The following is a 55,923-nucleotide window of genomic DNA, read 5'->3' as shown; positions in this document are numbered from 1 at the left end:
CAGCCTCGATGGCCGCGATGATGCGCCCCGCCACCAGGATGCCCCCGATCGGCTGGTAGCCGCCGCCGAGGCCCTTCGCGATGACCTGGATGTCGGGCGCGACACCCTCCTGCTCCCACGCGTGGAGGGTGCCCGTGCGCCCGAGCCCGCACATCACCTCGTCCAGGATGAGCAGCGCACCGTGGCGGTCGCAGATCTCCCGGACCGCCCGGAAGTAGCCCGGGAGCGCCGGCTGGCAGCCGAGCGTCGCGCCGACGACCGGCTCGGCGATGAAGGCCATGACGCGATCGGGCCCGACGCGCTGGAACTCCGCCTCCAGCTCGTTGGCGAGCCGCTGCACGTAGGCGGCGGCGTCCTCGTCCGTCCGCTGCTCGCGATAGGGGTAGCAGGGCGAGACGTGGCTCGACGCCCCGGGCAGGATCGGCGCGTAGGGCGGACGCCGCACCTGGTTGCCGCCGGCCCCGAGCGCCCCGAGGGTGTTGCCGTGGTAGCTCTGGCGCCGGCCGATCACGTGCTCGCGCCGCGGCTGGCCGGTCTCGAGGGCGTATTGGCGCGCGAGCTTCAGGGCCGCCTCGACGCCTTCCGAGCCGCTGCTGACGAAGTAGGCATGCGTCAGGCCGCCCGGCTCGTGCCCGACGAGCTGCTCGGCCAGCGCCTCGACCGGCTCGCCGACGTAGAAGCCGGTATGGACGTAGCAGACCGTCTCGATCTGCTTGCGGATCGCCTCGAGCACCACCGGATGGGCGTGGCCGAGGCAGGCGACCGCCGCCCCGCCCGAGCCATCGATCACCTCGCGCCCGTCGGCCGACCGGATGCGGAGGCCGGAGGCGGAGACCGCGACGTCGGGCCTCTCGCGGAAGTTGCGGAGCAGCAGGCGGCTCATTGGGGAGTCCTCCAGACGGTCAGGCGGTCTGTTCCGCCCGTTCCGGCGCGCGCAGCGCGATATCGAGCCAGCCGAGCGGGTTGACGGTGACGACGTCGCCCTCGCCGGCGACGACCGTCGTCGTCTCGGCCTCGAGGATGGCGGGGCCCTCGATCCGCGATCCCGGCGGCAGGGACGCGATCTGGTGGACCGGGACCTGGCGCCAGCCGTCGAACCAGGCGCGGCGCTCGCGCGGCGCGGGCGCCGCGCCCCGGACCTCTCCCGGAGCCTCGTGGGCAGGCTCGGGGACATGACCGATCGCCGACACGCGGGCGTTGACGAAGACGACCTCCTGGTCGCGCGAGGCGTAGGTGTAGAGTTCCTCGTGGCGCTGGTGGAAGCGTTCCTCGACCCGCTGGGCGATGCCGGCCTCGTCCCAGCCGAGGCCGTCCAGCGGCACGTCGACCTCGAAGACCTGCTCGCCGTAGCGCATCTCCGCCGAGCGCTCGATGCGGATCTCGCCGTCGAACCAGCTCCTCAGGCGACGCGTCGCCTGCTCCTCGAGCGTCGCGTAGACGGCCCTCAGGCCCTCGTCCGTCAGTGCGGCGCCGTCGCCCACATGCGTGCGGCTGACCTCGTAGCGCAGGTCGCTCGTCAGCATGCCCCAGGCCGACAGGACGGAGGCCACGGTCGGCACGATGACGCGCGGGATCTCCAGCTCGCGCGCCACCTCGACGGCATGGAGCCCCGCCCCGCCGCCGAAGGACAAGAGCGCGAAGCGGCGCGGATCGACGCCGCGCCGCAGCGTCATCAGGCGGATGCCCTCGGCCATGTTCATGTTGATCAGCCGGTAGATGCCGGCCGCGGTCTCGTCGGGCGACAGACGGAGCTGGCGCGCCCGCTCCGCGATCACCGCCTGGGCGGCCGCGACGTCGAGCGTCTTCCTGCCGCCGAGGAAGTTGTCGGCGTCGAGGTAGCCGAGCACCAGGTTCGCGTCCGTCACCGCCGGGGCCGTCCCCCCGCCGCCGTAGCAGGCGGGGCCCGGCACGGCGCCGGCGCTCTCCGGCCCGACCTTGAAGGTGCCGCCCGCATCGACCTGGGCGAGCGAGCCGCCGCCCGCCGCGATCGAGGCGATGTCGAGGGAGCGCAGGGCGATCCGCTCGCCCGCGAGCCCGCGCTCGGCCGAGAGCGCCGCCTCGCCGCCCGAGATCAGCGAGATGTCGGTCGAGGTGCCGCCGACATCGAAGGGGATGAGGTCATCGATGCCGAGGAGGCGCGCGCAGCGGCGCGAGCCCGCGACGCCGCCGGCCGGCCCCGAGAGCACCGTCGCGGCGGCAAGCCGGCTCGCCTCGTCGACCGGCGCCATGCCGCCGTGCGAGAGCACGATGAACAGGCTTCCGGCGAAGCCCGCCTCGCGCAGGCGCTGATCGAGGTTGGTGAGGTAGAGGCGGACGGCGGGCCCGACATAGGAGTTCACCACCGTCGTCGAGACGCGCTCGAACTCCTTGATCTGGGGCAGCACGTCGCTGGAGCGCGAGACGTAGACGTCCGGCAGGGCGGCCCGCAGCCGCTCCTCCGTGGCGATCTCGTGCGCCGGGTTCTTGTAGGCGTGCAGGTAGCAGATCGCGACCGAGGTCGCGCCGGACCCGCGGATCGCCGCGATCGCCTCGTCGAGCGAGGCCTCGTCCAGGGGAGTGAGCACCGTCCCGTCGGGACCGACCCGCTCGCGGATGCCGAAGCGAAGGTTCCGCGGCACGAGCGGGGCGGGCGGCGTCGAGCGCAGGGCGTAGCGCTCGGGCTTCAGGCCCTCGCGCATCTCCAGCACGTCCCGATGCCCCTGCGTGGTCAGCAGCGCGACCCTCGCGCCCTTGCGCTCGAGGAGGGCGTTCGTCGCGACGGTCGTGCCGTGGACGATCGCGCTCGTGCGGCCGAGCAGCGCGGCGAGCGTGAGCCCGTGCCGGCGGGCCAGTTCCTCGAGGCCCGCCACGACGCCGACCGACTGGTCGTGCGGGGTCGACGGCGACTTGGCGAAGATCGTCCGCCCGTCCTGGTCGATCGCGACGAGATCCGTGAAGGTGCCGCCGACGTCGATGCCGATCCTCAGAGCCGACATCTCAGCACTCCCCCTTGGTCACGAAGCCCAGGATCTCGTCCTCGGCGCGCGCCTCGGGCGCACGCTCCTCCGGCGGCCCCCAGCCGCCGCCGCCGCCCGAGCGGACCTCGAACACGTCGCCCGGGCGGACCACGATGCCGACCTCCTTGGTCCGCAGCACGCGGGGCTCCTGGCCTTCGGAGAGCAGCTTGTAGCGGTGCGGAACGCCGTCCTGGCCGCCGAGCATGCCGGCGGAGCCGTAGCGGGCGCCGTCGCCGGCCGTGTTGGCGAGCGCCGGCTTCTCGGTGCGCATCTCGAGGTCGAGCGCGACCCCGAGGCCGCCGCGGTAGCGCCCCTTGCCGCCCGAATCCGGCAGGTATTCGTGCCGCGCGAAATGCAGCGGGAAGCGCACCTCGGCGAACTCGACGCTGCCGAACTTCAGGCCGCCGACCGAATCGAACTCGCCGATCGAGGACCAGCCGTCGCCGGCCGCCGAGGCGCCGCCGCCCGGGCGGGCATGGAACATGTGCCAGATGAACCTGCGGCCGTTGCGCGGATCCTCGCCCTGGATGGCGATGCGGAAGCGCTTGCCCCAGCCGCCGATCGCCCGGTCCGGGCAGGACTGCGCGAGCGCGGAGATGATCGCCTGGACGATGCCGTTGGACGGGTGGCTGGTGCACATCGTGACCGGGCGGTCCGCCTCGGCCCAGACGATCGTGCCCTCCTTCAATTTGACGCTCAGCGGGCGGAACGAGCCGTCGTTCTTGGGCACGTCCGGGTCGATCAGGTAGGCGAAGGCCATCGCGCAGGCCGATTGCGCGTTGGCGTGCGAGGAATTGACGAAGCTCGTCGATTGCGGGTCCGAGCCCGTGAGATCGACCTCGATGTCGCTGCCGCGCTTGGTGACCTTGGCGTGGATGCGGATGTCCTCGCGCCCGTGGCCGTCGTCGTCGAGGAAGGCCTCGCCCTCGAAGACGCCGTCCTTCCATTCCGACACGATGGCGCGGGCCCGGCGCTCGGCGGCGTCGAAATAGTCGTCGATCGCGGCCACCACCGTGTCGGCGCCGAGATCGTCGAGCAGCTTCGCGATGCGGCGCTCGCCGAGATGCGCCGATCCGACCATGGCGGCGAGGTCGCCGCGGAAGTCGCGTCCGTTGCGGGTGTTGAGCGCGAGGAGGTCGAGCAGATCGTCGCGATGCCGGCCGGCCTCGTAGAGGCGGATCGGCGGAACGCGCAGGCCCTCGGTCCAGATGTCACGGGCGCCCGGGTTGTAGGCGCCGTGCGTCGAGCCGCCGATGTCGCTCTGGTGCGCGCGCACCACCGTCCAGAACAGCCGCCGCTCGCCCGCGAAGACGGGCACGAAGGCCGTGAGGTCGGGCAGGTGGGAGCCGCCATGCGCCGGATCGTTCGACAGGAAGACGTCCCCCGGCACGACGTCCCTGAACCGCGCCTCGATCGCGCGCGTCGCCCAGGGCAGCGCCCCGACATGGACCGGAATGTTGTCGGCCTGGGCGACGAGGCGCCCCGCGGTGTCCGTGATGGCGATCGAGAAGTCGCGGCTGGAGTTGAGGATCTGCGAGAACGACGTCCGCAGCATCGCTTCGCTCATCTCGCGCGTGATCGAGGTAAGGCGATGCTCGACGACGGAGCGTGTGATGGGATCGACCGCGCGTGACATGTCGGGATGGGTCCTGTGAGGCGCGACCGGCCGGCGGGCGCGCTAACTATGGCGAGCTGATGGATCAGCCCCTGGCGGAGGCTCTGATGGCCGCGCGCGCGGCGGACACGATCGCGTCGACGTCGTCCCGGCCCATCACGGTGGAGAGCGCCATGAGGCCGTTCGGCGCCATGAGGATGCCCTCGTCGAGCATCCGGGCGACGAAGGTGGCGAGGCGCCGCTGGCCGGCCGGGTCGAGATGCGCGGAGCGATAGTCGCGGACCGGCTTGTCGGTCATGTGGACCTTGATGAGCGAGCCGAGACCGGTGGTCCGCCCCTCGGCGCCCTCGCTGCGGAACGCCTCGTCGATGCCCTGGCGGACGGCCTCGCCGATCGCGTCGAGATGCGCGAAGGCGGCCTCGTCGAGGAGCTCCATCCCGGCGATCCCGGCCCGCATCGAGACCGGGTTGGCCGAGAAGGTGCCGCCGGCGGGCAGGGCCGGCTTGCCGCGGGTCGGATCGAAGACCGCCATGACGTCGCGACGCCCGCCGGTGGCGCCGACCGGGAAGCCTCCGCCGATGATCTTGGCGAAGGTCGTCAGGTCGGCGTCGACACCCCAGAGGCCCTGCGCACCCGCATGGCCGAGCCGGAAGGCGATCACCTCATCGAACAAGAGCAGCGCACCGATCTCGTGCGTCACCTCGCGCAGGGCCTGCACGAAGGCCCTGTCGGCCGGAACCAGGCCGGCGCGGTTCGGCATCGGGTCGATCATCACGCAGGCGAGGTCCCGCGCATGCGCCCGGATGAGGCTCACGGCGCCGTCGACGTCGTTGAAGGGAATCGTCACGACGTCGTCGATCACGCCCTTCGGCGTGCCCTTGGCGTAGGCGACCGACTGGGGCGCGCCCTGTGCCCAGTGCTCGGGCGACGTCTCGAGGCTGACCTCGGCGTAGTCGTAGGTGCCGTGATAGGCGCCCTCGCACTTCGCGATCTTCGGCCGGCCGGTGAAGGCGCGCGCCGCCTTGAGGGCCAGCATCACGGCCTCGGTCCCCGAATTGCTGAACCGGATCTCCTCGACGGAGGCGACGCGCCCGCACAGAAGCTCGGCGAGGTCGACCTCCGACTCCGTGGGCATGCCGAAGGCGGTCCCGAGAGCCAGCTGCTTCGTGGCGGCCTCGACCAGCACCGGATGGGCGTGGCCGTGGATCAGCGAGGTGAAGTTGTTGATGCAGTCGATGCGGGAGACGTCGTCCACGTCCCAGACCCGGCATCCCGCGCCTCGCGCCGCGTAGATCGGGTAGGGCTTCATGTAGACGGTGGTGCGCGTGTTGCCGCCCGGCAGGCTCCGCTTGGCGCGCTCGTAGATCGCGTTCGATCGGGACGAGACGTCGGGGTAGGTCATGGGTGTCCAACCTTGTCAGCGGCCAAGATAGGCTTCGCGCACGCGCTCGCTCCGGCGCAGCTCATCGGCGGAACCCGCCAGCACCACGCGCCCCGTCTCGAGCACGTAGCCGCGGTTGGCGACCGCGAGGGCGAGCACGGTGTTCTGCTCGACGACTAGGATCGTGAGGCCGGTCTCGCGGATGCGGCCGACGCGGTCGTAGACCTCCTCGGCGAGCCGCGGCGCGAGGCCGAGCGAGGGCTCGTCGAGGAGCAGCAGCTTGGGTCGCGACATCAGCGCCCGGCCGATCGCCAGCATCTGCTGCTCGCCGCCCGACAGGGACCAGCCGAGCTGGCGGCGGCGTTCCTTGAGGCGCGGGAAGAGGTCGAACACCTGGGCGAGGTCGTCGCCGTAGCTCGCGCCCATCCGCCTCCAGGAGGAGGTCGCGACGACGAGGTTCTCCTCAACGGACAGGCCCGGGAAGATGCGCCGGCCCTCGGGGGCCTGGGCGATGCCGGATCGGACGCGGTGGGCGCTCGTCAGAGGCGCGAGCGGCGCGCCGTTGAAGTCCATGCGGCCGGACCGGACCTTGATCAGGCCGGAGATGGTCTGCAGGAGCGTCGTCTTGCCGGCGCCGTTCGCGCCGATCAGCGCCACCGTCTCGCCGGCCGCCACGTCGAGCGTCACGCCGTGCAGCGCGACGATGTCGCCGTAGGCGACCGTCAGGTCCTCAACGCGCAGCATAGGAGGATCCCGATCCGAGATAGGCTTCGAGAACGGCCGGATCGGTCTGGATGGCGGCCGGCGTCCCCTCGGCGATCTTGCGCCCGAAGTTCAGCACCGCGATGCGCTCGGCGAGGCGCATCACCATGCCCATGTTGTGCTCGATGAGGACCACGGCGAGGCGATGCTCCGCCCGGATCGCGCGCAGGCGCGCCATCAGGTCCTCGACCTCGCCCGAGTTCAGCCCCGCGGCCGGCTCGTCGAGCAGGAGGACGCGCGGCCCCCCCGCGAGGGCCCGCGTCAACTCGACCATCCGCCGGTTGCCGTAGGTCAGCGAGGAGACCGGAAGGGGCGCGAGATGGGCAAGGCCCATGCGGGCGAGGCTCTCGCGCGCTGCCGCCTCGAGCTGCGCCTCCGACCGGCCGGGCCGGTTCGCGGCACCGACCATGACGTTCTCGAGGACGCTCAGCCGGTCGAACAGGCGGCCGTGCTGGAAGGTCCGCCCGAGCCCGGCGCGGATGCGGGCGTGGGTCGAGGCCTTCGTCACGGGCTGCCCGGCGAGCTCGATCGTCCCGGTCGTTGGGGATGCCAGGCCGGTCAGCACGTTGAGGAGGGTCGACTTGCCGGCGCCGTTCGGGCCGATCAAGGCCACGAACTCGTTGTCCTCGACCGTGACGTCGACCTCGGAGAGGGCGAGGAGGCCGCCGTAGCGCTTGGAGATGCCCTGGGCGCGCAGGATGGTCATGGCCGCGCTCCCTCGCCGGGCGCCACGAGGGCCGCCGGCGCCTCGCTCCGGGCCGGGCGCCGGAGACGGGAGAGGAGCCCGACGATGCCGGTCGGCATGAAGATCAGGATGGCGAGCATCATCAGGCCGAAGAAGGCGAGGTAGCTCTCCCCGAGGACGCGCAGCCATTCCGGCAGGAAGGTCAGGAGGACCGCGCCGATGATCGCTCCCGCGATCGTGCCCTCCCCACCCACGATCAGCATCGACAGGAAGGTGATCGAGTGGGCGAAGTTGAAGTCGTCGGGCGAGATGAAGTGGACGTGGGCGGCGAACAGGCATCCGGCGACCGCCGCGTAGACGGCCGAGAGGGCGAAGGCCGCGACCTTGGTGGCCGTCACGTTGATCCCGGTCATCGCGGCAGCCGTCTCGTCGTCCCGCACCGCCATCATCGCCCGGCCGTAGCGTGACCGCTGGATCAGGGAGGCGGCGACCGCGAGGACCGCGATGACGACGAGGGCGAGCCAGAGGAACGGCCGCTCGCCTTCGAGGGAGTGGCCGAGCACCGAGACCCCCGGGATCTTGGAGATCCCGTTCGTCCCGCCGGTGACCTCGATCCAGTTCGCGGCCACGATGCCGAAGCTGACGTTGAGGCCGAGCGTCGCGAGGGCGAGGTAGTGTCCCTTCAGGCGCAGCAGCGGCACCCCGATGAGGATCGCGGCAAGGCCGGTGCCGAGGATCGCCGGCAGGGCCGCGAGCCAGGGCGACCAGCCCGCCTGCGTGGTCAGGATCGCCAGGATGTAGGCGCCGAGCCCCATGAAGGCGGAGTGGCCGAGCGAGATCAGGCCCGCATAGCCGAAGGCGAAGTTGAGCCCGATCACCGCCGTGGCCGAGATGGCCGCGAGGTTGAGGAGACGGAGCGAGTATTCGGACACGCTCAGCGAGAGCGCGAAGCCGATGGCCAGGAAGGCCGCGAGGGCGAGAGCGCGGAGAGCCATCAGCCGCGGTCCTGGATCGGCTCGCCGAAGATGCCCTGGGGCCGGACGAGCAGGAACAGGATCATCACCCCGAAGGCGATCAGGTCCTTGTAGGCGGACGAGATGTAGGAGGCGCCGAGCACCTCGGCGAGGCCGACGAAGAAGCCGCCCGCGATGGCGCCGGGGAGGCTGCCGAACCCGCCGATCACGGTCGCGGCGAAGGCCTTCAGCGCGATCGGGTCGCCCATGTTGACGTCCGCGAACCACATCGGGCCGAGCATGAGGCCGGCCACGCCGGCGAGGACGGCGCCGAGGATCCAGGAGAACGCGAGGAGCCACTGGACGCGCAGCCCCATCAGGCGCGCCGCCTTCACGTCCTGCGCGACCGCCCGCATGGCGATGCCGACCGCCGTGCGGTGAAGGAGCAGCCAGAGGAGAAGGATCATGACGGCGGTCGCGGCGACGACTGCCAGCGCGTGGACCGAGATGACGGCGCCGGCGACCTCGACCATCATCCCCTCGAACGGGGACGGCAGGCGGAACGGCCAGGAGCCGAAGGTCAGGAGCGCCGTGTTCTGCAGCGTGATGCCGATCGCGACCGTGCCGATGATGACGGTCACGATCGGGCTCCTGCGCAGCGGCAGGTACACCACGAGGTAGAAGAGCGCGCCGAACAGGGCCATGACGACCAGCGCCGCGGTATAGCCGACCGGCATCGGCAGCTCGGCGTTGAGCAGCATCGCCACGCCCGCGAAGGTGCCGACCATCACGAACTGGCCGGCGGCGAAGTTCACGACGCCGGTCGCCGAATAGACGATCACGAAGCCGATCGCGGCGAGCGCGTAGACGCTGCCGAGCGCGAGCCCGTTCGTCAGGAGCTGGATGAGATCAGCCATCGATCACTCTGTCGGCCATCCGGCCATGGAGGCTGCAAGCGGCCTGAACCGCTCAGGCGGGGCGGATGCGTTCGACCAGCTCCAGGGTCTTCGTGCCGGGCTTCGCCTTGACGACGACCACGCCGGGCACGCCGTTGCCCTTGTCGTCGAAGGAATAGGTCTGCCCGATCCCGTCCCACGACTTCTGGGACGCGATGAAGCTGCGCAGCTTCTCCGGATCGGTGCCGACCGTCTTCAGCCCTTCGGCGAGGATCAGCGCGCCGTCGTAGTAGGCGAGGCCGTAGGCGTCGCCATCCTGGCCGAACTTCGCCTTGTAGCGGGTGGTGAAGTCCGCCATCCGCCCGCCGACGCTCGGGTCCACGAAGGTGTCGATGACGCCCCAGACGTTGTCGAGATCCGACGGCGAGAGCAGCTGGACCGAGGCCGGCAGGAAGGAGCCGGAGGAGGCCACGACCGGCATCTTCAGGCCGAGCGCCTTGATCTGGCGCAGGAGCAGCGCGCCGTCGGCCGGGTAGACGAAGGTCAGGATGACGTCGGCACCCTTCTGACGCAGCCGCAGCAGCTGGGCCGAGAAATCCTTGTCGTTCTGGCCGTAGGCCTCGCTGCCGACCGGCGCCATGCCGTTCGCCTCGAGGAGCTTGGCGGCAGCCTGCGCGCCGCCCTGGCCGAAGTCGTTCTGGATGTACATGATGCCGGGCTTGGTGGCCTTCAGCGTCCTGACGAACTGGGCCATGCCGCGGGCCGCGAGCGAATCCGTCGGGCGGATGCGGAACATCCAGCCGCCGCTGCTGTCGGCGACGGCGTCGGCGCCGCCGGCGTACATCACCGGGATCTTCGCCTTGGTGACCTCGGGGGCGGTGGCGAGGTTCTGGGTCGAGTAGCTCGACAGGAAGACGAAGGGCGGCTTCGTCTCCTGGACCAGCTTCACGAACGCGCTGACCGCGGTGCTGTTCGAGGCGCCCGCATCCTCGAACACGAACTTGATCGGCCGCCCGTTGATGCCGCCGGCCTTGTTGATGTCCTCCTCGGCCATGGTCAGCGTGTTGAAGTACTGCTTGCCGGAGAGCGACAGCGGACCCGTCGTCGGGATCGCGGCACCGATCGCGATCGGCTCGCCGGCCGCGAAAGCGGGGCGGAGCGCGGCACCGACGGCCGTGCCGAGGGTGAGCGAGAGGAGGGTACGTCGGGTGGTCAGCATGCGCGCCTCTCTGGATCGGGACCTTGCCGTCCGATCAAACTCTCGATAATCCCGATTTCCGGAACCAAATTCCGATTTTGCTATGGGAGGCTAAGTTTTGACGGATGCGACTGTCAACCGCTCATCGTTAGGCACTCTGCCCAACAGCCGGGCAAAACGTGCCAAGGACTCGCCGGCACACGACGAGAGGGACGCCGCCACCGGCCCGCTGAACCGCTACATGAGCCTGCTCGAACTCGTGGCCGCGTTCCCGGGCACCCTGATCCTGACCGACGTCAGCACGCTGTCCGGGCTCCCCAAGACGACGGCCCACCGGCTGCTGACGGGCCTCGCGCGTGCCGGGCTCGTCGAGGGCGGCGGTCGCAACGGCGCGTACCGGCTCGGCGACAGGCTCGTGCGACTGATGCACAATTCGGCAGCCGACGGCTGGATCACGGCGCTGGCCCGTCCGCATCTGGAGAACCTGACCGCCCGCATCCGCGAGACGAGCTACCTCTGCCGCATCGTCGGCCATCGCATCCAGGTCGTCACCAGCGAGGCGCCGGCCGCGCAGTGGCGCACCTACGTCCAGCCCAGGGTCGAGATGGCGCCCCACGCGGCCGCGACCGCGAAGGCGATCCTCGCCTTCCAGGACGAGGCCATCGTCGCCAGGGCCCTGGCCGAGCCGCTGGAGAAGATGACGGCCTACACGGTGACGGACCCGGAGCGCGTCCGCCAGACCTACGCCAGAGCGCGCGAGGACGGCTTCGCGACCTGCGTGTCCGAGATCGACGAAGGGCTCGGGGCGCTCGGGGTTCCGGTGCGCGAGGCCGGGGGTCGGGTGCTCTACAGCCTCGGCGTCACCGGCCCGGTCCAGCGCATCATGGACGAGGGCCGGGAGGAGCGGCTCGCGGCCCTCCGGGACACCGCCGCGGCGCTCGCGACGACGCTCGCCTTCGGCTCGGCCATCGCGGCCCGCACCGAGGATGCGCGGCCGCGGGGCGGCGAGGGTCACGCTCCGGTCCCTTAATAGCCGCGCGCCTCGTCGCGCGCGATCGCCTCGGCCGGGCGCTCGGCCGCCGGACCGTAGCCGCCGCCGCCCGGCGTGCGGACCTGGATCCAGTCCCCGACCTCGAGGACGTAGCCCTCGCCCTTCGAGACGTGCGGCGGCAGGACCCTTCGCCCGCCCTGGGAGAGCTCGATCGCGAGCATGCCGCCCGGCTCTCCACCGAGGAGCCCGGCCGGCCCGGTCACGCCGTGATCCATCACGAAGGCGGCCTTGGCCTCGCCGCGCAGCAGCCTCACGCGGTAGTTGAGCCCGAAGCCGCCGCGATGGCGCCCCGCACCGGCCGAGCCTTCGCGCAGCGCGTATTCCTCGTAGAGGATGGGAAAGGCCTGCTCGAGCACTTCGATCGGCTGGGTCTTGGCGATGCTCAGGCTGGAACAGCCGTTGGTCAATCCGTCGCCGTCCGCCCAGCCGCCGTAGCCGCCGCCGCTGAACATGTACATGATGTAGCGCCGGTCCTCCTCGGGATCGTAGCCGCCGAGGCTGAAGTTGCCGGAGGTGCCGAAGGGCGCGGCGAACATCCGCTCCGGGATCGCCTGCCCCATCGCGCCGAAGACCGCCTCCATCACGCGCTGGCAGACCTCGGCCGCTGCGCCCGCACAGGGTCTGGGATATTGCGCATCGAGGAAGGTGCCGACCGGTCGCTCGACCTTGATCGGCGCGAAGCAGCCCGCATTGATCGGGACGTCCGGGAAGACGTGCTTCATGGCGATGTAGATCCCGGAGGTCGCGAGATCCGCCGGGCAGTTCATCGGCCCCTTGCAGGGAGGACTCGAGCCCGCGAAGCTGAAGGTGACCTCCTCGTCGGCGACCGTCATCGTCAGCCGGATCGCCAGCGTCTCGAAGGTCACGCCGTCGCTGTCGTTGTAGACTGTCGCCTGGTAGGTGCCGTTCGGAACCGTCGCGATGTGGGCGCGCATCATCCGCTCCGAGCGCGCCTTGAACTCGGCGATGGCGGCATCGACCGTGTCGGCGCCGTAGCGGTCGAGCAGCTCGGTGAGCCGCCTCGCCCCGACCTTCAGCGCGCTCATCTGCGCCTTGAGGTCGCCGAGCCGCTCCTCGGGCACCCGCACGTTGCCGAGCACCATCTGCAGGACGTCCCGGTCGATCTCGCCGCGGCGCTGGATCCGCACCGGCGGGATGCGCAGGCCCTCCTGCTGGATCTCCGTCGCCGTGCTGGTGAAGCCGCCCGGCACCATGCCGCCCGTGTCGCTCCAATGGGCGACGTTCGCGAGGTAGCACCAGAGGCGGCCGCGATAGTGGAAGGGCGTCAGCATCCTGACGTCCATCAGGTGCGTGCCGCCGAGATAGGGGTCGTTGACGATGATGACGTCGCCGTCCTCGAGGTCGGGGCGGAGCCGGATGACGTGCTGAGTCGAGAACTGGAGGATGCCGATGAAGCTCGGCAAGCCCGTGTCGCCCTGGGCGATGACTTCGCCCGTCACGCGATCGTAGATCCCGTTCGCGCGGTCGAGGCCCTCGGCGATGACGGGCGAGAAGGCGGTCTTCTCGTGCACGACGTCCATCTCGGTCGCGACCTGACGAAGCCCGCTCTGGATCACCGAGAGCAGGACGGGGTCGAGCGGAGGTGCGAGGGTCACGAGGCGGCTCCGACCGTGATGACGAGATTGCCGTTCGAGTCGACGACGAGCGCCGCACCCGGGTCGAGGACGGTGGTCGCGTCCATCTGTTCGATGATGGCGGGGCCGCGGACCTCCTGGCCGACCGCGAGATGCTCGCGCCGCAGGATCGGCGTATCCCAACGCCTGTCGCCGAACTGGACGGGGCGTCGCCGGTCCGGTGCCGCCTCCCGCGCTTCCACGGCAGGGGCGAAGATCGCCGCCGAGACCGTCTGCCGCGTGCCGAGCACGGTCGTGCGCAGGTTGGTCAGCACCGCCCGCATCTCGCCGAGATCGATGTCGAACCGGGCGCGATAGAGGTCATGGAAGCGGGCGAGGACGCGCTCCGGATCGAAGCCCGGGCTCTCGACCGGGATCCGGAAGACGTGGCTCTGGCCGCGGAACAGGAGGTCGGCCTCGTGCCGGACGACGACGCCCGACACCGGTACGCCGTCCTCGGCGACCAGCGCTTCCCCCTGCGCGCGCTGCTCGGCCAGGATTGCGTCGATCGCGCGCCCGTCGCAGTCCAGCAGCGGCCTGCCGATGGTGCGCACGAAGTCGTGGCGCAGATCGGCCAGGATGCAGCCCAGCGCTGACGTCGCGCCGGGGAAGCGTGGCACGAGCACCTTCGGGATGCCGAGTTCCCGAGCGAGTGCCGTCGCGTGGAGCGCGCCCGCTCCGCCAAACGCGAAGATCGCGTAGTCGCGCGGGTCCTCCCCGCGCTCGATCGAGACGAGCCGGATCGCGCCGGCCAGGTGATGGGTCGCGACCGCGAGGATCGCGGCCGCGGCCGCGTCGCCGTCGAGCCCGAGCGGCTCGCCGATCCGCCGGCGGATGATCTCGCGGACCTCCTCGGTCGCGACCGGCGCCTCGACCCCCGGCATCGCCTGGGGATCGAGGCGGCCCAGCACGAGGTTCGCGTCGGTGACGGTCGGCTCGGTGCCGCCGCGGCCATAGCAGATCGGCCCCGGCCACGAGCCCGCGCTCTCCGGCCCGACCTGGAGCAGTCCCGCCTTGTCGATGCGGGCGATCGAGCCGCCCCCGGCACCGATGGTGTGGATGTCGATCATGGGGACCCGGACCGGGACGCCGTAGGCGATGTCCTTCTCGGCCGAGAGCGCCGGCTCGCCCCCCTTGATCAGGCTGACGTCGAAGCTCGTCCCGCCCATGTCGCAGGCGATGAGGTTGCGGAAACCCGCCTCGTTGCCGATGCGCGCGGCCGCGAGGGCACCGGCGGCGGGTCCCGACATCACCGTCTGGGCGGCGTGATCGGCGGCGGAGGTCGCCGTCATGGTGCCGGCATTGCCCTGCATGACGAGCAGGGTCTTCGTCATGCCGTTCCTTTTCAGCTCGTCACCGAGCCGCGACAGGTAGCGCCACATCAGCGGCTGGATGTAGGCGTTCACGGCCGCGGTCGAGCCACGCTCGAACTCCCGCACCTCGCGCAGGATCTCATGGCCGACCGTGACGAAGCGGTTCGGCCAGACCTGGCGGGCGATCTCGGCCGCGCGCAGCTCGTGATCGGGATTGGCGTAGGAATGCAGGAAGTGGATCACGAGCGCCTCGACGCCCGACGCCGCCAGCCGCTCGGCGGCGTCGCGGACCGCATCCTCGTCGAGCGCCACGATCACCTGGCCGGCGGCGCCGATGCGCTCCGGGACTTCCAGGCGCAGCTCGCGCGGGATGATCGCCTCGAAGCTGCCGGTGAGGCCGTAGAGCTGCGGCCGCGTCCGGCGGCCGAGCTCGAGCATGTCGCGGAAACCCCGGGTCGTGATCAGGCCGCAGCGCACGCCCTTGCGCTCCAGCACCGCGTTGGTCCCGACCGTCGTCCCGTGCACGAACGCCCCGACCTCGGCGAGATCGAGGCCGAGCGCCTTCAAACCCGAGATCACGCCGACCGACTGGTCGCCCGGGGACGAGGGAACCTTCGCCACCCGGAAGGCGGCGCCTCCGGGCTCGACGGCCATGATGTCCGTGAACGTCCCGCCGACATCCACGCCGACCTGCCAGCCTGCCATCCGCGCCTCATACCGAAAAACGGAACAAGATCCCGCTATTCGTTATGATGCACGGCAGCCGAAACCGCCGTCAATAACCCGCGGTGCCGATTGTGCGGTCAGTCGCTGCCGACGGACGAGGCATCGTCGTGGAAGGGATGCCGCGACAGGACGGGACGTTCGCTTCCCTCAAGGTGTGATTCCGGTCGACGGCGGTCCTGAGAGGCGGGCCTTAAGGCGTTAGGTATCTGAACAATATAATAAAGTCGGCGAACGTGCAGCTAAACTTGATGGCACCACCCGGGGCCGATAACACTCCTGATGCGGGAGAGCATACCTTGAGAAAATATCGCCTAAAATCAAAAAAATAATTAGCTTCAACTAAATATATGACGCCTTAAAAGACATGATACTGAGAAGTTGTTTGATTTTATTCTACAGAATTGACACCCTGTATGTCATTCCGGGGCCGCGCAGCGGAGCCCGGAATGACCAAGAGAGTGTTCATACCGTCCAGCAAGTCAAACAGGCCCTGAGTTCGTCCCGAAAGAACTCGACCGGTGGGCCTGCGAGACCGGCGTCACGTTGGACTTCTCGCGTCCCGGCGAACCGACCCCGCATTGGTCGCGTCGTTCGACGGTCGGCTGCGGGACGCACGCCTGAATGCGAACGGGATCCCGTTCTCGGCCGGGGCCGGGGCCGGGGCCAAGATCGATGCGTGGCGGCGGCATGACGAGAGCCGCCCTCGCACGGTCCCGGGATGGCTTGCACGATCCGGGAGACCGTCACGGCGGTCGCCACCTGCGTCATGAGCCGTGGCGGGGGCAGGAAGGCCGCGATCGCGGCCTCCGACGTCGCGGCGGCCTCCCTGCGCCGCTGGCGGGCTCACCCCTCCCAGCCGGCCAGGAAGTCGACGAGCAGCCGGTTGACCTCCTCGGGCTGCTCCTCGTGGGGGAGGTGGCCGCAGCGCGGTATCGCCGCGGTGCGCAGGTCGCTCGCCATCTCGGCCCACACGGCCGCCATGTCGAAGGTCTTGCCGACGGCGCCGAAATCGGCGCCCCACAGCGACAGGACCGGGCAGGCGATCTTCACCTCGGCGTCGACGAGATCCTGCGCAGTGTCCTCCTGGTTGGCGCGGTAATCCGCCATCGCGCCGCGCACGGCGCCGGGCGCCCGGTAGGCGGCCACGTAGGCCTCGAAGTCGGCGCCCGAGATGGCGTGCGGGTTGAAGCACCAGTCCGAGAAGAAGTGGCGCAGCCAGAGATCCTCGCGGCCCGCGATCAGCGCCTCCGGCAGGTCCGGCACCAGGTGGAACAGGAAGAACCAGTAGGCCCGCGCGACCTGGGCGTTCATGCTGCGCGCCACGATCCGGGTCGGGACGTTGTCCATGACGACCAGGCGGTCGAGGCGGTCCGGATGGTCCTTGGCGAAGCGGGTGGCGACGCGGGCGCCGCGGTCGTGCCCGACGAGGGCGATCCTGTCGATCCCGAGGCCGTCGAGGAGAGCGACGAGGTCCTGCGCCATCGTGCGCTTGTCGTAGCCGCTCGCCGGCTTGTCGGTCTCGCCGTAGCCCCGCAGGTCGGGGGCGATGACGCGGTAGCGCGGGCCGAGCACCGGGATCTGGTGGCGCCAGGCGTTAGCCCGTCTCCGGGAAGCCGTGCAGCAGCACGACGGGCGGGCCGGACCCGGCCTCGCGGTAATGCTGCCGGATGCCGTTCGCCCGGATGGTGTGATGCGTGATCGGCGTCATGGTTCGTCCCTCTTCTGCCTCGCAGCGAGCGACCAGCATGGCGCGGCACCGGCCGCGGTCTTTCAGGATTGCGCGGTGTTTTGGACGGGCCGCCGGCGCCGGGAGTCACGCCGCCTTCGCCGAGACGGGATCCGTGGCGGCGACGAGGATCAGCGCCGGGGCGAGGGCCACCGCGGCGAGACCCACGAGGTAGTAGAGCAGCGCCGCCAGCCCGCAGCCGAGGGCGAAGGCCGCGACGGCGGCGCTCATGCGGGCGATCCGGCGCCGGGCCGCGTGCTCGGCCGGCACGCCGCGCAGGAGGTCGGCGAGGTCGATCATGATCTGCGTCGTCGTGCCGGTCATCAGCGTCGAGGGCGGCGCGTCGGCCAGATGCGCCCGATGCGCCGCGTTCTGGATCGCCATCGCGGTCACCAGCACCATGCCGGTGAGGAGCGCCGCCGGGCGGTCGGCATCCGCGAACGGCCCGAGGGCGACGGCGAGGACCGATCCGAGGGCCAGGAAGGCGCATTGGGCGAGGAGCAGCACGCGCAGGGCCGGCCGGCCCGTCTCCTCCAGGCGGCGGCTCGCCAGGCGCGTCAGGAGGACCGCGACGCAGAAGACCGGCAGAACCAGGAGCTTCGCCCAGGCGCCGGTGGCGCCGTGCACCATCGCGGCCCCGAAGGTCACGAAGTTGCCGGTGACGTGGGCGGTGAACAGCCCCTGGAGGGCGAGGAAGCCGATCGTGTCGACGTAGCCGCCGACGAAGCTGAGGATCTGGGCGAGGGAGGGGCGCATGCGGCGGTGCTCCGTTCGAGGGGAGGGCGGCTCACCACGCGTAGCGCAGCTCGACGCCGAGATACGTGCCGTCCTTGCCTCCTGCCCGGCGGATCGTGTCGCCGGCGGCGAAGCGCACCGCCTCGACCGCGCCGGTGAGGCCGGGAGCGAAGACGTAATCCGCCCGCAGCTGCCCGTAGGCGCCGCTCCACAGGTGCCCGCGCCCGGCCGTGCCCGGCACCGGGTTGCTCGGCTGGACGTAGATCGCATCGGACGTGGTCTGGCGCCATTGCAGCCCCAGCGCGGCGCTGACCGCGAGGCCGGCGGCCGGGTGGACGGTCAGCGACGGCTTGAGGTGGAGGAGGTTGGCGTAGCTCGTGTAGCCCGCCAGCGTGAAGTAGTAGCCGTTCGGGAAGAGCGGGTTGAAGGTGCCGAGGACGCCGTCGTTGCGGCGGCCGTCGCCGGAGGCCGCATCGCCCTGAAGGCCGAGGCGCGGCTGCCAGGGAAGATCCTTGAGCGTGTAGCCGACCCGGCTGCCGACCGCCCAGGCGGCGATGTCGGCCGTGCCGACGCGCCCGAACTGGCCCATCGCCTCGAGGTCCCAGTCGAACCCGCCGGCGGCGCCGGCGTAGCGGATGTCGAGGACGTGGCGCGCCTCGGTGCCGACGGCGTCGAGGAAGCGGGCACCGTCGCGCTCGTAGAGGCCCCAGTAGGCCGACAGCTCCTGGTCGCCGAAGACCTGGCGCTCGACCCGCAGGGTGCTGAAGCGGAAGGCCCGGGTGGAGACGTCGTCGAAGGCATGCGCGAAGCGGTACTGCACCGGCTGGCTGACGAAGCCGAGCACCCGCCACGGCCCGGATTCCCAGTCGGCCCAGAGCGCGTCGAAGGACTGGCGCACGTTCGGCCCGTCGCGCGAGGAGACGAAGCGCTGCAGGTCGAAGGCGAAATCCTGCCGCCCGGCCCGCGCCTTGAAGGTCCCGTCCTCAGCCGTCCGGCTGTAGGACAGGAAGGCGAGGCGCAGGTCGAGGATGTTCTCGTCGACCGAGGTGATCACGCGCTTCGCCAGAGCCCGCACGTCCTCGATCTGCGCGAAGATCTGCCAGTTCTCGTTCAGGCGCGCGTCGAGGTGGATCTGCAGGCGCTGCAGCAGGTAAGCGTCACCCCGCGGCCCACTGACGCCGAAGGCGGGCGTGCGGTTGCTCTCGAAGCGCTCGCGCAGGGTCAGGCCCAGCGACAGGTAGCTCTTCGGGTCGGCCGCGAAGAGCGGGATGTATTTCAGATCGTCGAAGGGCTGCGTGCGCCGGGCCGGGTCTGAGAGCCACGACCAGTCCTCGGCCCAGCGGTTCGTCTTCGTCGCCGGCCGGGTGACGGCATCGGACGCGACGTCCTCGGCGCGCGCCCCGGCGGAGAGGAGCGCGCAGAGCGCGACGAGCAGACCCGCCCGCGCGACCCTCACCGGGCCGCCGCACCGGGCTGGTGGATCTCCGCGACGTAGCCGCCGGGGAAGCGCACCATCGCGGCAGTCCGGTCGCCCGCCTCATAGGGCGCGACCAGCACGCTCGCGCCGGCGGCCGTCGCCTTGGCGAGGGTGGCGGCGAGATCGGCGACCTCGTAGCCGGTGGTCTCGTGGCCGTACGGGTAAGGCAGGTGGCCGTCGGTCACGAGCACGGTCATGCGGCCGAAATCCGAAGCGAGGCGCAGGCGCCGGTAGGTGTCGCCCGGCCGGCCGATCTCGGCGCCGGGGGCCTTGGGCTCGTCCGAGACCACGCGCCCCTGCGAGAAGCGGCGGAAGCCCCCGACGAAGGCCTCGACGCTGTCGGGGGACACGTAGACGCGGTTCTCCGGCACCGTCGCGAAGGGCGCGTAGTCCGGCTTCGACGTGTGCCAGTAGAGCTGCATGTTGACGCCGCCCGGCCACTGGATGACCGCGTCGCGGCCGATCGGGTCCGGGAAGGTCTGGACGATCACCGCGGCGCCGGCCGCGCGGGCGGCCGCGACCGCCGCGTCCAAGTCGGTGACGAGGTAGCCGGTGCGCTCAGCGCCGAAGGGGTAGGGGATCGGCGTCTTGAAGCCGAACAGCGAGACGGTGCCGACCGGCGTCTGGATCAGCTGCGAGGTGGTGCTCGATGGCGTCGGCGTGACGGTCGCGACGACCTGCCTGGTGCTGCTCCCGCCGAAGGTGGCGGTGAAGCTCTCGACGAAGCGGTCGACGTCCTCGGGCGCGACGTAGACGTGCGTGGTGTCGTATTGCGGGGCGACGGCGACCTTGGTGCCGTCCGCGAGAACCGGCGTGGCGAGAAGAGCGGCCGAGAGGAGGGCCGCAACGAGGGGACGCGTCATGAGAGACTCCAGCGGTTCGGGCCGGTGTTGAAGTATTATCGAGATCAGTGAGACGCCCTGCCCCCTCCCTCCGTACGAAGCTATCCGGAAAAGATGGAGAGGCAGCGCCTTTTCTTTCGCCCGAACAGCTCTGCCCTTGGCGGGGAGGTTGCAGGGGCGGCTCACACCGCCCAGCAGGCGCAGCCGAGCGCGCCCCAGAAGCTCTTCAGGTCCGAGACCGGCGCCTGCGACGACCAGGCGGTGGCGTGGGCGTGGCCGTGCAGCCCGCACGACATCGCGCAGCTGCAGGACGCGCTCGCCTCCCGCGCCACCACCGCTTCCGCCCGCACCGGGCGCTCGCCCCAGGCGCCGTAGCCCTTGAAGGTGCGCACCGGCGACCAGTCCGGCATCGCCGGGGGCGGAGGGGTGTCGTCGAGGGCCGCGAAGGGGCCGGCCGCGTACACCACCTTGCCGCCGACGACCGTCAGGTCGCTCACCGTGTCGGCGATCTCGGCCTCGGCGCAGGCCAGGACGTCGCGGTCCGGCACGATCAGGTCGGCGAGCTGGCCCGTTGCGATCCGCCCCTTGCGGCCCTGCTCGTTCGAGAACCAGGTCACGTTCTCGGTCCACATCCGCAGGGCGGTCTCGCGGTCGAGGCAGTTGCGGCGCGGATAGAGCTGCATCCCGCCGACGGTGCGGCCGGTGACGAGCCAGGCGATCGAGACCCAAGGGTTGTAGGAGGCGACCCGCGTCGCGTCGGTGCCGGCCGAGACCGGCACGCCCTTCTCCAGCATCCGGGCGACCGGCGGGGTCGCAGCCGCCGCGCCGTGGCCGTAGCGCTCGACGAAGTACTCGCCCTGATAGGCCATCCGGTGCTGGACCGCGATGCCGCCGCCGAGTGCCGCGATCCGGTCGATCGAGGCCTCCGAGATCGTCTCGGCATGGTCGAAGAACCAGTTCAGGCCCTGGAGCGGGATGTCCTGGTTCACGCGCTCGAACACGTCGAGGGCGCGGGAGATCGTCTCGTCGTAGGTGGCGTGCAGGCGCCAGGGCCAGCGGTTCTCGGCCAGCACCCGCACGACGCCCTCGAGCTCGTCCTCCATCTCCGGCGCCATGTCGGGCCGCGGCTGGCGGAAATCCTCGAAATCGGCGGCCGAGAAGACCAGCATCTCGCCCGCGCCGTTGTGGCGGAAGTAGTCGTCACCCTGCTTGTAGCGGGACGACTTCGTCCAGGCGAGGAAGTCGTCCTTCTCGGCCTTCGGCTTCTGGGTGAAGAGGTTGTAGGCGAGGCGCACGGTGAGCTGGCCGGCCTCGGCGAGGGTGCGGACGACCTCGTAATCCTCCGGGTAGTTCTGGAAGCCGCCGCCGGCATCGATCGCGCCGGTCACGCCGAGCCGGTTCAGCTCACGCATGAAGTGCCGGGTCGAGTTGACCTGGTACGCGAACGGAAGCTTCGGCCCCTTGGCGAGGGTGGCGTAGAGGATCGCGGCGTTGGGTTTGGCGAGCAGCAGCCCGGTCGGGTTGCCGGCGGCATCGCGCAGGATCGAGCCGCCCGGGGGCTCGGGCGTGTCCTTGGTGTAGCCGACGGCGCGCAGAGCCGCGGCGTTCAGGAGCGCCCGGTCGTAAAGGTGGAGCAGGAAGACCGGGGTGTCGGGCGCGACCGCGTTCAGCTCCTCGAGCGTCGGCAGGCGCCTCTCGGCGAACTGGTGCTCGGTGAAGCCGCCGACGACGCGCACCCATTGCGGCGGCGGCGTCACCGCGACCTGCCGCTTGAGCATCGCCATCGCGTCGGCGAGCGAGCGCACGCCGTCCCATCGCAGCTCCATGTTGAAGTTGAGGCCGCCGCGGATCAGGTGGAGGTGGTTGTCGATGAGCCCGGGCAGCACCCGGCGGCCCTTGAGGTCGACCACCCGCGTCCGGGGCCCCGCGAGCGCCATGACCTCACGGTCGGACCCGACCGCAGTGAAGACGCCGTCGGCGACCGCGACCGCCGAGGCGGCGGGATTGCCCGGATCGAGCGTGGTGACGAGGCCGCCGCGCAGGATCAGGTCGGGATGGGCCACAGCGCTCATCGAAGCTCCTCGGTCGGGGAATGAAGGTGGGGCCGCCGGCCTTCAGTCAGGCCGGCGGGTGTCTCGGAGCCTCCTGCTCGACCGCGAAGCTCTTGCGGTGGAGCAGGCTCGACAGCACGGCCGGGTGGCCGCGCCAGTAGGAGACGGCCATCTCGCCGGCCAGGATGCCGAGCAGGCCGACGAGGGCGATGATCGGCGGCGCGGGCGACTTCACGCCGATCAGCCCGTAGGCGACGCCGACCGCGAGGCCGGCGCCGAGGGAGAGGAGGTACGGCAGCATCGCCGCGCCGGTTCGGCTCAGTGGCCCTCGGACGCGCCGAACATCGACTTGGCGTAGATGATGCCGAGCCCGTAGGCGCCGCCGTACTTCTTGGCGATGCCGGTGGTCATCTCGTAGGTCTCGGTGCGGGCCCAGTCGCGCTGAAGCTCGAGCATGTATTGCAGCGAGGTCATCGGCTGCACGCCGGCCTGGATCATCCGCTGCATGGCACGCTCGTGCGCCTCGTCGGAGACGTCGCCGCAGGCATCGGCGATGACGTAGACCTCGTAGCCCTGGTCGAGGGCCGAGAGGGTCGGGCCGACGATGCAGACCGAGGTCCACAGGCCGGCGAAGACGAGGCGGTCCTTGCCGATCTCCGACACCCGGGCCACCACGGCGGCGTCCTCCCAGGTGTTCATCGAGGTGCGGTCGAGGAGCCGCTCCTCAGGGAAGGCCGAGGTGATCTCCTCGAACATCGGTCCCGAGAAGCTCTTCTCGGCCACCGTCGTCAGCACCGTCGACACGCCGAAGCCGGCCGCCGCCCGCGAGATCAGCGCGACGTTGTTGCGCAACGCAACGGCGTCGATCGACTTCGTCGCGAACGACATCTGGGACTGGAAGTCGATCATGATCAGCGTGTGATCGTGCGGCGAGACCAGGCGTTTCCCGGGCGTCGGCGTCGCTTTGATGGGCATGAGTCAGGCTCCTTCGCGCGTCCTCGCGGACGGTGCGTCCTCGCGGACGGGGACCGGTGCGGCCGTCGCGGCGTGCGTCGGCGGCGCCCGGGTTTCTAGGCCGGCCGGCCGGCCCGCGGATTGGAGGCTTTGCGCGCGGGTTGGACGAATGCGCTGCGACGCCCGCACGCTTCCGGCTCCCAGGAATGCCTGGGAAAAAGAAGAGGCGCTGGATCCTCCTCTCCCCGCGGGCGGGGAGAGGGAAAGATCCGCGCCATTCCGGTACAGGACGTTTCCCCTGGGACAGGCCTGCCGACTCGCGGCGGGGCCTCCCTCGGAGCGCCAGAACGCAGCGAGAATCGACAAGACCCGCGCGGTGCGCCGCCCGATCCTGTCCAGGCCGCGCTCGCGGCAGGAGCCGACAGGGAGGGCCATGACAGAGGATCACGATCCCAGGAACGGGCCGGCCTTGCGCGACGCGATGCTGGGCTGGCTGCTGCGCGACACGGTGGACGAGCGCTACCTCGACGACGTCTTCGCGGGGTTCTGCGACCGGCTGCGCCGCCGGGGCGTCGCGGTCGCGCACGCCGCGCTGCACCTGCGCACCAACCACCCGCAATGGCTCGGCATCGAGATCCGGTGGCGGCTCGGAGGCCGCGGGCCGGAATCCCGCAATCTCGATTACGGGCTGTTCGAGACCGAGGGCTTTCGCGGCAGCCCGGGGCAGCGGATCCTCGACGGCGCCGCGATGGTGCGCCAGCGCCGCGGGGCCGGCCAGGGGACTGGCCGAGAGACCCGCCAAGGGACTGGCCCAAGGACCTGCCAAGAGACCGGCGACGACGCCCATCCCGGGACGGCGCGCCTGATGGCGCAGGAGGGGCTGACCGACCTCGTCGCCTGGCCGCTGCGCTACACGCTGGGCAGGCGGCACGTGGTCTCCTTCGCGAGCGACCGGCCGGGCGGGTTCACGGCCGCCGAGATCGCCCTCCTGGCGGACCTCCTCCCGGCCCTCGCCGTGGTCACCGAGGTGCGCCACCGGAACCGCCTGACGCGCCTCCTCCTCGACACCTATGTCGGGCCGCATGCGGGCGAGATGATCCTGAACGGGGCGACGCGGCGCGGCAGCGGCGTCACCGTCGAGGCGGCGATCATGGTGGTCGACCTGCGGGGCTTCACCCGGATCTCAGAGCTGTGGCCCCGCGACGACGTGATCGCGCTCCTCAACGACTACTTCGACGCGGTGTGCTGTCCGATCGAGCGCAACGGCGGCGAGATCCTGAAGTTCATGGGCGACGGCCTCCTGGCGATCTTCCCCCTCGACCGGCCGGATGCCGGCGGCGCGACGCTGCGGGCCGCCCATGAGGCCCGCCGGGCGATGCGCGACCTCAACGCGGCGCGCGCGGCCAACGACCTCGACGCCCTCGGTTACGGAATCGGGGTCCATGCCGGCGCGGTGATGTACGGCAACATCGGCTCGCGCACCCGGCTCGACTTCACCGTCATCGGCCCGGCGGTGAACGTCGCCGCCCGGCTGGAGGGGCTGACGAAGGCGCTCGAGGCCGACGTGCTGGTCTCGGGCATCTTCGCCGCTCTGCTCGACGCGCCGACGGCGCTGACGTGCCTCGGGACCTTCCCGCTGCGCGGCGTCGACGAACCGCTCGAGGTCTACCGTCTCGCCGACGAGGGGGGCCCGGCGGGGCGCAGCGGCGCCGCGCCGGGCGAGGGCCGCGCCGTCAGCCCTCGATGAAGGCCAGGAGGTCGGCGTTGAGGCGGCCGGCGTGGGTCGTCGCGGTGGCGTGGGGCGCGCCGGGATAGACCTTGAGCGTCGCGCCGCGGATCATCTCGGCAGCGAGCTTGCCGGTGGACTCGAACGGCACGACCTGGTCGGCATCGCCGTGGACCACCAGGGTCGGCACGTCGATCTTGAGCATGTCGGGCCGGAAGTCGGTCTCGGCGAAGGCCGTGGCGCAAGCGACCGTGGCCTTGATCGAGGCCATGAGGGCGATCTGCAGCGTCTGCTTGAAGACGCCCTGCGAGACGGTCGTTCCCTTGTTGGTGCCGTAGAAGATCGGGTTGAAGTCGTCGAGGAACTGCGCCCGGTCCTTGACGATGCCGGCCCTGAGGCCGTCGAAGAAGGCCTTGTCCGGCCCGTCGTGGTCGGCGGTCTTGCCGAAGATCGGCGTGACGGCGCTGATCAGCGCGAGCTTGGCGACCCGGCCGGAGCCGTGCCGGGCGATGTAGCGGGTCACGTCGCCGCCGCCCATCGAGAAGCCGACCAGCACGATGTCCCGCAGGCCGAGCGCGTCGACCAGCGCCGCGATGTCGTCCGCCATCGTGTCGTAGTCGTAGCCGCCCCAGGGCTGGCCCGACCGGCCGAAGCCGCGCCGGTCGAACGCCACCGCGCGGTAGCCGGCTTCCGCGAAGAACAGCATCTGCGCGTCCCACATGTCGGCCGAGAGCGGCCAGCCGTGGCTGAACAGGATCGGCCGGCCGGTGCCCCAATCCTTGTAGTAGATCTCGGTCCCGTCCTTCGTCGTGATCGTCGTCATGTCCTGCTTCCCCATCGTTGGCGGCGCGCAGGATAGGCTCCGGGGCAGGCGGGCGGATTGGACGATCGCGGCGCGGCTTGTGCGGATCCCCGCTGCCCTGGCGGCGGCCTCGCCCGGGAGCGGGGGCAGGATCGCCGCGATCTCGCGCCGCCGCTCCTCCAGGTGGGGAGGAAGGCGGAGGCTTCGACCGAGCGCCCCTTCGGCCTCGTCCCGGGTCAGGCCGGGGCCCTCAGTCGCGATATCGAGCAGGAGGCCGCCCGGTTCGCGAAAGGAGACCGTCCGGTAGTAGTGGTCGTCCCGCGGGTCGGTCGCCGGGATGCCGTGCCGCGCCCGCAGCCGCCGGACCATGGCGTCCTGCTCGCCCGCATCCGCCGCCCGGAACGCCACGCGGGCGATCGTGCCCCGGCCCTGGCGCCCCCGCGGCGCACGCCCTGCGCCGCGAAGCAGGACCGTTCCACCCGGCGCGTCGGCCGCCGACAGTTGGAACAGGCCGTCCCGGCAGCCGGTGTCCCGGAGAGCGAGAACGTCGTGAGCGAGAACGTCGTGCAGGAGGGCGACGAGCCCCGCGGCGTCCCGCACGGCCAGCGCGACGCCGAGCACTCCGCCGAGGGCGTGCTGCGCCGGGATCCCCGGCGCCGGCGGCCCGGCGGCGGAGCCGGGCAGGGCGACGATCCCGCCCGGGACGCCGTCCGGATCGTCGAAGTGCAGGACCGGCGTGCCGTCCGGCAGGGAGGCCGTCTCCGGATCCGCCCCCTCGCCGGCCAGCCGGTCGCGCCACCAGTCGAGCGCGCCCGCGCCGGTCCAGAACAGGATGCGCTCAGCCTCTCCGCAACCCCGCCGGCAGGGCGCGACCCCGGTCCAGACCAGGAAGGTCAAGAGCGGCTCCGCCCGGTCGATCCCGACCCGGAAGTAGAGATGGTGGCTTCCGGGATCCGCGAAGCTCACGGTCCGCTTGACCAGGCCGAGCCCGAGGACCCGGGTGTAGAAGTCGACGGTGCATGCGGCGGAGCCGACGATCGCGGTGAGGTGATGAAGGCCGCGGGATGCCATCGGCGGGTCTCTCTGCTGCACGCCCCGGGCCCGGTGCCGGCACGGTTCGGCGTGCCGGCCGCCGCTCGGGACCGGGGCGAAGGGACCCGTCCCGGACTCGCTTCGTCTTGGACGCAAGGCGCGGCGCTTGGACTCTCGCGCGGTCCGGGCCGACGGGTCGCCGCTCGGCCGGCGGATCGAGGCCGCGGACCGGCAATGCGGACCGTTCGTCCGATCTGTTCGGACCGACGGATCGTTTCTCGGGTCCGCGCGGGCGTTCATATCCGCCCGGATGACAATCATGCCCAGGGTCGTCTGATGCGGACGGGGAGTTCTCCGCCGGAGCCGTTTCTCGGCGAGCGGTTCGCCGCGCATCTGGGCGTCGCAGGCCACGGCCCTCGTTGCGTCCACCGCGACGGCCTGATGCGGATCGGCGTGACGCGCCTCGTCGGCTCCCGCGCCGACGGCGGGCGGCTCGCGCCGACCGTGGAGGAGGACGCGTTCAGCATCCTGCACCTCCTGCGCGGCCTCGATTGGCACGAGCGCTGGCGCCGGGGCTGCCGCGTCTTCGGCGGCGCCTTCGCGGGCGATACCGTGAGCGTGCTCGACCTGCGCGAGCCGGTGGAGTGCGCGATCCGCGGCGACGTCGATGCCGTGCAGTACTACATTCCCCGTGCGGCCCTCGACGCGTTCGCCCGGGACAACGACGCGCGTCCGGTGTCCACGCTGGCGTGGTGCCGGCGGACGCCCGACCCCGTCGCGGCGTCGCTGTCGCGGCTCCTGATCCCGGCCCTGCACGGGGACGGTCCCACCGACGACCTGTTCGTCGAGCAGCTCTGCCTCGGCCTCCTCGCCCATGTGGCCTGTGCCTATGGGGGGATGCAGCCGGTCACGCCCGCCACCGGCGGCCTGGCGGCCTGGCAGGAGCGCCGGGCCAGGGAGATCATGCACGCGCGCTTCGCGACGCGGCTGACCATCACCGGCATCGCGCGGGAATGCGGCCTGACCGCGAGCCACTTCGCGCGGGCCTTCCGCCGGAGCACCGGGCAGCGCCCGCACGAATACCTCACCGCCCTCCGGATCGGGCACGCCAAGGAGCTGATGTGCAATTCCGACCTGCCCTTGTCGGACGTCGCGCTGCTCTGCGGCTTCGGGGATCAGAGCTACTTCACGCGCACCTTCACGCGCGAGGTCGGTACCAGCCCCGGGCTCTGGCGGCGCGCGCATCGGCCGTGAGTCCGGGGGAGGGCGCCGCGCTCCCCGTCGGCGGACGCCTTGTGAGGTGCCCGCGCGCGTGGCATCGACGTCGGGCCGGCCGGGGCGACGGAGTGGCGATGGACAAGCTCGCGGGATTGTCGGTATTCGTGCAGGTCGCCGATTCCGGGTCCTTCGCGGCCGCCGCGCGGGCGCTCGGGCTGACGGCCTCCGCCGTCGGCAAGACGATCGCGCGCCTGGAGGAGCAGCTGGAGGTCCGGCTGTTCCACCGCAACACGCGCAGCCTGAGCCTCACGGCCGAGGGCGCCCAGTTCCTCGACCGCTGCCGCGCGATCATGGAGGCGGTCGCCGCGGCCGAGCGCGAGCTGGCCGGGTCGCGCGGCGGTGCCCTCCGGGGGAAGCTGCGCGTCAGCGTTCCCCTGGTGAGCAGGCCGTGGAATCAGGTGTTCCTGTCGTTCATGGAGGCCCATCCGGGGCTCGAGCTCGAGCTCAACTACACCAACCGCGTCGTGGACATGGTCGAGGAGGGCTTCGAGGTGGCCCTGCGGATCGGCGCGCTCAAGGATTCGCGGCTGCGCACGCGCCGTCTCGGGAGCTTCCGGCGCGTCCTCGTCGCTGCCCCGAGCTACCTGGACCGCCACGGCGCGCCGGTCGATCTCGACGACCTCGACCGTCACGACTGCCTGCGCAGCCGGAACGCCTCGTCCTGCCAGCTCGACGTCTGGCCCCTGGGTGACGACCCCGCGCGGCGCAGCGCCCGGCTCCGGGCCCGGTTCGTCGTCGATCACAGCGAGATGCTCCTGACCGCGGCCCTCGGCGGGGCCGGGATCGCCTGCGTCCCGGAATTCTGGGCCTGCGAGCACGTCAGACGCGGGGAATTGCGGATCGTGCTGGCCGGGGAGACCGCGAACACGCGGGAGGTCTCCGCCGTCTGGCCCGGCGGGCACGTGGCCTGCCCCAGGGTCACGGCGTTCGTGACCTTCCTGGCGACGCACCTTCCCCCGATCCTGGCGGAATCGGGGGAGGCCGGGTCGCCGCAGTGAGCGGTGCGACAGCGGACGCCCCGGGCGGCCAGCTCCGAACGATCGGGGATCGGGCCCGTGCCGCTACCGTGCGCCCCGGTCTCCCCATACGACCCCGTCCTCGTCGTGCGGCCGGGCCGGAGGGATCGAGAGCGGATGCGGCGCGTGCAGGCGCCGCCACTGTCCGGGGCTGGTCCCGACCGTGCGGGAGAAGACCCGGGTGAAGTAGCTCTGGTCGTGGAAACCGCAGATCAGGGCGATATCGGCGAGCGGCAGGCCGGTCGTCGCCATCAGCGTGCGCGCCTCGTCGATCCGCAGGCCCGACAGGTACTGGTGCGGCGAGCGCCCCGTGCTGCGCCGGAAGGCGGCGGCGAAGTAGCTCGGGGAGAGCCGGCACTCGCGGCTGACCTCGGTGATCGTCAGCGGGCTCGCGAGCCGCGCCCGCATCAGCTCCTTGGCGCGGCGCTCCTGCCAAGGGGTGAGCCCGCCGCGCCGGGCGGTCGTCCGCGTCGGCACCTGCCCGTAGCCGTGGGCCGCGTGGCCCAGGAAGGCCAGCACGAGGTGGTCGACGAAGAACGCGCGCGCGGCGTCCGGCCGCTCGAGCGCCGGAAGGAGCAGCTGCGCCAGTCCGAGCGCGACCGGGTCGGGCCGGTCGCGTGGCCAGGACAGGCCGGCGGGCCGGGCGAAGCCCTCCTCGTCGGCGACGTCGTGCAGGAACGCGTCCGGAAGATAGACCTGCACCGCGTCGAAGGTGCCGCGCATGATGGAACGCGGCGGATCGCCGAGGCTCAGCGCGCTGACCGCTCCCATCGGGACGATGCCCTCGTGCCGGACGCGGCCGGCGACCCGCAGGTCGTGATGCTGCAGCGGCTGGAGCTGGATCACGATGCTGAAGGCGGCCTCGGGCTTGAGCGGCGCCGTGACCGCGCCGGGCGCGACCTGCCCCTGGAGCCGCGTCAGGACGAGCGGCGCCAGGCGGGCGCGCCCGACCGAGAGGGAGGATGTCGCCCGGATTCCGAAGTGCCGGGCGAGGCGCTCGCCGTGCAGGCCCGGCCGCTGGCCGGCCTGATGCGACGTCGGAGTCGTCTGCCGTGTCTCGGTTCGTGCTGCCATGGGCCGTCGTCGGGAAGGTCCAGCAAGGTCTGGAAGGAAAATTCTCCCACGTCGCGTCGGGGATGAAGCTATACGTGTGTATCGGTCCGCGGGACCGAGCTTCGATGCACCGCTGCGGCCCGCGCACCCGCTCGCGTCATCGAGAGGAGTTCGCCGCTTCGGCGTCGAGCGCCGGATAGTCGGTGTAGCCGGCCTCGCCGCCGCCGTAGACGCCGATCGATCGCGGGGAATTGTAGGGACCGCCGGCGCGGATGCGGGCAGGCAGGTCGGGGTTGGCCAGGAACGGGCGCCCGAACGCGACCGCCTCGGCCTCGCCGTCCGCCACGATCGCGGCGGCCCGCTCCGGCGTGAGGCCGCCATTGACGATGAGCGGGCCCGCGTGCGGGCGAAACAGCGCCAGCATCCTGTCGTAGTCGGGCGCGCCGGTCCACGCGTTCGTGTCCGCGAGATGCAGGTAGGCGAGGCCGGCCCCGGCGAGCCAGGACGCCAGATGGCCGTAGGTCTCGGCGGGATCCGGGTCGCGGACGTCGTTGTAGGTGGCGAAGGGCGACAGCCGGAGGCCGACGCGGCTCGCCGGGACCGCGTCCGTCACCGCCGCGACGATCTCCTTCAGGAAGCGGGCCCGCCCCCGCGCATCGCCGCCATACGCGTCGGTGCGCCGGTTGATGGTCGGGGAGAGGAATTGCGGGATCAGGTAGCCGTTGGCGCCGTGGATCTCCACGCCGTCGAACCCGGCCTCGCGGGCATGGGCGGCCGCGACGCGGTACGCCTCGACCGTCGCGGCGATCTCGTCCGGCGTCATGGCGCGCGAGTGGGTGGCGGCGATCCGCACGTAGGCGCCGTTGGCGAGGAGCCCCCAGACCTGCAGCGCCTCGAGATCGTCGTTCACGCCCGACGGCGACAGGGGCTCGCGGCCGCCGAGCAGGCCCCGCGCGCTCGCCCGGCCGCCGTGCCAGAGCTGCGCCACGATGAGGCCGCCGGCCGCGTGCACCGCGTCGACGACGGGCCGCCAGCCCTCGACCTGCGCGCGCGTCCACAGGCCCGGTGCGCGGTCGAAGGCGTTCGAGGCCGGGTCGACGTTCACGCCCTCGGACACGATCAATCCCGCGCCGGCCCGCGCGGCGTAGTACCGGGCGGCCGAGGCGTTGATGACGCCCTGCGCATCGGCGCGCGAGCGCGTCATCGGTGCCATGACGATGCGGTTCGCGAGCGCGAAGCCGCCGAGGCGGACGGTGTCGAACAAGCCGGGCATCGCTGCTTCCCTTTTCCTGGTCAGGCGCCGAGGGCGGCCTTGATCTTCCCCGCCGTGAGCGGCAGGTCGCGCAGGCGCCGGCCGGTCGCGTCCCGGATCGCGTTGGCGAGCGCGGCGCCGGCCGGTCCCTGTGCCGCCTCGGCGACGCCGAGGAACGGCTGGTCCGGTTGCGCGACGATGTGGACCTCGACGCTGCGCGGCACCGCGCTGAAGCGCAGGATCGGGTAGGCCGACCAGTCGACCGAGGCCACGCGGGTGCGGTCGAAGGCGACGCGCTCGAACAGCGTCCAGCTCGTCGCCTGGAGGAGGCCGCCCTCGATCTGGTTGGCGACCCCGTCGGGATTGACGACCTCCCCGGTGTCGACCGCGGCGACGACCCGCTCGATTCCCACCTGGCCGGTCTCGCGATCGACCGTGATCTCGACCGCGACGGCGCAATAGGCCTCGAGGTTCTTGTAGCGCGCGAAGGCGAAGCCGCGGCCGGCGCGCGGGGCTCCGCGCCCCCAGCCGAACCGCTGCGCCGCCGCCTCGACGACGGCGCTGGCGCGCGCATCCGTCAGGTGCCGGAGCCGGAAGGCGACCGGGTCCCAGCCGGCGGCGCGGGCGAGGTCGTCCACCGTGCTCTCGATGGCGAGCACGTTGAGGTAGCCGCCGAGCGAGCGCATCGACGAGCCGCGGAGCGGCATGTCGGGCAGGAAGTGGTGCACGATCTTTGCGGTCGGGAAGGCGTAGAGCGGGATCGCGTTGCGGTCGCCGCCGCCCTCCGGCTGGGCGAGCGCCACCGGCGGCGCCGGCGGAAACGGCTCGGCGATCTCGCGGGCGGCCAGCAGCGCGCCCGGCGGCCCCGGCCGCATCATGTGCGACTGGCTCCAGACCTCGTGCGTCCAATCGGCGACGCGCCCGTCGGGCGTGACCGCGGCGCGCACGCTCGCCACCATCCCGGGCCCGAACGGCTCCCAGGCGTGCTCCTGCTCGCGCATCCACTGCACCCGGACCGGGCGGCCCGGCACCGCGCGCGCCAGGAGCGCCGCGTCGGCCGCCACGTCGTCGGCGCCGTTCTGGCCGTAGCAGCCCGCCCCCTCCGCGTGGATGCAGCGCACCTTGTCCTCGGGCAGGTGCAGCAGGCCGGCGAGCGCCCGGCGCAGCGGGAAGACGCCCTGGCTGTGGGTCCAGACCGTCGCGCCGCCGTCCGTCCACTCCGCGATGGCGCAGGACGGGCCGATCGAGCCGTGGGCGAGGTAGGGCCTGGTGAAGGTCCCCTCGACGATCGTGCCGGCCGCGCCGGGCGCGCCGCGCTCCAGGATCGTCGAGTCCCGGCTCGGCAGGGCGCGCAGGGCGTCCGGCAGGTCCGCGGCATCGGGCAGGATCGCCGTCTCGCGCCAGCGGGCGGAGGCGGCCAGCCGGCGCATCGCCTGGATCGCGGTCCATTCTCCCTCGGCGACGACGCCGAGGAAGGTCCCGTCGCGCACCACCGCGATCACACCCGGGAGGCGCTCCACGGCTGCCGCATCGACCTGCGTCAGCACCGCCCCGTAGCTCGGCGGCCGCACGACCCGGGCGTGCAGCAGGCCGGGCGGGCGCAGGTCCTGGAGGTAGGCCGTCCCGCCCGTCACCTTGGCGGGGATGTCGATGCGGGGCACCGGCCGCCCGATCACCGCGAACTCGGCCGCCGGCGTGAGGGGCGAGGTCGGTTGCGCCTCCGCGGTGAGGAGCGCGTCGCTCACGAGGTCGCCGTAGCCGATCCGGGCACCGCCGGGGCCGAGGACCGCCCCGTCCCGCACCCTCAGCCGCTCCGCCGGGACGTCGAGCCGCCGGGCGGCCTCGCCGATCAGCAGGGCCCGGACCTGGGCGGCGGCGTGGCGGATCGCGGTGCCGGAATCCTGCACCGAGTGGCTCGCCGCCGTGTAGCCCTCGTCGGCGGTGCGGCCGGTATCGGCGGTCACGAGCGACAGGCGGGCGAGGGGAAGCTTCAGCTCCTCGGCGGCGATCTGGAGCAAAGCCGTCTTCAGCCCCTGGCCGAGCTCGGCCTTGCCGGTCAGCACCGTGACCGCGCCGTCGGGCGCGACCCGGATCCAGGCGTCGAGGCGCGGGGTGTCGTCGAGGCTGCCGGGCAGGCCGCGCCTCCTCGGCCCCTCACCCTTGCCGGTCTCGGTCTGGGCGCGGGCCGGCAGCAGGGAGAAGGCCAGCACCAGGGCGCCGGTGCCCGCCAGCACCGCGCGTCGCGACAGGGTCATCGTCCGGCCTCCGCGGTCGAGCGCGGCCGCATCGCGTCCGCTGCCAGGCGGATCGCGCGCAGGATGCGCATGTGGGTGCCGCAGCGGCACAGATGCGGCTCGAGCTCGGCCCGGATCGCCGCGTCGGACGCGTCCGGGTCCCGCGCCAGGAGGGCGTGGGCCCGCATCATCATGCCGGGGATGCAGTAGCCGCACTGGGCCGCCTGCGCGTCGATGAAGGCGCGCTGCAGGGGGCCGGGCGCCTCCGCCGTGCCGAGGCCTTCGAGGGTCGTCACCTGACGGTTCTCGGCCAGCATGACCGGCGTGATGCAGGAGAAGACCGCCTCGCCGTCGATGACGACCGTGCAGGCGCCGCACTGGCCGAGCCCGCAGCCGAACTTGGCGGCGTTCAGCCCGAACTCCTCGCGCAGCACGTAGAGGAGGGGCGTTTCGGCTGCGGCGCGCACCGCGCGGCGCTCGCCGTTGAGGATCATGCTCGTCATGTCGGCCTCATCGGGTCATCGCCGCCGCGGGGCGCGCGGCGAGGCGGCGGGCGGCGCGGGCCTCGCGGATCGCGGAATCGAGGTCGGGCCAGGGGAGGCCGCCGCCGAAGCGGCGGCGCAGATCGGCCGCGAGGCTCGCGACCTGGGCGTCCGTCAGCACGGCGCCGAAGCCCGGCATGATCGGCTGCGCCGTGCCGCCCCGCACCGGCAGCCCTTCGAGGATCAGGTTGACCAGGTTGCGGGGGCTCTCGTCGGAAATCGCGGTCGAGAGCGCCAGCGAGATCCCGCCGAAGGGCGGCGGCCTTCCGCCCTCGTGGCAGGCAGTGCAGGCGGCCGCGTAGAGGTCCGTCCCGGCCGCGGGGATCGCGGCCTGCGCGCCGGCCGCCTGCGGCGCCTGCCCGGGGGCGGAGGCGGGGACGAGGGAGGGCGTGGCGGCCGCCTCGCCGCGCGGGCCCGCCCCGAGGGAGGCGAGGTAACGCGCCATCGCGGCGACCTCCTCTCGCGGCACCTCCGCCAGGTTCTCGACCACCGGCGCCATCGGCCCGCGGGCGACGCCGTGCAGCGGATGGAAGCCGTCGCGCAGGTACTGCATCAGGGCCGCCTCGTCCCACGGCACCGGCGAGCGGGACGCGGCGCCGAGCGCGTAGGCCCGCCAGCCCTCGGCCTCGCCGCCCTGGTAGGCGCGGGAGGTGATCTCGGCCCCGAGGAGGTTGCGCGGCGAGTGGCAGGCGCCGCAATGACCGAGGCCCTCGACGAGGTAGCGGCCGCGGTGCCACACCTCGTCCTTCGCCGGATCGGGTGCGAGATTTTTGGGACGCAGGAACAGCAGCTTCCAGCCGGCGAGCGTCAGGCGGATGGTGAGCGGGAAGGGCAGTTCGTTCGGCGGCGGCGGCGCCGATACCGCCGGGCGGCTCATGAAGAACGCGTAGAGAGCGCGCACGTCGTCGTCGGTGGTCGCGCTGTAATGGTCGTACGGGAAGGCCGGGTAGAGGTGGCGGCCCTCGCGGTCGACGCCATCCCGCAGGGCGCGGGCGAACGCGGCTTGAGACCAGCGGCCGATCCCGGTCTCCGGGTCCGGGGTGATGTTGGTGGAGTACAGCGTCCCGAACGGCGTCGGCAGGGGCAGGCCGCCGGCGAAGGCGGCCCCATTCGGCGCGGTGTGGCAGGTGCGGCAATCGCCGATCAGGGCGAGGTCGGCCCCGCGCCGCACCAGCGCCGGGTCGAACGATGCGGGCGCCGGGGGCGGCACCGGCGCGATCTCGGAGCGCCACGCGGCGGCGAGCGCCGCTCCGGCCGCGGCGATGCCGACGACCCCGAGTCCCACGATGATGCGCCTCGCTCGGCCGTGTCTCGCTCGCACGATGTCACCTCCTGCCGGGGGAAGCGGAGCATGGTCCGGGGTGGCGGGGCTTGTCGGATCGCGGGAGGTTTTGGACATCTGCGCGCTCCTTCAGCGCCGCCGCAGCGCGACGCCCTGGATCACGCTCGCGAGAGCGCCGAAGGCGAGGCCCAAGCCCACGACCCCCGGCCAGCCGCCCGCCTGCCAGGCGGCGGTGCCGGCCGCCGAGCCGGCGGAGCCGCCGAGGAACATTGCGCCCATCAGGATCGTGTTGAGGCGCGCGCGGGCCTCCGGTGCCAGGGCGAAGACCACGTGCTGGTTGGCGACGAGCGCGGCCTGCATGGCGAAGTCGAGCAGGATCACCCCGGCCACCAGGACGATGAGGGAGGGCGAGAGCCCCAGCACCGCCCAGGACGCGAGCGTCAGGCCAGCGCCCGCCGCGACGATCGGGGCGGGGCCGCTCCGGTCGGCGACACGGCCGGCGAGCGGCGCGGCGACGATGCCGACGGCGCCGACGACACCGAACAGGCCGGCGATGTCGGCGCCGTAGCCGTAGGGCGGGCCGGCGAGCCGGAAGGCCAGGACGGTCCAGAACACCGTGAAGGCGGAGAAGATCAGCGCCTGGGTCACGGCGGCGAGCCGCAGGGCCGGAAAGTCCCGCCACAGCCCGGCGAGGGAGGCGAGGAGCTGCCCGTAGCGCAGGCTCGCGTCGGGCCGGCTCTGCGGCAGGGTCAGCGCCATCAGGGCGCCGGCGGCGAGCGACAGCGGCACGCCGAGCCAGAACATCTCGCGCCAGCCGGCATGGGTGGCGACGAACCCGGCCAGCGTGCGGCTGAGCAGGATGCCGGTCAGGATCCCCGACAGGATCGTGCCGACGGTGGCGCCGCGGCGCTCGGGGGAGGCCAGGTGCGCGGCGAACGGCACGATCTGCTGCGCCACCGTCGCCGAGAGCCCGACGGCCAGGGAGGCGAGCACGACGAGGACCGGGCTCGGCGCTGCCGCCGCGAGGGCGAGGGCGGCTGCCAGCACCCCGAACTGGCCGACGATGAGCCGGCGCCGCTCGACGATGTCGCCGAGGGGCACGAGCAGGAAGAGCCCCGCCGCGTAGCCGAGTTGCGTCGCGGTCGGGATCAGCGCCGTCGCCTCGCCCGGCAGGTCGCGCTCGATCAGCGCCAGCATCGGCTGGTTGTAGTAGATGTTGGCGACCGCGAGGCCGGCCGCGGCCGCCATCGCGAAGGTGCGCGCCCGGGGCGTCGCGCGGGTCGCCGGCCTCTCGGCCACGGCTTGAGCGGACATGGTCCTTCTCCATCGGCCGGCCGATCCGCCTGGTGCGGTGCCGGTCCGCCGACAAGTTATTTCGTCACGCCGAGCGGTGTAGTAGCGTCGCGCGATATGCGATTGTAACGTGGCGCGTTATTTTGGACTTTCTCGCTCTCTCCGTCCTGACCGAGGCGGTCGGCGCCGGCAGCCTCGCGGCGGCGGCGCGGCGCCTGCACATCACCCCGATGGCTGCGACCCGCAGCCTCTCGGGCCTCGAGCGCGAGCTCGGGGTGCGGCTCCTGCATCGCACGACGCGCTCGCTCTCCCTCACCGACGAGGGGCAGGTCTTCCTCGCCCATGCCCAGGCCCTGCTCGAGGAGCGCGACGCGGCGCTGGCCAGCGTTCGCCCGGCGGAGGCCGGCGCGACCGGGCGGCTGCGCCTCACCGCCTCGACGGCCTTCGGCCGCAAGGTCGTCGCCCCGGCGCTCGTCGATTTCATGAGGCTGCACCGCGAGGTCCGGGTCGACCTCGTCCTCACCGACAGCGTCGTCGACCTGGTGGGGGAGGGGCTCGACCTCGGGATCCGGATCGCGAGCTTGAGCGAGTCGAGCCTGGTGGCGCGCCGCCTGGCCGCGAGCCCGCGCGGATTGTTCGCGACGCCCGGCTACCTTGCCGCCGCGGGAACGCCGGTGCGGGCGGCCGATCTCGCCGCCCACGAATGCCTGGCGCTCGCGGGCGCCGACCACTGGACCCTCGGGGCGGCCGGGCAGCGGACGAGCGTGCGGGCCGCGGGCCGCTTCACCGCCAACACCATCGAGGGCCTGCACCAGGCCTGCCTCGGCGGCCTCGGCATCGCGATGCTGTCGCGGTGGGACGTGGCCGACGAGGTCGCGAGCGGGCTCCTCGCGGAGGTGCGGCTGGCCGAGGGCGAGCCGGAGCCGCTCGCCATCTGGGCGGTCTACCCGACGCGCCGCATGGTCCCGGCCAAAGTGCGGCTGTTCATCCGCTTCCTCGCCGAGCGGCTGAAGGCGTGACGCCGCCGTAAATGTTCGATTGATAAATAGATCTTGACGCCCGCCACTCCGCCAAGCAAATTATCGATCGATAATTTGTAGGCAGGCAGGCGGCTGCATGACGCGCCCGACCGCCGGGGAGGAGCATGATGGCAGTCGAGGCGAAACCCGCAGCCAGGCGGGCGATCATCGTCGGGGGCTCGCTCGGCGGGCTGTTCACGGCCCTGCTGCTGCGCCGCTCCGGCTGGGAGGTTGAGGTCCACGAGCGGGTCACCGGCGACCTCTCCGGGCGCGGCGCCGGGATCGTCACCCATCCGGAACTGTTCGAGGTGCTGGCCCGCGCCGGCATCGCGCGCAGCGAGGCCGAGGTCGGCGTCGCGGTGAGCGGGCGCCGGGTCTTTCGCGCCGACGGGACGCTCCTCGGCGAGCGCGCCCTGCCGCAGGTGCTCACCGCCTGGGGCCACCTGCACGGATTGCTGCACCAGGCGCTGCCGGCGGGCGCCTACCGGTCCGGCCGCAGCCTCGTGCGGGTCGAGGAGGCAGAGGACGCCGTCACGGCGCATTTCGCCGATGGCAGCACCGCCCGCGGCGACCTGCTCGTCGGTGCCGACGGCATCGGCTCGACGGTGCGGGCGCACACTCTCCCCGAGGTGGCACCGCTCTACGCCGGCTACGTCGCCTGGCGCGGCCTCGTCGACGAGGCCGACCTGACGCAGGAGACGCGCGCGGCGCTCTGCGACCATTTCAGCTTCTCGCTGCCGCCCGGCGAGCAGATGCTGGGCTATCCGGTCGCCGGCGAAGGGCGGGGCGGGCGGCGCTTCAACTTCGTCTGGTACCGCCCGGCCGCCGCCGGGACCGATCTCCGGGCGCTGCTCACCGACGTCGACGGCCTCGCCCAGCCGCTCTCGATCGCCCCGAACCGGATCCGCCCGGAGGTGATCGCCGGGATGCGGGCCGACGCGCGCCGGCTCCTGGCTCCGCCCTTCGCGGAGGTCGTCGAGCGCACCGCCCAGCCGTTCCTGCAGGCGATCCAGGATCTCGAGGCGCCCCGGATGGCGCTCGGCCGCCGCACCGTGATCCTGGGCGACGCCGCCTTCGTGGCCAGGCCCCATGTCGGCATGGGCGTGACCAAGGCGGCGGCCGACGCCGACGCCCTGGCGCGGGCGCTCGAGGCCCACCCGCACGACCTGCCCGCCGCGCTCTCGCAGTTCGAGGCCGCGCGTCTCGCCTTCGGCCGCGCCGTCGTCCGCCGGGCGCGGGAGCTCGGCGCCTACATGCAGGCGCAGATCCTCACCCCCCACGAGCGGGCGCTCGCCGAGCGCCACCGGGCGCCAGAGGCGGTCATGGCCGAGACGGCCGTGGCGACCGGGCTCGCCGCCTGATCCCCAAGAGCCTGTTTCCCAAGAGCCTGCTTCCCAAGAGCCTGCTTCCCAAGAGCCTGATCCCCAGAGAAACTGAGGAGGACGACCACATGGAGATCGAGCGGATCGAGGGCCATCCGGCCTTCCGCCGCCTTGCCTTCGAGCGCAGCTGCCTCGGGCGGGTGCTCGCGACGGTGATGGCGGGAGCCTACTTCGCCTACATCCTCACCATCGCGTTCCGCCCAGGCGCCCTCGGTCGGCCCGTGGCGGAGGGCGCGACGACGACCTGGGGCATCGTCGCGGGAGCGGGGCTGCTCGCCCTCGGCTTCGTCCTGACGGCGATCTACGTCGCGGTCGCCAACATCCGGCTCGATGCCCTGAGCGACCGCCTGCGGGAGGATCTGCGATGATCGCCCGCATCCTCCTGCCGGCGCTGACGGCGCCCGCCCTGGCGGGGATTGTCCTGGCGGGGCCCGCCGCGGCCGACGCCCTGTCGGGCCCGACGAGCCGCCAGGGCGTGAACCCGATCGCGATCGGGCTCTTCCTCGCCTTCGTCGCCGTCACGCTGGCCATCACCGCCCGGGCCGCGCGGCGCGGCACCCGCACGGCGAGCGATTTCTACGCCGCCGGCGGCTCCCTCGGGGGCGTCCAGAACGGGCTCGCCATCGCGGGCGACTACACCTCCGCCGCGACCTTCCTCGGCGTGACGGCGCTCGTCTACGGCTCGGGCTACGACGGGATGATCTACGCGGTCGGCTTCCTGGTCGGCTTCCCGATGATCCTGTTCCTCATCGCCGAACCCCTGCGCAACCTCGGCCGCTACACCTTCGCGGACGTGGTCGCCTACCGCCTGTCCGAGGTGCCGGTGCGGCTGGTGGCGGGCCTCAACACCCTCGTCATCGTGCTCCTCTACCTGATCGCCCAGATGGTCGGGGCCGGCAAGCTGATCGAGCTCCTGTTCGGCCTGCCCTACGCCACTGCGGTCGCGCTCGTGGGCGTCCTGATGATGCTCTACGTCGCCTTCGGCGGCATGCGGGCGACGACCTGGGTGCAGATCATCAAGGCGGTCCTGCTCCTCTTCGGCACGGCGCTGATGGCGGGGCTGATCCTCGCCCGCTTCGGCTTCAGCCCGGAGGCCTTGTTCGCCCGGGCAGTCGCGCTGCACCCGAAGAGCCAGGCCATCATGGCGCCGGGCGGCCTGGTGCGCGATCCGGTCTCGGCCCTGTCGCTCGGCGTCGCGCTGATCTTCGGCACCGCCGGCCTGCCGCACATCCTGATGCGCTTCTTCACCGTGGCGGATGCGCGCCAGGCCCGGCTCTCGGTGCTCGTCGCCACCGGCTTCATCACGGTGTTCTACACGCTACTGTTCGTCCTCGGCTTCGGGGCGATCGCGCTCGTGCTCGGCGAGCCGGCCTTCACCGACGCTGCCGGGCGACTGATCGGCGGGCCCAACATGGTGGCGCTTCACCTCGCCGACCGGCTCGGCGGTGCACCGCTCCTCGGCTTCATCTCGGCCGTCGCCTTCGCGACCATCCTGGCGGTGGTCTCGGGGCTGGCCATCGCCGGGGCCTCGGCGGCGAGCCACGATCTCTACGCCCGGGTGCTGCGCCGCGGCCGGGCGGGCGAGGCGGAGGAGGTGCGGGTTTCGAAGGGCGCGACGGTGGTCATCAGCCTCTGCGCGATGGCGCTCGGCCTCGCCTTCGAGAACCAGAACATCGCCTTCCTGGTCGGGCTGGTCTTCGCCATCGCGGCGAGCGCCAACTTCCCGGTGCTGGTGCTCTCGGTCTCCTGGCCAGGCCTGACGACGCGGGGCGCCGTCGCCGGATCTCTCGCCGGGCTCGTCTGCGCGCTCGGCCTGATGATCCTCGGACCCGGCATCTGGAGCGCTGTCCTGGGCCTCGGCGCGGCGCCGTTCGCTTACGACAACCCGGCCTTGTTCTCGGTGCCGCTCGCCTTCCTGACGGCGATCACGGTCTCGCGCCTCGACCGCAGCCCGGCCGCCGCCGCCGCCCGTGCCGCCTTCCGCGCCCAGCACGTCGCTGCCCAGACCGGCAGCGACCGGCCCCACCCCGTCGCCGCCCATTGATGAGGAGGATCCCATGACCGCGTCCGACGACACCGCGTCCTACGACTGGCCGACCCCGCCTGAGGCCTGGCCCGAGTCCCTGCGTCGGGAATTCGCCGCGCGCGCCGGCAACGGGCAGGTCGGCAGCCGGCTGGTCTCCGAGACCGACCGCGTCCGGGTCTGGCTGCTCAGCCTCAAGCCCGGCGAGCGGATCGGCTTCCACACCCACGTGCTCGACTATTTCTGGACGGCAGTGACAGGCGGACGGGCCCGCTCGCACTACGCCGACGGCCGGGTCGCGGAGGTGACGTACGCGCCCGGCGATACCCAGCACCATCGCTTCGACGCGAGCGCCTTCATGATCCACGACCTTGAGAATATCGGCGAGACCGAGCTCGTCTTCACCACCGTCGAGTTCCTCGACAGCGCCAACCCGCCCCTGCGGCTCGACCGCGCCGCGTGAAGGCGCCGGCGGAGTGATCATGCGATCACTCCGTTCTCCATCAGTCGGTCTCGGCCCCGCGCGGTCGCGGCGCCCGGTGGCCAATCCGCGATGCCGTGTGATAAGTTGCGAGCGTGGATGCGACGACGAAATTCGTGACGGCTCCCCGCCGCACGCCCCCGCCCCCCGCGCGACCGTCCGAGGCGGCGCGCCGCCGCCTGAGCCCGACCCAGCGCGAGGAGGAGATCGTCCGCGCCGCGGTCGGCTTCTTCGCCGAGTTCGGGTTCGAGGGCCAGACGCGGGAGCTCGCCAAGCGCCTGAACGTGACCCAGCCGCTGCTCTACCGCTACTTCCCGACCAAGGAGGCGCTCGTCGAGCGCGTCTACCAGGAAGTGTTCCTGCGCCGGTGGAATCCGTTCTGGGAGGAGACGATCCGCGACGCGTCCCTGCCCCTGCGCGAGCGGCTCAACGCCTTCTACACCGACTACGCGAGCGTGATCCTCACCTACGAGTGGATCCGGCTGTTCATGTTCGCCGGCTTGAAAGGCCTCGACTTCAACACCCGCTACCTCGACCTGCTCAAGGAGCGCGTCTTCACCCTGATCATCGCGCAGATCCGGGAAGACTTGGGCCGGCCCTCGATCGCGGATCGGCCGGTCACGCCGCTCGAGATCGAGGCGATCTGGAGCCTGCACGCCAGCATCTTCTATCTCGGTGTGCGCAAGTTCGTGTACAACATGCCCGTCGACGACGTGTCGGAGATCGTCGCCATGAAAGTACGGCTGTTCCTCGACGGCGCCCGCACGGTGATCGGTGTCGAGGAGGCCGCGCCGGGCGTTCCCTGAGAGCCTGTTTGATTAGATCCCACAGAGTTGACACCCTGCATGTCATTCCGGGTCCGCGCAGCGGAGCCGGGAATCCAGAAACTCAGGTGGTGTCGGGTACGGCGAATTGCGTTCCGCTCTATTCTGAACATCTTGCGGTTCTGGATTCCGGGCTCCGCTGCGCGGCCCTGGAAGAACGAAGAGGGCATTAATACTGTCCAGCAAGTCAAACAGGCTCTGAAGCAGCGCCCGATCCCGCTGCAACCGTGCGCCGCTCTATGTCTTTGATACCGACGCATTGTCTTCGCCGAACCGGCATTCGCTTCGTCGGAGAATGCTCTCGTGCGCGCGGCCTCCCTCCCGGTTCGCCCGCCGCCACTGTCCCGGGCTCGTCCCCACCGCCTGCGAGAACGCCCGCGTGAAGTAGCTCTGGTCACCGAAGCCGCAGAGCAGGGCGACGTCGGCCAGCGGGAGCGCGGTGTCGAGCATGAGGCGCTTCGCCTCGGTGATGCGGATCTCGGACAGGTAGCGGTGCGGGGACCGGCCGGTGCTGCGCCGGAAGGCGGCCGCGAAGTAGCTCGGCGACAGCCGGCAGGCTTCGGCGACCTCGGCGATGGTCAGGGTGGTCGCAAACCGGGCGTGCAGGATGTCCCGCGCCCGCCGCTCCTGCCAGGGCGAGAGGCCGCTGCGGGCCGGCTGCGCCGCCGGGGCCGCGCCGTCGCCGTAATGCGCGAGGGCGTGGGCGAGGAAGGCCGTGGCGGTGTGCTCGACGAACATCGCCCGTGCCGGATCGGGCTCGGCCAAGGCCGGGAGCAGCAGGGCGACGAGGCCGGCGGCGACCGGGTCCCGGTCCGCCCGCGGCCAGGCGAGGTGGGAGGGCCGCGGGACGTCGTTCTCCCGGGCCACGGCGTCGACCAGGGCGTGCGGCACGTAGAACTGGACGGCGTCGAGGGGGCCGCTCATGACCGAGCGCGGGGAGTCGGCGAGGCTCACCACGCTGACGGCGTCGGCCGGGACCGCGCCGGCATGCACCTGCCGTCCGGCGACGGTGAAGTCGTGGCGCTGCAGCGGCCGCAGCTGCACGACGATGCTGTACTCGGCCTCCTGCCTGAGCGGCGGGGTCTCGGTGCCGGGCGCGAGCAGGCCCTGGAGGCGGGTGACCACCAAGGAACTGCCGGTCCCGTGCGACACCGTCAGCGTCGCGCCCGCCCGGACGCCGAGGTGATCGGCCATGCGCGCGCCGTTCAGGCCTTGCGCGTGGGCGGGCGACGCGCGCCTGGCCCGGCCGGGCCGCTGCGGCACCGCGGCAGCGCGAGATGAAGAAGCGTAATCGAGAATCATTCCAGCACCCGGAGGCTACGGGTGCATGATCCCAGGGTCGGCCGGGACCGTCTTTTCGATTCCTGCTCTGGTGTTTGCGGCGCTTGCTATTGCGGGCTCTGCTGGCGCCGATAATCCCCGGGCGTGCAGCCGGTCGCGCGCTTGAACGCGATATTGAAGGCGGATTGTCCGGAGAAGCCCGAGCGGTGGGCGATCTCGCCGAGCGGCGTCGCGGTCCGGGACAGGAGGCGCCGGGCCTCCTCGAGGCGCGCGGCGCTGACGAAGCTGTGCGGCGTGCTCCCGGTGACCGCCTTGAACATCCGCGAGAAGTGGAACGGGCTCAGGCAGGCGACCTCGGCGAGCTCGGCCACGGTCAGGTCGCGGTCGAGGTTGTCGCGGATGAAGTCGGTCACCCGACGGATCCGGGCCTGGCACGTCGAGCCGGCCTCCGCCTCGGCCCGCTCGGGGCGGTCGTGACCGTACATCTGCGCGACCCGCGCCACCAGCGACAGCGAGGCCGCCTCGACCAGCATCCGGCCGGCGGAGGTCTCGGCCTGGAGTTCGCGGCCGATCGCGAGACCGAGCTGGCGGACGAGGTCGTCGTCGACGTCGGCGAGGTAGCGGACCGCATCGGCGCGGATGCGCGGGTCGCCGTAGAGGTCCGCCAGATGGGCGAAGCGCTCGACCGGCAGGTAGACGTGCAGGATGTCGTGCAGGGGGCCCGAGATGCCGATGTCGTCCTCGGCCACGCCGACCGGGCAGAACCACACGGTGCCCGCCTCCACGGCGGTGCGCTGGCGCAGGCCCGCCCCTTTCCGGCTGACATAGGCGCCGGGGCTGCGCCGCGTCGCGATGGTGATCTCCATCTGCGTCGGCACGATCGCCGGCAGGTCTCCGGGCGGGTGGCAGCGCACCTCCGCCGCCACGCCCGACCAGCCCCGCCCCTGCGACGAGGCGACGAGGCCGGCATTGGGGAACTTGAACGCGCCGTGCCGATGCAGATCCATGCGCGACAATGTCCAAGCCGTCCCACGGCCGCGCTATTATACACCCGTATCGGCGACACGGGCGGCGGGCTCGCCTAGTGCCTGCACCAAACGTCCGCCGCGCCGAGGCCGGTGCCCGCTGACGGCGGTCGGGCATTGCGGAGAGGCACCGGAGCCGCGCCCCGGCGGAGGACGACATGGGTCAGGGCTCGGGACAGGTCTTCTCGCGGTGGCCGAGCCTCGCCTCCGCCAGCGACGGCTCCCCCGCCGCCGACGCGCGGCCGGCCTGGATGCTGTCCGCCCCCCGCCGCCGCTGGCCGGGCCTCGTCGAGGACGGCGCGAGGGCCGGCCTTGCCGTCCTGGCCCCGGCGCTCCTCGCCGGCCTTGCCGGGTGGGGCATGGCCGCGGGACAGGCGGCGGCCGTCGCGGGCGCGGGTGGCCTCCTGGCGGCGCTGTTCGCCACCCTGCACGTCGCGCGGCTCCGGCGCGCCCTGCGGGCGAGCGAGGCGCGGTTCTCCGCGATCTTCGAGCGCGCCGGCATCTCGATGTGGCGGGAGGACTGGAGCATGGCCGCCGAGGCCGTCGCGAGCCTGCGCCGGGCCGGCGTCTCGGACATCGAGAGCCATTTCGCCGCGCGGCCGGCGGAGCTGCGGGCCCTGTGCGGCCGGGTGCTGATCAAGGACGTCAACGCCTTCACCCTGGAGGAGACGGGCGCGCGGAACAAGGCGGCCTTCGTCGGCCCGCTCGACCGGCTGCTGCCGCCGACCGACCAGACCTTCGTGCAGTGGCTCGTCGCGCTCGGCCGCGGCGACCGCTTCTTCCGCTCGGAGGCCCACATCGTCCGGGCGGACGGCCAGCAGAGCGACGTGCTGTTCACCGCCATGCTGCCGCGCGACCGGGCCGAGTTCTCCGACATCCTCGTCACCTCGCTCGACATCACGGCCTACAAGCAGGCGCAGGCGCGGCTCGCCGCCGCCGAGAGCGACCTCGCCCGGGCGGCCCGCTCGATCACCGTCGGGGCGGTGAGTGCGTCGATCGCCCATGAGGTCAACACGCCGCTCGCGGCGGTCGCCGCCAACGCCCAGGCGGCCCTGCGCTGGCTCAGGCGGCCGGAGCCGGAGCTCGCCGAGGTGACGGCCGCCCTCGAGGACGTCGTCTCCGAGGCGCGGCGGGCCCGCGACGTCGTCGCCCGCACCCGCTCCCTGTTCGGGACGGCCTCCCTCGCGCTCGCGCCCGTCGACCTCGTCGGGGCGGCCCGCGAGGCGACGCTGCTCGCCGAGCGCGAGCTGCGCGCCAACGGCGCCACGGTCCTCATCACCGCCGATCCCGACCTGCCGCCGGTCACCGGCGACCTCGTCCAGATCGAGCAGGTCCTCGTCAACCTGCTCGTCAACGCCGCCCAGGCGATGGCGGGATCGCGCGGCCGCCGGGACGTCGCGATCACCGTGCGGGGCGAGCCCGGCGCGGTCCGCGTCACGGTGAGCGATGCCGGCCCGGGCGTGCCCCCGGAGCAGCGGGCCCGGATCTTCGAGCCGTTCCACTCGACGAAGCCCGGCGGCATGGGCATGGGCCTGGCGATCTGCCGCAGCTGCATCGACGCCCATGGCGGCGACCTCTGGCTCGACGAGGCCCCTGGGGGCGGGGCCGCCTTCCACGTCCGGCTTCCGACCGCATGCCGGGCCGCGGCCTGACCCCTCGCTCGGTCGCGATCGTCGACGACGATCCGGCGATCCGCCTCGCCCTGACCCGGCTCGTCGGATCCCTGGGCTACGCGCCGACGCCGTTCGAGAACGGCGGGCACCTGCTCGCCGCCCTCGGCACGATCGAGCCCGGCTGCATCATCACCGACCTGCAGATGCCGGGCCTCTCCGGCCTCGACCTGCTGCACCAGCTGCGGCTGCGCCGCCCCCGGCTGCGGGTGATCCTCGTCACCGCATACCCGAGCGACGTGAACCGCCGGCGCGCGCTCGCCTCCGGGGCCTTCGCGTATCTCGCCAAGCCGTTCGATGCCGAGGAGTTCGAGCGCTGCCTCGCGGGCGTGTTCGACACGCCCTGATTCCGTGTTAGACCCCTGACGGCCCCGCTTCCGGCGCGGGCTCCCGATCGGCGGGCCTTTCGCCGGCGACGCGCTCACCCCGATCCTGATGCAGACCGGCACCGTTCACATCGTCGACGACGACGCGGCCCTGCGGACGGCCCTCGTCCGCCTCTGCGCCTCGGCCGGGCTCAAGGCCACCGGGCACACCGATGCGTCGGACCTGCTCGCGAACCCGGACGTCGCGCGGCCGGCCTGCATCCTCCTCGACATCCGGCTGACGCACGACGACGGCCTCGACGTCCAGGCCCGGTTCCAGGCCTCCGGCACCACGATCCCGATCATCTTCCTGACCGGCTACGGCACGATCCCGATGACCGTGCGGGCGATGCGGGGAGGGGCCGTGGAGTTCCTGACCAAGCCGGCCGACGACGACGACATCCTCGCGGCCATCGACCGCGCGCTCGCCCTCGATGCGGCGGCCTTCGCGGCGAAGGCCGCCCGCGACGCGCTCGCGCTCCGGCTCGCCTCGCTCACGGGCCGCGAGCGCGACGTGTTCGGCCTCGCGATCGGCGGGCTGATGAACAAGCAGATCGCCGCCGAGCTCGGCGTCTCGGAGATCACCGCCAAGGTGCACAAGCGGCGGGTGATGGAGAAGATGGAAGCCCGCTCCCTGGCCGATCTCGTCCGGATGGCGGGCGAGCTCGGCATCGACGCACCGCGCCAGCGCTGAGCGGCGCTGGGCTCATCCGGCGGCCCGCTGATCTCCCGCAGTCCCGCGACCGCGGAGCCGGCCGGGACCGCCGAGGTCATCCGCCCGGACGCCGGCCGGTGCGAGGGCGTCGCCCGCCGCGCCTCGGGGCCGCCGCGCCCGCCATGCGCCGCGACCCAGCACCCGGAGGGTGTCGGCGAGCGTCGGCGGCAATTCCCGCCGCAGCGACCGGGTGAGCGAGCGCGTCCGGGAGCGGGTGCGGTGGATGGCCTCCCGCTGGCCCGAGAGCCAGGCGGGCAGGCCGTTCATCCGTGCGGCCGAGGCGTCGAGCTCGGTCCCCCGTTCCTCGAGCCAGCGGACCTGATGGTAGAACTCGATGAGCTCGATCGCCGTCCGCGACGAGAACAGCCCGATGCGCCCGGTGTTGTTGGCGAAGACGGCGAGGTCGTGACGCCAGAGCCGCAACGCGGCGGCCTCCCGGCCCGCGACGGCGTCCCCCGCCCGGTCCAGGCGCGCCTCGTAGCGCAGCAGGCTGCGCTGGATCGACTTGATCTCGGCCAGAAGGGCGAGCCCGTAGGTGCGCCGCTCCTGGCGCCGGACCCAGCCCTGGCTGAGAAGTGCGCCGAGGAAGCCGGTGACGATGCTGATCCCGGCGGAGACCAGGACCGTCGTGAAGGCGAAGTCCGTCATGCCCGCCCGTCCGCGAGCCGACCGAGGCCCCGGCCCGGTGCCGGGAGCGGCGCGCCGGTCCCCGTCACCGGGCGTCGCCGGGCGGTGGGGCGGGGAGCACCGTGGTGTAGTTCGCCGGGACCCAGCCGAACCGTCCGTCCTCGGCCCGGATGTGGCCGAGCCCCGGAAACGAGATGTGGGCGGCGGCGATCCAGGCGCCGGTGCGGGCCGCCTGCGAGAAGAGCGCCTCGCGCCGCGCCTCGGCGCCCGCGCCGTCGGTGTCGTAGGTCACCGTGACCTGCGGATCGGGAACTGGATCGGCGCCACGTGGACGATGTCGCCCCAGACCAGCAGCGTCTCGCCCCCGCTCGTCACGCGGTAGGAGCTGTGCCCCGGCGTGTGCCCCGCGGTGGGGAACGCGACGAAGCCCGGCAGGACCTCGCCCTCGCCGTCGAAGGGGATCAGCCGGCCGGCGTCGCGGTAGGGCTTGAGCGCGGCCTGCGCGCCCCTGAACATCGGCAGGAGGAATTGAGGAGCCGCCGCCGCGTTGGCCGGGTTCAGCCAGTGATCGGCGTCGCGGCGGCTGACCCGGATCGTGGCGTTCGGGAAGATGGCCTGTCCGTCATGCATGACCCCGCCGACGTGATCCGCGTGCAGATGGGTCAGCAGCACCTCGTCGACCGCCTCCGGCGCGTAGCCGGCAGCGCGCAGGTTCGCGACGAGCTTGCCGCAGCAGGCTCCGTAGAGGTCGCCCGCGCCCGCATCGACCAGGACGAGCCGCGACCCGGTGTTGATCAGGAAGGCGTTGATCGAGCCCTCGAAGGGCAGCGCGAGGAAGGCCTGGGCGAGCCGGCCCTCCGCCTCGCCCGGCCGGACCTCGGACAGGAGGGCGCGCGGGCCGCCGCCGTCGCGGGGCCGCTGGAGCACGGTCGGGATCGGGAAGGTGTGCGTGCCGTCGAGGAGGGCCGTCACCTCGAAGCGCCCGAGCATCATGCGGTAGAAGCCCGGTGCCTGCTGCGCCACCTGGGGCGCCGCCGCACGCGCGTCGCCGGGCGACCCTGCCAGGACCAGCCCGAGGACCAGGGCGCAGGCGTCGCCGAGCCGCCGGAGGCTGCCGGCCAGCGCGCCGTGGCGGCAAGGACCGGTCATGTCCGCTCCCCCGGGCCGGCCGGCCCGCCCTCGGGGACCGGGATCGCGAAGCCGTTCAGGGTGACCGAGACGAAGCAATAGTGGCCGACGAGGTAGATCAGTTCGTTGGCGCCCGCCTGGCCGAAGAGCGCCACGGCGCGCCGGTAGGTCGGCTCCGGCAGGACACCGCCCCCCGCGAGCGCGCGGGCGACGTCGAACGCTGTCGCCTCCTCGTCGGTGAGGTCCGGCGGCCGCTCGCCCGCGGCCAGCGTCGCGAGGCGCTGGTCGCTCATGGCGTGGCGGGCCTGCGCGACCGCGCCGTGCGCGTAGATCTCGTAGGCCGCCCCGAACCGCGCGCCGACCGCCAGGATCGCGACCTGCCGCACTCCGTCGGGCAGGATCTTGAACGCGGTCATCGCCTTGGTGACCGTCCAGAACGCCGCGCCGACCTCGGGCTGGTGCAGCCACGCGTTCCAGGGCCCGAGGAGCGCGCCGTCGTTCCGCGTGGTGGTGAAGAGGTCGTACTTGGCGGCCACGCCCGACCTCATGTCGTCGTAGAGCGGCCGCTGCAGCGGCGCCAGGTCCGCGGGAGCGATCGGCGGGAGGCGCATCCGTGGACTCTCCTCTTCAGCCGCCGGGCGCGCGACCGTTCTCGCGGTTTAACGGGGCAGCCAAGGGCCGGCTTGTACGGGATCGCGCTCGATTGGACGTTCTCGAGCCGCGCCGGACGTCCGGGCCATCGACCTCGGCGGGGCCCGAGCCGTGACGGGGCCAGCGGCAGAGTCGGAGCGCTGCTGCGTTCCGGCGAACCCGGCGGCCCGATCACCGCGACCGGGACTCGACCCACCATAACGGCTCGCGCGCCGGTGGCCTTCAGCGGCGTCTGCGACGCGGACCTCGCCTCACGCCTGACCGCAGGTCCGGGTTGGTACCTCTGGCCGGCTGCGCGACGGCGGCTCGGCCGAAGGAGAGGCCCGATCAAGCCCCTGCCGGTAGGATGCCCTTCGTGGACCGAGAAATCAGGTGTTCACCCTGGCATGCGTCGCGGCCAGTCTCAGCACCGAACGGGTCGTCACGCGGCAGGAATACACCTGCGCTCGTATCGGCATTCGAAGGTGCCGTGTGAGATTTTTACCTTTTTTAACCGGCACGCCGCGCGGAGCCCCACTATAACTCGACACGAGATCATCGAGGCGGCGTAGTGCAATGAACTCTGAGAGCAACGACGAACAGAATGGGCAACGTCGCCGCGAGGATCTCCAGGCTGCCGGGGCTGCGGCAGCGGCGGGACGTCCCGGAACGGCGACGGCGTCCGCCCAGGCCGTGAGGTCCAGGGAGCGCACCGGCGGTCCTCTCGGCGCACGACTGCAAGGCGTGCAACACTTCGGCGTAACCGTTCAGAGCATGGACCGGGCTTTCGAGTTCTACACGGAGGTTCTCGGTGGAACCGAAGTCATGCGGGACGGCGACTTCAAGGGAGAGCCCGTCCATTACACGCTGATGGCCGACCAGGAGATCGTTGCCCGCGAGCGCCGCGTCGACCCTCGCACCATCGGCGTCCCGAACCTGAAAGGCGGCTCCCAGCGTCTCGACGTTCGCTTCGTCCAGTTCGACAATGTCGTCATCGAGCTCCTGCAGTATCGCGACGCCGCGCAGCCGATGGGCCGCGGCGACAGCTGGGCCGAGCCTCGCGACCACATGAGCCCGGCCTATCCGCGCTCGATGCACATCTGCTTCTACATCCGCGACGACGTGGACTTCGACGCGTTTATCGCCGATCTCGAAGCTGAATGCGCCCGCCGCGGCATGACTCAGGTCAAGGCGAACCGGGCCGTGGCCGTGCAGTCCGAGGAAGAGCGCCGAGCCGCACCGATGAACACCAACACGATCAAGATCCAGGAGGGTCCGTCGAACGGCTGGTCGATCATCTACTGCAAGGGCCCCGAGGGGGAGCAGCTCGAATTCATTCAGGTGCTCGGCCCCGTGAAGAAAACTTTCGCGGATGCCGCGGAGGGGCGCCGAATGGCGGCGAACCGCGTCTCGCGTGCGGATGGCTGAAAGGGCGGGCCGGGCCAGGACGATGAGCTGGGCCATCCTGCCGCCAATCGGGCTCGTTTAAGGCGCCCCCACGAACCGGGTCGCCTTCCTTCAGCAGGATCGGCTCCCGAGCGGACCGCTTGTTGCCTGCGAAGACTTCGCCGCAGAAACCTGTTTTGAAGTTTACACCATCACGCAAGTGTCTTGTTCGTCAACGCTCCAGAGCTCGCATTCGACGGCGCGCAGACCGTGAGGATGCGCTTCCTCACGGGCCCGAATGCCTGAAGGAAGGCGAGCTCATCGTTCGCAAAGTCAGACGTGCCGATCGGCCACAGCGTGTGCTCGAAGAAAGGCCAGACCGATGAGCCTTCCCACCCAGTCCGAGGACAGTCGACGCGAGGTCGGGACCGCTGCGGCGGTCGGCGCGGCGACGGCGGGCCTGCCGTCCACGGCCGGGGCAGAGGCGACGGGCTCGAACGGGTCGTTCGCCGTCTCTCTCACGGTCAACGGGGACCGTCGGCATCTCGATCTCGACCCTCGCGTGACGCTGCTCGATGCCTTGCGCGAACACCTGCACCTCACGGGCACCAAGAAGGGCTGCGACCACGGCCATTGCGGCGCCTGCACGGTGCTGGTGAACGGAGTTCGCATCAACGCCTGCCTCAGCCTCGCGGCGATGCACGACGGCGATGCCGTGACGACGATCGAGGGCTTGGGCCGGCCGGACCGGCTGCATCCCATGCAGGCGGCGTTCATCGAGCACGACGCCTTACAGTGCGGCTACTGCACGCCGGGCCAGATCTGCTCGGCGGTGGCCGTCCTCGCCGAGATCGAGGCGGGCGTGCCGAGCCACGCGACCGGCGACCTCATGGGGTCGATGACCCTGAGCAACGGCGAGGTGCGCGAGCGCATGAGCGGCAACATCTGCCGCTGCGGCGCCTACTCCAACATCGCGGATGCCATCGCCGACGTTGCAGGGAGCCTCTGATGCGGCCCTTCACCTACGAGCGTGCCGCGAGCACGGCAGCAGCCGTGGCGGCCGTCGCCGCCCGGCCGGGCGCCCGGTTCATCGCGGGCGGCACGAACCTGCTCGACCTGATGAAGGTCCAGATCGAGACGCCGGCCCATCTCGTCGACATCCGGCACCTGCCCCTGCGCGGAATCGAGGACACGCCGGACGGCGGCCTGCGCATCGGGGCGCTCGCCACCAACACCGAGGTTGCCTCCCACCCGCGCGTGAAGCGCGATTACGGCGTCCTCGCGCGGGCGATCGTGGCTGGCGCCACAGGGCAGCTGCGCAACAAGGCGACGACCGCCGGCAACCTCCTGCAGCGCAACCGTTGCCCGTACTTCTACGAGACGACCCTGCCGTGCAACAAGCGCCAGCCGGGCTCGGGCTGCGCAGCCCTCGGGGGCGTCACCCGCTCGCTCGCCGTCGTGGGCACGAGCCCTCATTGCATCGCCCAGAACCCGGGCGACATGGCGGTAGCGCTGCGGATCCTCGACGCCACCGTCGAGACCGTCAGGCCCGACGGGTCGCCGCGCACCATCGCGATCGGCGACGTCCACCTGCTGCCGGGCGACAATCCGGAGATCGAGCACCCGCTCGCACCGGGCGAGCTCATCACCGCCGTCACGCTCCCGCGGCCGCCGGGCGGGACGCATCACTATCACAAGGTCCGCGACCGGGCCTCCTACGCGTTCGCGATCGTGTCGGTCGCGGCCGTCCTGCAGAAGGACGGGACGGGGCGGGTCGCGTTCGGGAGCGTCGCGCCGCGACCCTGGCGGGTCGAGGCCGCGGAGGCGCTCCTGCCGCATGGGCCGGCCGCCGTCGTGACGACGGCCTTTCAGGGCGCGACGCCCACGGCCGAGAACGCATTCAAGATCCCGCTCGCCGCGCGCACGCTCGCGCTGGTGCTGGCGGAAGCGAGGGCGTGACATGAAGTTCGACACGCCCGCCGGGCAAAACTCCATCGACCGGATGAGGATCGTCGGCCGACCCTTCCGGCGCGTCGACGGCGTCCGGAAGGTCACCGGCACGGCCCCTTACGCCTACGAGCGGCACGACGCGGTGACCGATCCCGCCTATGGCTGGATCGTCGGCGCCACGATCGCCCGCGGACGGGTGACCCGGATCGACGCCGCGGCGGTCAGAGCAGCTCCGGGCGTCCTCGCGGTCCTGACGACGCTGGAGCACGACGCCGCCCCGCCGGGGTTCCGGACCACCCTCCACCTGTTCGGCGGGGCCGAGGTGCGCCACTACCACCAAGCCGTCGCGCTGGTCGTGGCGAAGACGTTCGAGGAGGCTCGCGCGGCGGCCCATCTCGTCCGCATCGACTACGACGCCGAGCCGGTGCGCTGCGACCTGGCGGCGGAGGCTCACAAGGCCGTGCCGGTCGCGGATCGCGACAGCCCGGACTACCCCGAGGTGGATCGGATCGGCGATTTCGCGGCAGCGCTGGCCGCCGCCCCCGTGACTCTGGACGAGACCTACACCACCCCCGACCAGACCCACGGGATGATGGAGCCGCACGCCACCACCGCCGCGTGGCATGACGGTCAGCTGACGATCTGGACGTCGGCGCAGGTCGTCTCCTGGCACCGCAACAGCCTCGCGCAGGCGCTCGGCATCGCCAGGGAGGACGTTCGTCTCGAAGCACCCTTCATCGGCGGGGGGTTCGGATCGAAGCTCATCATGCGGAGCGACGCGCTCCTCGCAGCGCTGGGCGCCAGGGCCGTCGGGCGCCCGTGCAAGGTCGCGCTGCAACGCCCGCTGATCGCGAACAACGGCACGCGGCGCGCGGGGACGATCCAGCGGATCCGCCTCGGCGCAACCCATGACGGGCGGCTGACTGCGATCGGGCACCACAGCGTCAACGGAAACCTGCCCGGCGCCTACACCGAGGCGGCGATCGCGCCGACGCGGCTCATCTACGGTGCTCCGAACCGGGAGCTTTCCATGACGCTCGCGGCCCTCGATCTCGCGGAAGGCAATGACATGCGGGCGCCCGGAGAGGCTCCCGGACTGATGGCGCTCGAGATCGCCATGGACGAGATGGCCGAGAAGCTCGGCATCGACCCCGTCGCGCTGCGGATCCGGAACGACACGCAGGTCGATCCGCGCAAGCCGCAGCGACGGTTCTCGGAGCGCCACCTGATCGAATGCCTCACGGTCGGCGCGGAACGCTTCGGCTGGGCACGGCGCCATCCGGTGCCCGGCTCGATGAGGGACGATCATTGGCTCCTCGGCATGGGCATGGCGGCGGGCTTTCGCCAGAACCTCCTGATGCCGTCGGGCGCACGCGTTCGCCTCGAGCAGGACGGCAGGCTCTCGGTCGAGACCGACATGACCGACATCGGAACCGGCAGCTACACCATCCTCGCCCAGACGGCGGCCGAGATGATGGGCCTGCCGGTCGACGCCGTGACGGTACGGCTCGGCGACTCGGCGTATCCCGAGGCCGCCGGCTCCGGCGGGCAGTTCGGCGCGAACAACGCGATGTCCGGGCTCTATGCCGCGTGCACGACGTTGCGGGCGAGTGTCGCGGCCCGGCTCGGCTTCAACGCGGAGGACGTCGAGTTCGCGGGCGGGATGGTCAAGGCTGGCAGCCGCAGCGTGCCCCTCCGGGACGCCGTGGAGGCCGGGCCGCTGACCGCAGAGGACCGGATCACTTACGGGGATCTCGACAAGGACTTCGTCCAGGCCACGTTCGCCGCGCAGTTCGCGGAAGTCGCCGTGAACCGTTTTACCGGAGAAATGCGCATCCGCCGCATGCTCGCCGTCATCGATGCAGGCCGGGTGCTCAATCCGCTCACGGCACGAAGCCAAGTGATCGGCGCCATGACGATGGGGGTCGGGGCGGCCCTGATGGAAGCGCTCGCCGTCGACAAGCGTCACGGCTTCTTCATCAACCACGACCTCGGCGGCTACGAGGTGCCGGTCCACGCCGACATCCCGCACCTCGACGTCGTCTTCCTCGATCACCCCGACCCGGTCTCGTCCCCGATGAAGGCCAAGGGCATCGGCGAGATCGGCTTGTGCGGAGCGGCCGCCGCGGTGGCGAACGCCGTCTACAACGCGACCGGGATCCGCGTGCGCGACTACCCGATCACGCTGGACAAGTTGCTGGATCGGCTGCCGCGCGCGGCCTGACTCCTGACCTGCGGAGAGAGCGATGTCCTACCATCCCGTTCCGGTGACGCATGTCGGCCTGACCGTCACCGACATCAAGGCAGCGACAGAGTGGTACACTGAGGCTTTCGGCTGCCGGCACATCATCGGTCCCCTGCACGTCAAGCACGACGGCTCGCATCTCGGCGAGGTGTTCAAGGGCATCTTCGGGGACCGGTTCGAGGAGGGATACGTCTCTCACCTTGCCACTGCGAACGGGGTCGGGATCGAGCTCTTCGAGTTCGTCACCCCGAAGTCCGAGGCCACGGACGACAATTTTCGCTACTGGAAGACCGGCGTGTTCCACTTCTGCCTGGTCGACCCGGACGTCGAGGGCCTCGCGCGGCGGATCGCCGAGAGGGGTGGAAAGCAGCGCTCGAACGTCTGGACGCTCTTCGAGAGAGAGGCCTTCAAGGCCGTCTACTGCGAGGATCCCTGGGGTAACCTGATCGAGATCTACTCCCATTCCACAGAACTCATGTACGCCAACCGGAGCGACACGGCCGCCCGGGCCGAATGATACCCTCGCGCCTTCGCATCGACACGTCGATGCGAAGGCGTCCGGCGCATCAGCGCCGGCGCCCGTTCGGGCTTGCCTTGCGCCTCCGAACGGGTCCGGTCGAAGGCGCGGCGGTATGAGACGTGCGGAGTCGCGCGGGTCGCCGACGCC

The 55,923-nt window shown here is 71.9% G+C and carries 50 protein-coding genes and 2 pseudogenes (1 of these 52 only partly in view); 19 read left to right on the top strand and 33 right to left on the bottom strand.

Translation table 11 applies throughout. From position 1 onward, the window contains the following. The 9 genes from VQ02_RS02245 to VQ02_RS02205 all read right to left on the bottom strand — a co-directional run. On the bottom strand, positions 1-883 hold the 5' portion of the coding sequence (locus VQ02_RS02245) for an aspartate aminotransferase family protein (RefSeq protein ID WP_048442522.1). 464 nt of this gene lie to the left of the window's left edge; the window shows 883 of its 1,347 coding nt (coding positions 1-883); it begins with the start codon at positions 881-883; its stop codon lies beyond the left edge, outside the window. A 19-nt stretch (positions 884-902) separates the two neighbouring features. Then, positions 903-2,975, bottom strand: coding sequence for a hydantoinase/oxoprolinase family protein (locus tag VQ02_RS02240; RefSeq protein ID WP_048442521.1), 2,073 nt, complete (start codon positions 2,973-2,975; stop codon positions 903-905). Position 2,976: 1 nt separating this feature from the next. Then, a complete protein-coding gene (locus VQ02_RS02235) occupies positions 2,977-4,632 on the bottom strand; it encodes a hydantoinase B/oxoprolinase family protein (protein WP_048442520.1) in 1,656 nt (551 codons plus the stop codon). A gap of 64 nt (positions 4,633-4,696) precedes the next feature. Further along, positions 4,697-6,013 carry an aspartate aminotransferase family protein gene (locus tag VQ02_RS02230; RefSeq protein WP_048442519.1) on the bottom strand — a complete coding sequence of 439 codons (1,317 nt, stop codon included), beginning with the start codon at positions 6,011-6,013 and terminating at the stop codon, positions 4,697-4,699. A gap of 15 nt (positions 6,014-6,028) precedes the next feature. Further along, positions 6,029-6,736, bottom strand: a complete 708-nt coding sequence (locus VQ02_RS02225) for an ABC transporter ATP-binding protein (protein WP_048442518.1) — start codon at positions 6,734-6,736, stop codon at positions 6,029-6,031. Continuing rightward, positions 6,723-7,460 carry an ABC transporter ATP-binding protein gene (locus VQ02_RS02220; protein WP_048442517.1) on the bottom strand — a complete coding sequence of 246 codons (738 nt, stop codon included), beginning with the start codon at positions 7,458-7,460 and terminating at the stop codon, positions 6,723-6,725. Before VQ02_RS02220 ends, VQ02_RS02225 begins: the two co-directional genes overlap by 14 nt. Next, positions 7,457-8,434 (bottom strand): branched-chain amino acid ABC transporter permease, encoded by a 978-nt coding sequence (locus VQ02_RS02215; RefSeq protein WP_048442516.1) that lies wholly within the window; start codon positions 8,432-8,434, stop codon positions 7,457-7,459. The genes VQ02_RS02220 and VQ02_RS02215 overlap by 4 nt, the downstream gene beginning before the upstream one ends. After that, positions 8,434-9,309, bottom strand: a complete 876-nt coding sequence (locus tag VQ02_RS02210) for a branched-chain amino acid ABC transporter permease (protein ID WP_048442515.1) — start codon at positions 9,307-9,309, stop codon at positions 8,434-8,436. The genes VQ02_RS02215 and VQ02_RS02210 overlap by 1 nt, the downstream gene beginning before the upstream one ends. Before the next feature lie 52 nt (positions 9,310-9,361). Then, a complete protein-coding gene (locus tag VQ02_RS02205) occupies positions 9,362-10,507 on the bottom strand; it encodes an ABC transporter substrate-binding protein (RefSeq protein WP_048442514.1) in 1,146 nt (381 codons plus the stop codon). 220 nt (positions 10,508-10,727) lie between these two features. Here VQ02_RS02205 and VQ02_RS02200 point away from each other — a divergent pair, with 220 nt between their 5' ends. After that, complete coding sequence (locus VQ02_RS02200; RefSeq protein ID WP_048442513.1) at positions 10,728-11,516, top strand: IclR family transcriptional regulator; 789 nt, start codon at positions 10,728-10,730, stop codon at positions 11,514-11,516. Here the strand turns inward: VQ02_RS02200 and VQ02_RS02195 are convergent. Continuing rightward, positions 11,513-13,153, bottom strand: coding sequence for a hydantoinase B/oxoprolinase family protein (locus tag VQ02_RS02195; RefSeq protein ID WP_048442512.1), 1,641 nt, complete (start codon positions 13,151-13,153; stop codon positions 11,513-11,515). The two genes, VQ02_RS02200 and VQ02_RS02195, sit on opposite strands and share 4 nt — an antisense overlap. Beyond that, positions 13,150-15,189 (bottom strand): hydantoinase/oxoprolinase family protein, encoded by a 2,040-nt coding sequence (locus tag VQ02_RS02190; protein ID WP_048442511.1) that lies wholly within the window; start codon positions 15,187-15,189, stop codon positions 13,150-13,152. The genes VQ02_RS02195 and VQ02_RS02190 overlap by 4 nt, the downstream gene beginning before the upstream one ends. Positions 15,190-15,696: 507 nt before the next feature. Here VQ02_RS02190 and VQ02_RS38940 point away from each other — a divergent pair. After that, positions 15,697-15,980, top strand: a pseudogene (locus VQ02_RS38940) (IS3 family transposase); the annotation flags it as partial. Positions 15,981-16,053: 73 nt separating this feature from the next. Here the strand turns inward: VQ02_RS38940 and VQ02_RS02185 are convergent. The 8 genes from VQ02_RS02185 to VQ02_RS02155 all read right to left on the bottom strand — a co-directional run bounded on the left by VQ02_RS02185 (position 16,054) and on the right by VQ02_RS02155 (position 23,010). After that, positions 16,054-16,782, bottom strand: a complete 729-nt coding sequence (locus tag VQ02_RS02185; RefSeq protein WP_245239601.1) for an alpha/beta fold hydrolase — start codon at positions 16,780-16,782, stop codon at positions 16,054-16,056. Between the two features lie 22 nt (positions 16,783-16,804). Next, complete coding sequence (locus tag VQ02_RS39970) at positions 16,805-16,918, bottom strand: alpha/beta fold hydrolase (protein ID WP_425339873.1); 114 nt, start codon at positions 16,916-16,918, stop codon at positions 16,805-16,807. Positions 16,919-17,023: 105 nt separating this feature from the next. After that, complete coding sequence (locus VQ02_RS02180; RefSeq protein WP_048442510.1) at positions 17,024-17,692, bottom strand: YoaK family protein; 669 nt, start codon at positions 17,690-17,692, stop codon at positions 17,024-17,026. 31 nt (positions 17,693-17,723) lie between these two features. After that, the gene (locus tag VQ02_RS02175) at positions 17,724-19,127 is read right to left on the bottom strand and encodes an alginate export family protein (protein WP_048442509.1); all 1,404 of its coding nucleotides are present in this window, start codon (positions 19,125-19,127) and stop codon (positions 17,724-17,726) included. Next, positions 19,124-20,011 (bottom strand): hypothetical protein, encoded by an 888-nt coding sequence (locus tag VQ02_RS02170; protein ID WP_048442508.1) that lies wholly within the window; start codon positions 20,009-20,011, stop codon positions 19,124-19,126. Before VQ02_RS02170 ends, VQ02_RS02175 begins: the two co-directional genes overlap by 4 nt. Before the next feature lie 161 nt (positions 20,012-20,172). Next, positions 20,173-22,062 (bottom strand): amidohydrolase, encoded by a 1,890-nt coding sequence (locus tag VQ02_RS02165; protein ID WP_048442507.1) that lies wholly within the window; start codon positions 22,060-22,062, stop codon positions 20,173-20,175. 46 nt (positions 22,063-22,108) lie between these two features. Then, positions 22,109-22,342, bottom strand: a complete 234-nt coding sequence (locus tag VQ02_RS02160) for a DUF1427 family protein (protein ID WP_048442506.1) — start codon at positions 22,340-22,342, stop codon at positions 22,109-22,111. Positions 22,343-22,359: 17 nt separating this feature from the next. After that, the gene (locus VQ02_RS02155) at positions 22,360-23,010 is read right to left on the bottom strand and encodes a hydrolase (RefSeq protein ID WP_048442544.1); all 651 of its coding nucleotides are present in this window, start codon (positions 23,008-23,010) and stop codon (positions 22,360-22,362) included. 418 nt (positions 23,011-23,428) lie between these two features. On the opposite strand from VQ02_RS02155, the gene VQ02_RS02150 reads away from it, so the two are divergent. Next, on the top strand, positions 23,429-24,742 hold the full coding sequence (locus tag VQ02_RS02150) for an adenylate/guanylate cyclase domain-containing protein (protein ID WP_048442505.1): 1,314 nt from the start codon (positions 23,429-23,431) through the stop codon (positions 24,740-24,742). Here VQ02_RS02150 and VQ02_RS39965 read toward each other — a convergent pair. Both VQ02_RS39965 and VQ02_RS39960 read right to left on the bottom strand, forming a co-directional pair. After that, the gene (locus VQ02_RS39965) at positions 24,729-25,544 is read right to left on the bottom strand and encodes an alpha/beta fold hydrolase (protein WP_048442543.1); all 816 of its coding nucleotides are present in this window, start codon (positions 25,542-25,544) and stop codon (positions 24,729-24,731) included. The two genes, VQ02_RS02150 and VQ02_RS39965, sit on opposite strands and share 14 nt — an antisense overlap. 693 nt (positions 25,545-26,237) lie before the next feature. Further along, positions 26,238-26,594, bottom strand: a pseudogene (locus tag VQ02_RS39960) (VOC family protein); the annotation flags it as partial. A 402-nt stretch (positions 26,595-26,996) separates the two neighbouring features. Between VQ02_RS39960 and VQ02_RS02140 the strand changes: the two are divergent. Together VQ02_RS02140 and VQ02_RS02135 are read left to right on the top strand one after the other, a co-directional pair. Then, positions 26,997-27,809, top strand: coding sequence for an AraC family transcriptional regulator (locus VQ02_RS02140; RefSeq protein ID WP_245239600.1), 813 nt, complete (start codon positions 26,997-26,999; stop codon positions 27,807-27,809). 98 nt (positions 27,810-27,907) lie between these two features. Further along, positions 27,908-28,831 (top strand): LysR family transcriptional regulator, encoded by a 924-nt coding sequence (locus tag VQ02_RS02135; RefSeq protein WP_048442503.1) that lies wholly within the window; start codon positions 27,908-27,910, stop codon positions 28,829-28,831. 63 nt (positions 28,832-28,894) lie between these two features. On the opposite strand, the gene VQ02_RS02130 is transcribed toward VQ02_RS02135, so the two are convergent. From VQ02_RS02130 to VQ02_RS02105, 6 genes are all read right to left on the bottom strand, one after another. Continuing rightward, positions 28,895-29,923, bottom strand: a complete 1,029-nt coding sequence (locus VQ02_RS02130; RefSeq protein WP_063838461.1) for a helix-turn-helix transcriptional regulator — start codon at positions 29,921-29,923, stop codon at positions 28,895-28,897. 136 nt (positions 29,924-30,059) lie between these two features. Beyond that, complete coding sequence (locus VQ02_RS02125) at positions 30,060-31,175, bottom strand: alkene reductase (RefSeq protein WP_048442502.1); 1,116 nt, start codon at positions 31,173-31,175, stop codon at positions 30,060-30,062. A gap of 20 nt (positions 31,176-31,195) precedes the next feature. Continuing rightward, positions 31,196-33,409: a xanthine dehydrogenase family protein molybdopterin-binding subunit gene (locus VQ02_RS02120; protein ID WP_048442501.1), complete on the bottom strand. Its 2,214-nt coding sequence runs from the start codon at positions 33,407-33,409 to the stop codon at positions 31,196-31,198. Beyond that, a complete protein-coding gene (locus VQ02_RS02115) occupies positions 33,406-33,891 on the bottom strand; it encodes a (2Fe-2S)-binding protein (RefSeq protein ID WP_048442500.1) in 486 nt (161 codons plus the stop codon). The genes VQ02_RS02120 and VQ02_RS02115 overlap by 4 nt, the downstream gene beginning before the upstream one ends. Positions 33,892-33,898: 7 nt before the next feature. Further along, positions 33,899-35,215 carry a c-type cytochrome gene (locus tag VQ02_RS02110; RefSeq protein ID WP_245239599.1) on the bottom strand — a complete coding sequence of 439 codons (1,317 nt, stop codon included), beginning with the start codon at positions 35,213-35,215 and terminating at the stop codon, positions 33,899-33,901. Between the two features lie 126 nt (positions 35,216-35,341). Continuing rightward, positions 35,342-36,526, bottom strand: coding sequence for an MFS transporter (locus VQ02_RS02105; protein ID WP_048442499.1), 1,185 nt, complete (start codon positions 36,524-36,526; stop codon positions 35,342-35,344). Between the two features lie 122 nt (positions 36,527-36,648). On the opposite strand from VQ02_RS02105, the gene VQ02_RS02100 reads away from it, so the two are divergent. From VQ02_RS02100 to VQ02_RS02075, 6 genes are all read left to right on the top strand, one after another. Next, on the top strand, positions 36,649-37,524 hold the full coding sequence (locus VQ02_RS02100; RefSeq protein WP_048442498.1) for a LysR family transcriptional regulator: 876 nt from the start codon (positions 36,649-36,651) through the stop codon (positions 37,522-37,524). Between the two features lie 125 nt (positions 37,525-37,649). Next, complete coding sequence (locus tag VQ02_RS02095; RefSeq protein ID WP_425339872.1) at positions 37,650-38,885, top strand: FAD binding domain-containing protein; 1,236 nt, start codon at positions 37,650-37,652, stop codon at positions 38,883-38,885. Between the two features lie 89 nt (positions 38,886-38,974). Further along, on the top strand, positions 38,975-39,274 hold the full coding sequence (locus VQ02_RS02090; protein ID WP_048442496.1) for a DUF485 domain-containing protein: 300 nt from the start codon (positions 38,975-38,977) through the stop codon (positions 39,272-39,274). Beyond that, positions 39,271-40,950 (top strand): cation/acetate symporter ActP, encoded by a 1,680-nt coding sequence (gene actP, locus VQ02_RS02085; protein ID WP_048442495.1) that lies wholly within the window; start codon positions 39,271-39,273, stop codon positions 40,948-40,950. The genes VQ02_RS02090 and actP overlap by 4 nt, the downstream gene beginning before the upstream one ends. Positions 40,951-40,963: 13 nt before the next feature. Continuing rightward, positions 40,964-41,392 carry a cupin domain-containing protein gene (locus VQ02_RS02080; protein ID WP_048442494.1) on the top strand — a complete coding sequence of 143 codons (429 nt, stop codon included), beginning with the start codon at positions 40,964-40,966 and terminating at the stop codon, positions 41,390-41,392. 134 nt (positions 41,393-41,526) lie between these two features. Next, positions 41,527-42,216: a TetR/AcrR family transcriptional regulator gene (locus VQ02_RS02075; RefSeq protein WP_048442540.1), complete on the top strand. Its 690-nt coding sequence runs from the start codon at positions 41,527-41,529 to the stop codon at positions 42,214-42,216. Between the two features lie 255 nt (positions 42,217-42,471). Here VQ02_RS02075 and VQ02_RS02070 read toward each other — a convergent pair whose 3' ends face one another. Both VQ02_RS02070 and VQ02_RS02065 read right to left on the bottom strand, forming a co-directional pair. Continuing rightward, positions 42,472-43,428 carry a helix-turn-helix transcriptional regulator gene (locus VQ02_RS02070; protein WP_053080151.1) on the bottom strand — a complete coding sequence of 319 codons (957 nt, stop codon included), beginning with the start codon at positions 43,426-43,428 and terminating at the stop codon, positions 42,472-42,474. A 194-nt stretch (positions 43,429-43,622) separates the two neighbouring features. Continuing rightward, positions 43,623-44,522 (bottom strand): AraC family transcriptional regulator, encoded by a 900-nt coding sequence (locus VQ02_RS02065; protein WP_048442493.1) that lies wholly within the window; start codon positions 44,520-44,522, stop codon positions 43,623-43,625. 176 nt (positions 44,523-44,698) lie between these two features. Between VQ02_RS02065 and VQ02_RS02060 the strand changes: the two genes are divergently transcribed. The 3 genes from VQ02_RS02060 to VQ02_RS02050 all read left to right on the top strand — a co-directional run bounded on the left by VQ02_RS02060 (position 44,699) and on the right by VQ02_RS02050 (position 47,269). Next, positions 44,699-46,192, top strand: coding sequence for a sensor histidine kinase (locus VQ02_RS02060; RefSeq protein WP_053080148.1), 1,494 nt, complete (start codon positions 44,699-44,701; stop codon positions 46,190-46,192). Beyond that, on the top strand, positions 46,174-46,557 hold the full coding sequence (locus tag VQ02_RS02055; protein WP_048442492.1) for a response regulator: 384 nt from the start codon (positions 46,174-46,176) through the stop codon (positions 46,555-46,557). The genes VQ02_RS02060 and VQ02_RS02055 overlap by 19 nt, the downstream gene beginning before the upstream one ends. Before the next feature lie 88 nt (positions 46,558-46,645). After that, positions 46,646-47,269: a response regulator transcription factor gene (locus VQ02_RS02050; RefSeq protein WP_048442491.1), complete on the top strand. Its 624-nt coding sequence runs from the start codon at positions 46,646-46,648 to the stop codon at positions 47,267-47,269. A gap of 12 nt (positions 47,270-47,281) precedes the next feature. Here VQ02_RS02050 and VQ02_RS02045 read toward each other — a convergent pair whose 3' ends face one another. The 4 genes from VQ02_RS02045 to VQ02_RS02035 all read right to left on the bottom strand — a co-directional run bounded on the left by VQ02_RS02045 (position 47,282) and on the right by VQ02_RS02035 (position 49,656). Continuing rightward, positions 47,282-47,938, bottom strand: a complete 657-nt coding sequence (locus VQ02_RS02045; RefSeq protein WP_048442490.1) for a hypothetical protein — start codon at positions 47,936-47,938, stop codon at positions 47,282-47,284. A 64-nt stretch (positions 47,939-48,002) separates the two neighbouring features. Continuing rightward, complete coding sequence (locus VQ02_RS38935) at positions 48,003-48,209, bottom strand: SH3 domain-containing protein (RefSeq protein WP_245239598.1); 207 nt, start codon at positions 48,207-48,209, stop codon at positions 48,003-48,005. Beyond that, on the bottom strand, positions 48,206-49,066 hold the full coding sequence (locus VQ02_RS02040; protein WP_245239597.1) for an MBL fold metallo-hydrolase: 861 nt from the start codon (positions 49,064-49,066) through the stop codon (positions 48,206-48,208). Before VQ02_RS02040 ends, VQ02_RS38935 begins: the two co-directional genes overlap by 4 nt. Beyond that, positions 49,063-49,656 (bottom strand): carboxymuconolactone decarboxylase family protein, encoded by a 594-nt coding sequence (locus VQ02_RS02035; RefSeq protein ID WP_048442489.1) that lies wholly within the window; start codon positions 49,654-49,656, stop codon positions 49,063-49,065. The genes VQ02_RS02040 and VQ02_RS02035 overlap by 4 nt, the downstream gene beginning before the upstream one ends. Before the next feature lie 595 nt (positions 49,657-50,251). On the opposite strand from VQ02_RS02035, the gene VQ02_RS02030 reads away from it, so the two are divergent. The 5 genes from VQ02_RS02030 to VQ02_RS02010 all read left to right on the top strand — a co-directional run bounded on the left by VQ02_RS02030 (position 50,252) and on the right by VQ02_RS02010 (position 55,773). Further along, a complete protein-coding gene (locus tag VQ02_RS02030) occupies positions 50,252-51,103 on the top strand; it encodes a VOC family protein (protein ID WP_048442488.1) in 852 nt (283 codons plus the stop codon). A gap of 340 nt (positions 51,104-51,443) precedes the next feature. Next, entirely contained in the window at positions 51,444-52,070 is a 627-nt protein-coding gene (gene paoA / locus VQ02_RS02025; RefSeq protein WP_048442487.1) for an aldehyde dehydrogenase iron-sulfur subunit PaoA, read from the top strand. Beyond that, on the top strand, positions 52,070-53,020 hold the full coding sequence (locus VQ02_RS02020; protein ID WP_048442486.1) for an FAD binding domain-containing protein: 951 nt from the start codon (positions 52,070-52,072) through the stop codon (positions 53,018-53,020). Before paoA ends, VQ02_RS02020 begins: the two co-directional genes overlap by 1 nt. A gap of 1 nt (position 53,021) precedes the next feature. After that, positions 53,022-55,235 (top strand): aldehyde oxidoreductase molybdenum-binding subunit PaoC, encoded by a 2,214-nt coding sequence (gene paoC, locus VQ02_RS02015; protein ID WP_048442485.1) that lies wholly within the window; start codon positions 53,022-53,024, stop codon positions 55,233-55,235. A gap of 22 nt (positions 55,236-55,257) precedes the next feature. Beyond that, positions 55,258-55,773: a VOC family protein gene (locus VQ02_RS02010; protein WP_048442484.1), complete on the top strand. Its 516-nt coding sequence runs from the start codon at positions 55,258-55,260 to the stop codon at positions 55,771-55,773. The last annotated feature ends 150 nt before the right edge of the window (positions 55,774-55,923 follow it).

The sequence above is a fragment of the Methylobacterium variabile genome, assembly GCF_001043975.1.
Taxonomy (GTDB): Bacteria; Pseudomonadota; Alphaproteobacteria; order Rhizobiales; family Beijerinckiaceae; genus Methylobacterium; species Methylobacterium variabile.
The sequence above is the reverse complement of the archived record's forward strand: the minus strand, read 5'-3'. Positions and strand labels throughout refer to the sequence as shown.

Excerpts from the sequence above, each read along its gene's own strand:
- VQ02_RS02200 (WP_048442513.1), top strand. The coding sequence starts at position 10,728 with ATGAGCCTGCTCGAACTCGTGGCCGCGTTCCCGGGCACCCTGATCCTG.
- VQ02_RS02055 (WP_048442492.1), top strand. The coding sequence starts at position 46,174 with ATGCCGGGCCGCGGCCTGACCCCTCGCTCGGTCGCGATCGTCGACGAC.
- VQ02_RS39970 (WP_425339873.1), bottom strand. The coding sequence starts at position 16,918 with ATGACGCCGATCACGCATCACACCATCCGGGCGAACGGCATCCGGCAG.
- paoC (WP_048442485.1), top strand. The coding sequence starts at position 53,022 with ATGAAGTTCGACACGCCCGCCGGGCAAAACTCCATCGACCGGATGAGG.
- VQ02_RS02065 (WP_048442493.1), bottom strand. The coding sequence starts at position 44,522 with ATGGATCTGCATCGGCACGGCGCGTTCAAGTTCCCCAATGCCGGCCTC.
- actP (WP_048442495.1), top strand. The coding sequence starts at position 39,271 with ATGATCGCCCGCATCCTCCTGCCGGCGCTGACGGCGCCCGCCCTGGCG.
- VQ02_RS39965 (WP_048442543.1), bottom strand. The coding sequence starts at position 25,544 with ATGACGACGATCACGACGAAGGACGGGACCGAGATCTACTACAAGGAT.
- VQ02_RS02220 (WP_048442517.1), bottom strand. The coding sequence starts at position 7,460 with ATGACCATCCTGCGCGCCCAGGGCATCTCCAAGCGCTACGGCGGCCTC.
- VQ02_RS02225 (WP_048442518.1), bottom strand. The coding sequence starts at position 6,736 with ATGCTGCGCGTTGAGGACCTGACGGTCGCCTACGGCGACATCGTCGCG.
- VQ02_RS02040 (WP_245239597.1), bottom strand. The coding sequence starts at position 49,066 with ATGACCGGTCCTTGCCGCCACGGCGCGCTGGCCGGCAGCCTCCGGCGG.
- VQ02_RS02090 (WP_048442496.1), top strand. The coding sequence starts at position 38,975 with ATGGAGATCGAGCGGATCGAGGGCCATCCGGCCTTCCGCCGCCTTGCC.
- VQ02_RS02050 (WP_048442491.1), top strand. The coding sequence starts at position 46,646 with ATGCAGACCGGCACCGTTCACATCGTCGACGACGACGCGGCCCTGCGG.
- VQ02_RS02150 (WP_048442505.1), top strand. The coding sequence starts at position 23,429 with ATGACAGAGGATCACGATCCCAGGAACGGGCCGGCCTTGCGCGACGCG.
- VQ02_RS02080 (WP_048442494.1), top strand. The coding sequence starts at position 40,964 with ATGACCGCGTCCGACGACACCGCGTCCTACGACTGGCCGACCCCGCCT.
- VQ02_RS02060 (WP_053080148.1), top strand. The coding sequence starts at position 44,699 with ATGGGTCAGGGCTCGGGACAGGTCTTCTCGCGGTGGCCGAGCCTCGCC.
- VQ02_RS02165 (WP_048442507.1), bottom strand. The coding sequence starts at position 22,062 with ATGAGCGCTGTGGCCCATCCCGACCTGATCCTGCGCGGCGGCCTCGTC.
- VQ02_RS02190 (WP_048442511.1), bottom strand. The coding sequence starts at position 15,189 with ATGGCAGGCTGGCAGGTCGGCGTGGATGTCGGCGGGACGTTCACGGAC.
- VQ02_RS02160 (WP_048442506.1), bottom strand. The coding sequence starts at position 22,342 with ATGCTGCCGTACCTCCTCTCCCTCGGCGCCGGCCTCGCGGTCGGCGTC.
- VQ02_RS02035 (WP_048442489.1), bottom strand. The coding sequence starts at position 49,656 with ATGCGCCTCCCGCCGATCGCTCCCGCGGACCTGGCGCCGCTGCAGCGG.
- VQ02_RS02115 (WP_048442500.1), bottom strand. The coding sequence starts at position 33,891 with ATGACGAGCATGATCCTCAACGGCGAGCGCCGCGCGGTGCGCGCCGCA.
- VQ02_RS02140 (WP_245239600.1), top strand. The coding sequence starts at position 26,997 with ATGCGGATCGGCGTGACGCGCCTCGTCGGCTCCCGCGCCGACGGCGGG.
- VQ02_RS02230 (WP_048442519.1), bottom strand. The coding sequence starts at position 6,013 with ATGACCTACCCCGACGTCTCGTCCCGATCGAACGCGATCTACGAGCGC.
- VQ02_RS02215 (WP_048442516.1), bottom strand. The coding sequence starts at position 8,434 with ATGGCTCTCCGCGCTCTCGCCCTCGCGGCCTTCCTGGCCATCGGCTTC.
- VQ02_RS02020 (WP_048442486.1), top strand. The coding sequence starts at position 52,070 with ATGCGGCCCTTCACCTACGAGCGTGCCGCGAGCACGGCAGCAGCCGTG.
- VQ02_RS02170 (WP_048442508.1), bottom strand. The coding sequence starts at position 20,011 with ATGACGCGTCCCCTCGTTGCGGCCCTCCTCTCGGCCGCTCTTCTCGCC.
- VQ02_RS02120 (WP_048442501.1), bottom strand. The coding sequence starts at position 33,409 with ATGACCCTGTCGCGACGCGCGGTGCTGGCGGGCACCGGCGCCCTGGTG.
- VQ02_RS02095 (WP_425339872.1), top strand. The coding sequence starts at position 37,650 with ATGATGGCAGTCGAGGCGAAACCCGCAGCCAGGCGGGCGATCATCGTC.
- VQ02_RS02070 (WP_053080151.1), bottom strand. The coding sequence starts at position 43,428 with ATGGCCGATCACCTCGGCGTCCGGGCGGGCGCGACGCTGACGGTGTCG.
- VQ02_RS02205 (WP_048442514.1), bottom strand. The coding sequence starts at position 10,507 with ATGCTGACCACCCGACGTACCCTCCTCTCGCTCACCCTCGGCACGGCC.
- paoA (WP_048442487.1), top strand. The coding sequence starts at position 51,444 with ATGAGCCTTCCCACCCAGTCCGAGGACAGTCGACGCGAGGTCGGGACC.
- VQ02_RS02135 (WP_048442503.1), top strand. The coding sequence starts at position 27,908 with ATGGACAAGCTCGCGGGATTGTCGGTATTCGTGCAGGTCGCCGATTCC.
- VQ02_RS02180 (WP_048442510.1), bottom strand. The coding sequence starts at position 17,692 with ATGCGCCCCTCCCTCGCCCAGATCCTCAGCTTCGTCGGCGGCTACGTC.
- VQ02_RS02235 (WP_048442520.1), bottom strand. The coding sequence starts at position 4,632 with ATGTCACGCGCGGTCGATCCCATCACACGCTCCGTCGTCGAGCATCGC.
- VQ02_RS02045 (WP_048442490.1), bottom strand. The coding sequence starts at position 47,938 with ATGACGGACTTCGCCTTCACGACGGTCCTGGTCTCCGCCGGGATCAGC.
- VQ02_RS02125 (WP_048442502.1), bottom strand. The coding sequence starts at position 31,175 with ATGCCCGGCTTGTTCGACACCGTCCGCCTCGGCGGCTTCGCGCTCGCG.
- VQ02_RS02210 (WP_048442515.1), bottom strand. The coding sequence starts at position 9,309 with ATGGCTGATCTCATCCAGCTCCTGACGAACGGGCTCGCGCTCGGCAGC.
- VQ02_RS02130 (WP_063838461.1), bottom strand. The coding sequence starts at position 29,923 with ATGGCAGCACGAACCGAGACACGGCAGACGACTCCGACGTCGCATCAG.
- VQ02_RS02010 (WP_048442484.1), top strand. The coding sequence starts at position 55,258 with ATGTCCTACCATCCCGTTCCGGTGACGCATGTCGGCCTGACCGTCACC.
- VQ02_RS02030 (WP_048442488.1), top strand. The coding sequence starts at position 50,252 with ATGAACTCTGAGAGCAACGACGAACAGAATGGGCAACGTCGCCGCGAG.
- VQ02_RS02240 (WP_048442521.1), bottom strand. The coding sequence starts at position 2,975 with ATGTCGGCTCTGAGGATCGGCATCGACGTCGGCGGCACCTTCACGGAT.
- VQ02_RS02105 (WP_048442499.1), bottom strand. The coding sequence starts at position 36,526 with ATGTCCGCTCAAGCCGTGGCCGAGAGGCCGGCGACCCGCGCGACGCCC.